The following is a 55,318-nucleotide window of genomic DNA, read 5'->3' as shown; positions in this document are numbered from 1 at the left end:
ACCGGCATCGGCAAGTGGCTGAATTCCGAACCGCTGACCGTCGCCGGGCTGCGCGGCAAGGTCGTGCTGGTCGACTTCTGGACCTACAGCTGCATCAACTGCATCAACACCCTGCCCCACGTGCGCAAGTGGTACGACAAATACCGCGACCAGGGCCTGGTGGTGGTGGGCGTGCACACGCCGGAGTACGCGTTCGAGCGCTCCACCAGCAACGTCCAGGCCGCGCTCAAGCGCTTCGACATCCGCTACCCGGTGGCGCAGGACAACGCCTATGCCACCTGGAACGCCTGGCGCAACCAGTATTGGCCCGCGCTGTACCTGGTCGACGCCAACGGCAACGTGGTCTACAAGCATTTTGGCGAAGGCCAGTACGCTGAAACCGAGGCGGCGATCCAGAAGGCGCTGGCACAGCGCCGCTGAGCCTGGAAGCCGCCATGCGGGCGGCTTCCACGGCCTCCGCCTTGTCTTCTGGCGCATGGGAGTTGATACAAATTGTATGCAATCTTTGTATCACGGTTCGCTGATCCCTGTTATTCTTGCACGCCTGTTGAGGCGGGATGCAGGTCCTGCCCGCCTCGCTTGCGGAACAGCCGCCTCTGGCCCGCGAGCGTGCACGAGGGCGCCGGGTTCCCCGCCCGGCGCCAGAAGAACAAGACAGCCCGCAACATCCGGGCAGACGACAGGAGACTCGAATGGCGCCCTTGCTATTCCAGGTGGAAGACCGCCCCCCACGGTTGACGACGTTCTTGCTTGCGCTCCAGCACCTGCTGGCCGCGCTGGGCGGCATCATCGCGGTGCCGCTGGTCATCGGCGGCGCACTGCGCCTGCCTTCTGACCAGGTGGTGGCGCTGGTCAATGCCGCGCTGCTTGGCTCGGGCATCGTCACCATCATCCAGTGCAAGGGCGTGGGCCCGGTCGGCATCCGCATGCCGTGCGTGATGGGAACCAGCTTCGCCTTTGTCGGCGCGGCCATCAGCGTGGGCGTCGAGCACGGCGTGGCCGGCATCCTCGGTTCGGCGCTGGCGGGCTCGCTGGTGATGATCCTGGGCAGCTTCTTCATGCCGGCGATCCGCAAGCTGTTCCCGCATACCGTCACCAGCGTGGTCGTGACCATGATCGGCCTGTCGCTGATTCCGGTGGCGATCGACTGGGCCGCCGGCGGACAGGGCAGCAGCCGCTATGGCGCGCCCGGCAACCTGGCGATTGCCGTCGCCGTGCTGGCGCTGGTGGTGGCGGTGGTGCAGTGGGGCAAGGGCATGCTGTCGGCGTCGGCCATCGTGGTCGGCATTGCCGGCGGCTACCTGCTGTGCCTGGCGCTGGGGCTGGTCGACTTCACCCAGTTCCACCAGGCGCCGGTGTTCGCGGTGCCGCAGCCGCTGCACTTCGGCATGTCGTTCCCGGTCTCCGGCATCGTCGCCATGTCGATCGCCTTCCTGGTCACCATCGTCGAATCGACCGGCACCTTCATGGCGCTGGGCTCGGCGACGCAGCGTCCGGTGTCCGGCAAATGCCTGTCGCGCGGCATCCTGTGCGACGGCTTTGGCTCGGCCTTTGCGGCGCTGGTGTGCAGCCCGCCGCTGTCCACCTTTGCGCAGAACGTGGGCGTGGTGTCGCTCACCGGCGTGGCCAGCCGCCATGTGGTGGCGCTGACCGGCGTGATGTTGCTGCTGGCCGGGCTGTTCCCGGTGCTGGGCGCGCTGGTGGTGACGATTCCGCAGCCGGTGCTCGGCGGCGCCGGCCTAATGATGTTCGCGATGATCGTCTCGGGCGGCATCCAGATGCTCAGCACGGTCCGCTTCACGCAGCGCAATACGCTGATCGTGGCGGTGTCGATCGGCTGCGGCCTGGCCGTGACCTTCCGTCCGGAGCTGCTGGCCAAGCTGCCCGCCTTTGTTCACGAGGTATTCGGCTCCGGCATCACGGTGGGCTCGCTGTCGGCGGTGATCCTGAACCTGCTGCTGCCCGGCGGCAAAGAAGAAGCCGCGGCCGAGGAAGCCGGACACGGCAGGGTCGGCGAGGCCGCCTGAGCCGCAATCCCCCGCCGGCGCTAACGCGCGCCGACGGGCACGGCAGGCCTGAGCAGCGGATAAGGATTGATCGCCCCGCGCGCCGTGTAGATGCCATAGTGCAGGTGCGGCGGCGTGCCGCGCGCATTGCCGGTGGTGCCTACATAGCCCAGCACGGTGCCGGCGGCGATGATGTCGCCGGCGCGCACGCCGGCATACCGGTCCAGATGGGCGTAGTAGTGCATCTGTCGCCCCGGCCCCATCACCCACACCACGTTTCCCCCCAGCTTGTTCGTGCCCACGCGCGTGACGATGCCTTCGGTGGCCGACACCACTTCGCGGCCGCGCGGCGCGAAGATGTCGATGCCCTCATGCTTGCGCCCGCCCGAGCGCGCGCCGTGCCAGGTATCGCGCAGCGCCCGGGACGCCACGCCGGCGACCGGGACCGGCAGCGTCGCCGGCGCGGGCCGCGCTGACAGGCGGGCCGCGTAGATCGCCCGCTCCAGCGGCGGCTGCAGCCAGGGCCACGCCAGCCAGCCCATGACGACCCACACCGCCAGCCAGGCAATCCGGCGGAAAAACACAAGCAGGGGGGAAGCAAGATGCGGCGCGGCCATATGCCTTCGACGGCAGCCCGGTGCGCAAATTCCCGCTCACGCCGCCACGCGCCCTGCCTCAAGGGCTCTACCCGCCACTTCCCGCGGCGCACCGGGCCGAACCATCGGCGCCGGGACGAGTCATAACTGGACCGTTTTCATTGCAACAGGAGAACCCATGGACTGTCCGGTGTGCCCGCAAACCCAACTCGTGATGTCCGAACGCCAGGGCATCGAGATCGATTACTGCCCCAAGTGCCGCGGCGTCTGGCTGGACCGGGGCGAGCTCGACAAGATCCTGGAGCGCTCGGCGGCAACCCCGGCGCAGCAAGCACCGATGCAGCCCCCGCCGCAGCAGCAGGCACCGATGCACAGCGCACCGCCGCAGCAGGGCTACCAGCGCGGCTACGGCGACCGTGACCGCGACCGCTACTACGAGCGCGAGCAGAAGCACTATCGGAAGAAGAGCATCTGGCACGAGCTGTTCGACTGAGCCGGCCAGGCATGGAGAAAAGGGCGACCTCGGTCGCCCTTTTCCCGTTTTTGCGTTCCGGCCCGCTACAGCCCTGCCGCCAGGCCGTCGCCGCGCGGATCGGCCGCGCCGTACATCACGCCGGTGACCGGGTCGATCAGGATCGCGCCGGCATGCCCCATGGCATCGGTAAAGGCCTGCACGCGCTTGACCGGATGCCCGCGCCGCGCCAGTTCCGCGGTGACCGCTTCCGGCACGCGGCCCTCGATCTTAAGGTCGTTCGACGCCACGCCCCAGTTGCGCCCGTAGAGCAGGCGCGGCGCATTGACCGCGTCCTGCGGCGACATGCCGAAATCGACGATGCGCGTTACCAGCGCGGCCTGCGTCTGCGGCTGCCCTTCGCCGCCCATGGTGCCGTAGACCAGGAACGGCTTGCCGTCCTTCAGCAGCAGCGCCGGGTTCAGCGTATGGAAAGTGCGCTTGCCCGGCGCCAGGTGGTTCACGTGCGCGGGGTCGAGCGAAAAGAACGCGCCGCGATTCTGCAGCAGTACGCCAGTGCCCTTGGGCACGATGCCGGAGCCAAAGTCGTGGTACACGCTCTGGATCATCGACACCACGTTGCCGTCCTTGTCGGCGGTGCCGAACCACACCGTATCGCCGTGCGGATCCATCGGCTTCACGTCCGCGCCGGCGCGCAGCATGCTGATGCGCGCCGACTGCGCCCGTCCGTGCTGTCCCGACAGCAGGCGTTCCAGCGGGATCTGTACGAATTCCGGATCGGCGAGATAGCGGTCGCGATCCGCAAACGCTTGCTTGGTCGCCTCCACCAGCACGTGGTAGTAGTCCGCCGTGCCCTCGCCCAGCGCACGCACGTCGCGCTTGTCCAGGATGTTTAGGATCTCCAGCGAGGCAAACCCTTGCGTATTGGGCGGAACGTTGACGGCCTGGTAGCCACGGTAGTTCACCTTGATGGGCAGGACCCAGTCGGCGCGGTGGCGGGCAAAGTCGGCCCGGGTCAGCACGCCGCCGTGCGCCTGCAGGTCGGCCACGATCTTGCGCGCGATCTCGCCCTGGTAGAACGCGGCGGCGCCGCCCGAGGCGATCTGCCGCAGCGTGCCGGCGAGATCGGGCTGGCGCAGCGTTTCGCCCATCCGGTAGGCCGATCCGTCCGGCTTCAGGAAGGTCTGGCGAAAGCCGTCGAAGCGCTGCAAGGCACGGAATTCGGTGTCGGCCGGGTCGAGATTGACGCGGGTCCAGGTCGCCAGCGACGCCGACACTGGGAACCCGCCGTCGGCATGGCGGATGGCATCGGCCAGCAGCTCCGGCCAGGGCAGGCTGCGGCCCATGCCCTGGCGCGCGTACTGGTACGCGGCCTCCCAGCCGGCGACGGTACCGGGCACCGTGTTGGCCGACAGGTAACCGCGCGCGGGGATCCGGTCCAGCCCCTTGCCCCGGTAAAGCGCAATGGTGGCGCGTTCGCCGGCGCGGCCGCTGGCATTGAGCGCGCGCACCTCGCGCGTGCGGGCGTTGTAGATCAGCCAGAAGGCGTCGCCGCCGATGGAGTTCATGTGCGGGTACACCACCGCGATGGTCGACGCCACCGCGATGGCGGCATCGACCGCATTGCCGCCGCGCTCCAGCACGCGCAGCCCGGCCTGCGTCGCCAGGCGGTTGGAAGAGGTCACCATGCCGCCGGTGGCCATCGGGTTGATGCAGGCCGAAGGCGTGTCGCAGTACTTGCCGGCCTCGTCGACGGCCCATGCCGGCGCGGCGGCCAGCGTCAGTGCCGACCACATGCCGGCCAGGCGCAGAGGGGTGAAGAATCTTGTGCGGTGCATCGCAGGCTCCCTGGGTAACACAGCGAAGTTGCATGCCGGAGCGGACGCAACCGGCACGAGCGGTAGAGCGGATTGCCCCGATTGTCTTGTGGGGCGAGCGCAAGTTAGCCTGCGCCAGACAATCTGGCTAACGGCAAAGTCGCATCCGTTGTCGGCAATCGGACATGAGCGGACATCGGCCGCGGCGCTGCCCGTGCCGCCAGCCATCGCCCACCACTACAACCGGACCACGCATGCCTGCCCATGATCCCGCCCTGCGCGCGCTCGCGCGGCTGCCTCGCCCGCTGTACGGCCACATCGAAGCCCTGCCCAACCGCGTGCTGGGCTACCGCCACCGGCATCCCTGGTGCCAGTTCGCCTATGCCCTGCAGGGCGTGCTGGAGGTATGGACCGACCGCGGGCGCTATGTCGCGCCCCCGCAATGGGCGGTCTGGATTCCGGCCGGCGTGGCGCACCGCGTGCGCTGCGCGACGGGCACGCGCATGCGCAGCCTCTACCTCGACAACAGCGTGTGCGCGGCGGCGCGTGCCCGTTGCCGCGTGCTGACGGTCAGCCCGCTGCTGCGCGAGCTGATCCGCGCCTTCAGCCACCTGCCCGCCGAATACGATGAGCGCGGCGCCGACGGACGCCTGGCGCGCGTGCTGATGGACCAGCTTGGCGCCGCGCCCGAAGTGGAGTTCATGCTGCCGCTGCCGGCCGACCCGCGCGTGCGCCTGGTCTGCAATGGCCTGCAGCGCCATGCCGACCGCGATACCAGCCTGGCGGCGTGGAGCGCGCGGCTGGCGGTCTCGGGCAAGACCCTGACGCGGCTGTTCCAGCGCGAGACCGGGCTGACCTTCCGCGCTTGGCGCCAGCGGCTGCGGCTGCTTGACGCCGTGCCCCGGCTGGAGCGCGGCGAAGCCGTGACCGAGGTCGCGCTGGATTGCGGCTATGAGTCGCTGTCGGCGTTTATCGCGGCCTTCCGGCGGCTCTACAACATGACGCCGGGGGAGCTGTCGCGCGCCAACCGCGTCGTTCCCGCGGGCAGTTAGCGAACGCCGTCAGGCACGCTTGCGGTGGTGCCGCGCCGCTTCCGCGGCGGCGTCGCGCAACGCCGGCGGCAGCGCGCGGACCTCGGCCGTGAAGAAGGCCCGTTCCGCCGGGCGCAACGCCGGCAGCTGCCCGGCCAGCCGCTCCACCGCGGCGCAGGCGGCGGCGGTGGCGCCCTGCTCATGGGTCAGGTACCAGGCCGATTCCAGCAGCAGGTTGGCCAGCTGCAGCGGCGCCAGCCTGACGTGGCCAGCATCGTGGTCCTCCAGCGCAAAGGCGGCCACGGCCGACCAGCGCACGAAGCCCCGCGCCGGCGCGAACGGTGCATGGAACGGCCGCATCGCGTCGACCGCATCGGCCACCGAAAGCGGCCGCTGGCGGCGGAACACGGCCATGCTGTCGCTGGGACTGGCCGGGCGCTCCCGCGGCGGCGCATCAGGCCCGCAGCTGCCGCGCGCGATGCGCAGCAGGAAGATCGCATTCCACGCGGTGCCACCGCCGACGCCGAAACGGTCGCAGATCCATTCCGACAGCCCCAGCCAGCGCATCGCCTGCCGCTGCACCGCACCGGCCGACAGGCTGCGCCCGGCATCGATCAGCCCATGGCGCCAGAACAGCCACAGGCTCAGCCCGATATTGGCCGCGGCATGCTGCACGGCATCGACCGAATCGGCCTCGTATGCGGCCTGCAGCGCGCCCGAGAACGCGTCCAGCGCGCGCTGCGCCGCGGACGTTGCCGCCGCATGCGCGGGGCGCATGGCATCGGCCTTGTGCAGCAGCGCTTCGAGGTTCAGCACCTCGAAGCGCACGCGCGGGTTGTAGCGCACCACCAGGCGCAACTCCGCATCGGCGTGCAGGTGCTCCAGCCCGGCGCGCGCGCCCTCGCCGTCGCCGCGTGTATAGCGCTCCCAGGCGCGGACCACCTGGGCCATGGCCTGGAAGGCCGGCGTGGCCGCACCCGCGTCGGCCGCCTGTGCCAGCCGGTCGAATCGCCGCAGCGCGGCGCGGCTCTGGTCGAGGCGCCCGCAGCGGCGCCAGGCCTGGCTTTCCTTCAGCAGCGACAAGGCCTGCTGGAAACCGTCGCCGGCAAGCCGGCGCGCCGCGCCGAAGGACTCGGCCACGGCGAAGCCGTGGGCGCCCGCATGGCCGTCCTGCGCGCTGCGCATGGCCTGCGTCAGTTCGCTCCAGAAGGCCATGTCGCGCATCACATAGCCCGTGCCATCGCGCTGCCCCGGCGGCACGGGATGCGCGCCGGCATCGAAGCCGAAGTGCCGCGCCAGCGCGAGCGGGCCCAGCGTGCGTCCGTTGGCGATAAAGCGCAGCCGGCGCGCGCTGGCCGCCGTCAGCCAGAACGGCCCGCGGCTGCGCTGCGCCGGGTTGGCCGCGGCCGGATCGCGCGCGCGGTCCGTGCCCCACCCCACCACGATTCCCCAGCGCGCGAAATCGGCAAACGCGCGCGACACCAGCATGCGCAAATTGGCCGCCGTGGGAAACGCGCTGCGTACCGTGGCGGCGGCAACCACGCCCTCCTCGCTGCGCTGCGCATGCCAGATGCGCGCGAGCAGCCAGACCGACTGGTAGCGCGCGGGCTCGCCGTCGACGCGGTAAGGGGTCGACACATCGATATGGATCAGGCCAGGGGAAGCGGGCATCAATCTGAAAGGAGGCATGAATGGCAACGCCCGTCATGTTACGCAAGTTACAGGGCACCCGGTTGGCGCCGCGCAAGCCCTCTCCTATGCTGCGCATCACGGTCCGGGCCCGGATTGTCATTCCCTCAACTTCCCACGCACAACCATGAACAATCGTCTTGCCCGTCTGCTGGCGCCTGCCACCCTCGCCCTGGGCCTGCTCGCCACTCAGTTGCCTGCGCTGGCCGCGCCCACGGAAGTGCCGCTCGACGCCGCGGCACTGTTCCGCCAGGCCGGCACCACCGGCACCATGGTGATCTACGACCTGCGGCGCGACCGCATGCTGACCTACAACCCGGCGCGCGCCGCGACGCCGTACTCGCCGGCGTCGACCTTCAAGATCATGAACTCCATGATCGGCCTCGAGACCGGCGCAGTGGCCGACGTCGACCACGACAAGCTGCCCTGGGACGGCAAGGTCTGGCTGGTCGGCGGCAAGGCCGTGCTGCCCGAGGCATGCAACGCCGACGTGCCGCTGCGCGTGGCCCTGCCCAACTCCTGCGTTCCGGCTTACCAGGCACTGGCGCGCCGGGTCGGCAGCGCGGCCTACCAGCGCTACCTGACCGCCTCGCACTACGGCAACGCCGACAGCTCCGGGCCGGTGGACCGCTTCTGGCTGAACGGCAAGCTGCAGATCACCGCCAATCAGCAGATCGATTTCCTGAAGGGCCTGGTGCAGCGCACGCTGCCGTTCTCGCCCGCCACCTTCAGCGCCATCGATGACATCACCGTGCTGGAGCGCACCGCCGCCTATACCCTGCACGCCAAGACCGGCTGGGCCGATTCGGCCAGGCCGGCGGTGGGCTGGCTGGTGGGCTGGGTCGAGCGCGGCAACGATGACTACTTGTTCGCGCTCAATCTGGACCTGCTGCGGCCGGAGCATGCCAAGGCGCGGATGGAGATTGCACGCGCTGCCTTGCGGCAGGTGGGCGCGCTGGCGGACTGAGGCCGGGAACCAAGGGATCGTGTTGTCATCTGTCCAATATATTGGTCAAAATGCGCATCTTTGACTGGAATGCTGGACATATGCCAGCCTTTACGGATACCACTACAGACCACGGCCACGTGCTTGCCGCGGACGAAAGCTGAAACCCACGTCAGGGCCGTTTAGCCATTCCGCCGCTGCAAGCCGGCCAGGATCTGTTCAGCGAGGAAATCGCAAGGCGGCCGCTTCGACTTTGCGCTGCGCGCCAGCAACAGCTCCAACCCAGCCAGCTCCGGCAACCCCTGTGGCTGGCCAAGGATGGTGAAATGCGCTGGCACGGCGCAACGCGCGAGCGGCGCCACCGCCAGTCCGGCTTCGACCATGCTGAGCAGGCCAAGCAGGCTGGGGCTTTCGTAGGACATGCGGTAGGCAATCCCGGCTTGTTCCAGGCTGCGGATAGCATTGTTGCGCGCAACGCTGCCCGGCTGGAACACGGCAATGGGCAGCGGCCGCTCGTTCCAGATTTCCTGGGCCGACGGCGACGCCGCCCACACCATCGGTTCCAGCCGGATGAATTCACCGGACAAGCCTTTCACGCGCGTGGCGCAGACCAGGTCAACGGTGCCGTCCTTGACCAGCGGCGCCAGCGCCACGCTCGGCAAGCCGATGACCTGGATTTCGACCTTGGGGTAAGTCGCGGAAAACTTTTTCAGGATCGCGGGCAGCAACGACGAGGCATAGTCATCCGGCATGCCGAGCACCACGCGCCCGGTCACATCGGGGCGGACCACGGCCGCCCAGGCCTCGTCCCGCAGCGCCAGCATGCGGCGCGCGAAGCCCAGCAGCACCTCGCCTTCCGGCGTCAGCACCAAGTTCCTCGGCTTGCGCACGAACAGCGGCTTGCCCAGGGCCAGCTCGAGCGCCTTGATCTGCATGCTGACCGCCGACTGCGACCGGTGCACGCGTTCGGCCGCACGGGAAATGCTGCCCGTATCGGCCACGGCCACCATCATGGCCAGCACATCGAGGTCAAGCGCTTTCATTGGTATCAGTAAACCTGAAGCAACAGATCAATTTTACGCATTTTTCTTAATGGTCCGTCCGCGGCATACTGGCCCGAAACCTTGAACGCCCATGCCTGATCTCACCCTGGACCACCCTCTGCGCGACAGCCTTGCGCGCGAACTGCATGCCCGCCCCTTCCTGCGCATCGGCGGATCCGCCTCGCTGACGCACTTTGCCATCTATGCCGAGGGCGACACCAGCATCCACCACGCCCTGCTGGCCGACCTGTGCAGGCTGACCGGGCTCGACCAGCCGGCTGAAGGCGCGACGCACTACTCGGCGCGATGGCGCCATGGCACGCAACTGAAGTGGGAGCGGCACACTGAGTTTTCCACCTTCACGTTCGTGGCCCCGCGCAGCGACAGCGACTACTTCTCCGAGCTGGCCACCTCGCATATCCCGCCGCAATGGTTCGACCGCTTCGCCGGCAAGCGCCTGGTGGCGCTGCGCATGGAGCTGGTCTCGGGCGAGGCCGCCAGCCATGCGCGCGACAACGTGAGGCAGTGGATCGATGGCCCTATCCTGGCGGGCAGCCACGTGCTGGGCGGCGGTGAAGTGTTCTGCGACTGGACCATTCCCCCTGACGGCTTTACGCGCTTCCTGGTCATCGACAATGGCTTTCGTGAAGTGCAAGGCGGACGGCTGTTGCAGCGGCTGTACGAGATCGAGACGTACCGGATGATGGCGCTGTTGGCATTGCCAGTGGCGCGGGAACTGGGGCGCAGCGTCGATCATCTGCAGAGCGCGCTCGCGCCGCTGATGCGCAGCATGGACACCAGCCAGGGCGGCCGCCACGATGCCGCGGTGCTGGAGCGACTAACGCACCTGGCAGTCCGCATCGAAGCCCTGGCGGAATCGGGCAACCGCTTCAGCGCGTCGCGCGCCTACGAGAAGCTGGTGCTGGCACGCATCCAGGAATTGCGCGAAGAGCGGATCGAGGGCCTCCCCACCATCGCCGAATACATGGAACGCCGCTTCGCGCCGGCCATGGAGACATGCAGGTCGGTCTGGGCGCGGCACGAGCAGTTTGCCAGCCGCGTGTCGCGCGCGCTCGACCTGCTGCGCACGCGCGTCAACCTGGCGCAGGAGCAGGACACCACGCGCCTGCTGGAGGGCATGGACCAGACCGCGCGCAACCAGTTGCGGCTGCAGCATGCGGTCGAAGGTCTGTCGGTCGCCGCCATTTCCTACTACGTGCTGTCGCTCGCCGGCACCGGGCTCAAGGCGCTGCATGCCATCCACCTGCCGCTGGACCCGGAACTGGTCAAGGGGGTGTTGATCCTGCCGGTGGTGCTGCTGGTGCTGCGCGCTACCCGGCGTAGCAAGCATGCCGGGGAAAAAGCGGCAACGCGGCAACGGACTCAAAAGCAAGCTGCGTAGCCAGCATATATGGGTAGTGGCGGACGACGCGTCCGGCCGTGGCCCATTCAGCGCGGGGGCTGGGGCTTCGCGCCGCCGGATTGCCGGAGCAGCGGTCCCTGCTCCCGCAGGTTCCGCTGCATATTTAAGATCCGTCTGATTTACCGCTGCACATTGGACCTCTAGTTTGGCTCGGTCGGTATTTCCCGCGTCTTCTGACGCTGTGTCGCAGGGAACTGCCGGCGCCCGAGCAATAGGGACGGCCACGACCGCCCCTCCATCCAGAGGTGAAATCCAAATGAGACAACTGGCAATGCCGGCAGCACTGCTGTCGGCTATCGCATTGCTGGCCGCATGCGGCGGCGGCGACGATGGCGCAAGCACGGCGGCACCACAGACGCCGCCATCTGACAACCAACCCGCACCGGCACCAACACCGTCGCCCGCTCCGACCCCAACTCCGACCCCAACTCCGACGCCGACGCCGGCCCCCGAGCCCGCACCGGTGGGCGAACCGCTGCCGAGCCTGAGCGCCCCGCAAGCAGGCTCGACGGCCATGGTGGGCAATGGCAGCGAGGGGCTGTGGGTCGGCTTCATGAATGCCACGCTGGTCGACCACAGTGGAAAGTTCATTAGTGTGAGATTGTTGGGCGTGCTGGGAGGCACGTTCCAGTTCTCGGGTGCGAACTGGACGCTGGGCCCTGGCGCCCTGTATGAAGCCGGCTTGGCCAAGCCGGCCACCGGGTCCGGCACCATTACCCTGAGCCAGCGTTTTGACGGCAACTTCGTCACGCCGCCGAACATCGATACCAACGAATTGTCAGGCATCTACGATCCATCCAATGCGCTGGCCGTGGACCAGGCCGCCATCGCCGGCAGCTGGAAGCAGAACGGCTTCGCCATGCAGATCGACGACGCGGGCAACGTTACCGGTACCCATACCAGCGGCACCCGCGTCTGCGACTTGCAAGGCACGGCGACGCTGGCCAGTCCCGGATCGGCAAAGAACCTGTACGCGGTCACGATCATCGCCCAGGCCTCGACGCAGCCGGGAACGACCGGCTGCGCGTTGTCGACCGGCATACCGCATAACGGCTTTGCCGCGCTCCGCCTGATGCCGGCCAATGGCAGCATCGTCGTGAACAGCAGCACGCGCTATGTACGGACGCTGGTCATGGGTGCCAGCACCGGTACAGGCGGGTATTTCACCACGCAGATGTCCAGGCAAAGCGTCCAATAGCCCACCGGCGATGCGCAGCCTGCGGCGGTCCGTGTTGGGGCGCGGACCGTCGCTGTATTCCTCAGTCCTTGTTCCCCTGCCAGCTGGCCAGCTACGTCAAGATCTCCGACGAAGACCTGGCCGGGCTCTTTCCCGCTCTCGATACCGGCACAGCATTGGCACAAGTACGCGCCATGGCACCCGATGCAACCGTCATGCTGACGCGCGGCGCGCGCCGCGATGAAGTGGAAGAACTGCTGGCTGCTTGAAAGGCCGGCCGCGGGTCGTAAGCGGTCAGCACCGGAAAGCCGGCATTTGAGAAAGCTCTAAATGCGCGCCAGGTCTCGAAGAAGCAACCCTAGCGTTACATTGTCGATGGCAAAGTGATGTGCTAGCCAGACGAGCCTTGGCCACATTCTACCGGTGGGCTCGCCATACTTATCACACTGTGATAGCATATCCATGCGCGACCGTAGCCTCGACACACTGCTGGACCTGGATGGACTCCGCTTCGTCATAGATGACGAAAGCTTGCATTGGGTGAAAATCGTGGTGCGTACCTGCCCTGTCTCGCAGGAGCGCCCTCACGGACTGAAGTATTCGCTGACACTGCATGACAGGATTGGCTGCCGTTTGCTTGGCTTTGACAATGCGCACGGCATCAATGAGGGATCCGGGCCCGGGGTGCGGACGCGCATTGAATACGACCACCAGCACATGGCGGCGGGCGTTCGATTCTACGACTACCAGGACGCTTCCACGTTGCTGGAAGATTTCTGGACCGAGGTCGACAAGATCCTGCAGCAAAAGGAGTGAACGATGAACGGCAACCTCAAGATTGGCATCGCCTCACTGGAAGACTTCAAGGCCCGCACCATGGCGATCGCCCGGGGCGAACTCAAGCCCGGGAAGGATGAGCCCAAGGTATGGTTTCAATCGCTGGACGTGCTGGCAAAGGTCCTGTCACCAGCCAATCGCCAATTGCTTGCGCTGATCGCGGAAACCAATCCTGAATCGCTCGAAGAACTATCGCAGAAAACCGGGCGCGCCGTGTCGAACCTGTCGCGGACACTCCGCACGATGGAGGGCTACGGCTTGATTCGCTTCGAACAAGGGCCACGCCGCAGGCTCGCTCCGCGCGTCGACTACAGCGGCGTGGAGCTTGAGCTGGCTTTCCACTAACGTCCGCTGACTGGCAGGCACCATGGCCGGCGCGCTGGCCGCTACGGCAGGAACGCCGGCGACAGCAGCCGCAGCCCGACCGTGAAGAAGCGCGCGCCCGTGCCGCCGCCGAACACATTGCCATAGGTGGTGTCGACCTGCACCCGGTCCTGCACCACCCAGAAGCGGAAGCCGGCCTGGAACGACGGCTTGCCGCGGTTCTCGCCGAAGGTCTCGGCGATCAGGAACACACGCGGGTGCAGTTGGGTTTCGGTGCCTGCGCCCCAGGTCATGCGGGTCTGGCGGTTGCCGGTGTCGCGGTTGGCGCCCAGGTTCAGGTGCGCGACGAAGCGGTCGTCGGCGAACGAGAACGACACCGGCACGTTGACATAGAGGTTGCCCAGCACCTTGCCGGGTTCGGCATCGGGATGGTGGATCACCCCGCCCGACAGCGCGATGCCGTAGCCGTTGGTTTCCAGCGGCTTGAGCAGCGTCTTGGCCTGGAACTGGACGTTGGTGCCGTCCCAGCCGCCGTCGACGCGCTGCAGCGAGCCGCCCAGTGTCAGCTCCAGGTTGCCGGTCGGATTGCAGCCCGGCAGCGCCCACAACTCATTGCCGCCGGACTGGAACTGCATCCACGATTCCAGCTGGCAGGCTTTGGCATCGACGATGCGGGCATCGTCGGTGATCAGCGGGCGCGCCGCCAGCGCCGGCCGGCAGGCCGCGGCCACGATGGCCAGCGCGGCCAGGCGTACGAAGAACTGGTGCCACACCATGGCAACCTCCTGAGCAAATACAGCCATATGGCCGGCGACGATACACGCGGGCCATGACAAGACATCGAAAGGCAGCAAGGGAGGTCTGGCACCGGCGGGCGCAGGCTGGCGCCTGGCCGCATGGGGCATGGCAGTGCCGGGCGGCGGCACTGCAGCGAATGACCGCAGTGTCTCAGCGCGCCGGCGCGGCCGGGGAAACTCCCGTTGCGCAAGAAGGACTGGGACCACTGTCCACGGATAGCTCCGTTGGGAAGAACGGGGCGCAGTGTAATCCCGGCCCATGGTGCGGTCAACCGATCCATGCGCCACGCGCATGGCTGCATGCGGAGATATCGCTACCGCTCGCCGACCACCCTCTCCTAACATCGTCGGCACCATCTGCCAGGCCGGTGCGAGATGCAAGCGCCCGGTCCCTGCCCCCGGCAATGGCCACAGAGGAGGAAGCCAAATGCAAAACAGTGCCGCGCCAACGAGCGCGCCCTACACGCCGCCGGCCCAGGCGGCGCCCGCCATCCAGCCCGGGCAGCGCCGCCGCGCCATCGTCGCCACGGTGATCGGCAACGGCCTGGAGTGGTTCGATTTCACCGTCTACAGCTTTTTCGCGGTCATCATCGCCAGGCTGTTCTTCCCCACCGGCAACGACCTCAGCTCGCTGCTGCTGGCCGTGGCCACCTTCGGCGTAGGCTTTTTCATGCGGCCGGTGGGCGGCATCGTGCTGGGTGTCTACGCCGACCGCGTCGGGCGCAAGGCGGCGCTGTCGCTGACCATCCTGCTGATGGCGCTGGGCACCACGCTGATCGGGATTGCTCCCACCTATGACCAGATCGGCATCCTGGCCCCGCTGCTGATCGTGGTGGCGCGGCTGATGCAAGGCTTCTCCGCCGGCGGCGAAATGGGCGGTGCCACCGCCTTCCTGACCGAATACGCGCCGGCGCGCCAGCGCGCCTACTACTCCAGCTGGATCCAGGCCAGCATCGGCGTGGCCGTGCTGCTGGGCGCTGCGGTCGGCACCTTCGTCACCAGCTCGCTGAGCCCCGAGGCACTCAACAGCTGGGGCTGGCGCCTGCCGTTCCTGCTGGGCATCGTGATCGGGCCGGTGGGCTACTACATCCGCCACCACCTGGACGAGACCCCGGCCTTCCGCGACACCGCCGAACGCGCCGATTCGCCGCTGAAGGAAATCTTCCAGGCCTATCCGCGCGAGACCACCGCCAGCTTCTCGATGGTGATCCTGTGGACCGTGTGCACCTATGTGCTGCTGTTCTACATGCCCACCTACGCGGTCAAGGTGCTGAAGGTGCCGCAGGCCGACGGCTTCGTCGCCGGCATGGCGGGCGGCTGCGCCATCATGGTGTTCGCGCCGCTGGTGGGGCTGCTGGCCGACCGCATCGGCCGGCGCGTGCTGCTGAGCGGATCGGCGCTGCTGATCCTGGTGCTGGCGTGGCCCATGTTCGCGTACATCAACCACGTGCCCGGCCTGGCCTCGCTGCTGGTGTTCCAGCTGGTGTTCGGGGTGCTGATCGCCACCTATACCGGCCCGATCCTGGCGGCATTCTCCGAACTGTTCCCGGCGCGCGTGCTGTCGACCGGCCTGTCGGTGGCCTACAACTTCGCGGTGACGATCTTCGGCGGCTTTGCCTCGTTCATCATCACCTGGCTGATCGCCACCACCGGCAGCAGCATGGCGCCCGCCATCTACGTGATGATCGCCGCCGCCATCAGCCTGGTCGGCACCCGCTTCGTGCGCGAACCTTCCTATCTGCAATCACGCTGACATGTCCCAGAATCCCCAGATCCTTTTCCACGGCGGCGATGTGCTCGAACCCGGCACCGGCGAGCTGCTGCGCGGCCACGACGTGCTGGTCGAAGGCGAGCGCATCGCCGCGGTCGGCCCGGCCATCGATGCCCCCCATGCCCAGCGCATCGATGCGCGCGGCAAGACCGTGATGCCCGGCCTGATCGACTGCCACGTGCACGTGCTGGCGTCGCTGGCCAACCTCGGCCTTAATGCGGTGCAGCCCAATGTGCTGGTCGCGATCCGCGCGCTGCCGATCATGCAGCGCATGCTGGAGCGCGGCTTTACCACCGTGCGCGATGCCGGCGGCGCCGACTGGGGCCTGTCGCAGGCGGTCGCCACCGGGCTGGTGCCGGGCCCGCGCATCTTTGCCTCGGGCAAGGCGCTGTCGCAGACCGGCGGCCATGGCGACTTCCGTCCGCGCTCCGATGTGCTCGAGCCCTGCTCGTGCGCCTTCCGCGCCGGCGCCATTGCGCGCGTGGCCGATGGCGTGGATGCGGTGCGGCTGGCGGTGCGCGAGGAAATCCAGAAAGGCGCGACCCAGATCAAGATCATGGCGTCGGGCGGCGTGGCGTCGCCGACCGACCCGATCGGCAACACCCAGTACAGCGAGGACGAGATCCGCGCCATCGTCGCCGAAGCCGAGGCCGCGCAGACCTACGTAATGGCCCACGCCTACACCGGCCGCGCCATCACGCGCGCGGTGCGCTGCGGCGTGCGCACCATCGAGCATGGCAACCTGGTCGACCGCGCCGCCGCCGACGAAATGCGCAAGCATGGCGCCTTTGTCGTGCCGACGCTGGTCACCTACGACGCGCTGGCCCGCGACGGTGCCCGCCTGGGCCTGCCGGCCGAATCGGTGGCCAAGATCGAGACCGTGCGCCAGGCCGGCCGCGACTCGCTGCGCCTCTACGCCGATGCCGGCGTGCCGATGGGCTATGGCTCGGACCTGCTCGGCGAAATGCACGACCACCAGGCCGATGAATTCCGCATCCGCGCCGAGCTGCTGGGCAACCTGGAAGCGATCCGCTCGGCCACCTCGATCGCCGCCGCCATCCTGCAGCGCGAAGGCGAGCTCGGCACCACGCGTGCCGGCGCGCTGGCCGACCTGCTGCTGGTCGACGGCAATCCGCTCGCCGACATCAGCCTGATCGCCGGCCAGGGCGAGCGCCTCAGCGTGGTGATGCAGGCAGGCCGCATCCACCGCCGCGCCGGCTGAGCCGGCGGTCTATCATGGCGGCATCTCCGGCCCGGACGCCCCCATGCGCATTGCCCCGCTCCCGCCCCTGCCCAACCTGGTCGCCTTCGAAGCCGCGATGCGGCACGGCAGCTTTACCCGCGCCGCGGCCGAACTGCACCTGACGCAAAGCGCGATCAGCCGCCAGGTGGCGCAGCTGGAACGCTTCCTCGGACGCAAGCTGTTTATCCGCGAACCGCGCGCGCTGCGCCTGACCGTCAGCGGGCAACGCTATGCCGAGGTGGTGCAGCGCCTGCTGGTCGGCTGCGCCGAGGCCACCGAAGACGTGATGAAGGTACGCAGCCATACCGCGCTGACGGTGGCCTGCTCGAGCGGCGTCGCGGTGCTGTGGCTGACGCCGCGGCTGGCCGCGTTCCGCGCCGCCCACCCCGAGATCCAGCTGCGCCTGACGGTCAACGACAGCCTGTCGGCGCTGTCGCCGGCGGAGTTCGACATCGGCCTGTACTACCTGCGCGAAGGACCGCCGCCCGGACTGGCCGCGCGCCGGCTGTACGGCGAGGAAGTGTTCCCGGTGTGCACGCCCGGCTATCTCCGCGGGCGCACGCTGGCGCCGTCCGACCTGGCTGGCGAGACCCTGCTGATGCTTGACGACGGCCAGCGCCAGTGGATGTCGTGGCAAACCTGGCTGGCCCACCAGGGCCTGCCCGACGCCATGCCGCGCAACGTGCTGACCTCGAACCAGTATCCGATCCTGCTGCAGCTGGCCATGGAGGGCCAGGGCATCGCGCTGGGCTGGCGCCACATGATCGACGCCTGCCTGCGCGACGGCCTGCTGGTGCGCGCCTGCGACGCCAGCGCCAGCCTCGGCGGCGGCTACTACGCGGTATGGCCGCGCGACCGGATGGAGCCCGCCGCGGCGCGCGCGTTCCGCAACTGGCTGGTGCGGCAGGCGACGGCCGCCTCGTGACGGCTCAGGACCCCGCCTTGTAATTCGTGTCCTTGACGATCTTTGCCCACCTTGCCGCGTCCTCGGCAATGGTGGCGGCGAATTGTTCCGGCGTGCCGCCCACTACCTCGTAGTCGATCGCGGCCAGGCGTTGCTTGATTTCGGGCTGCGCCAGGATGCGGTTCATCTCCTGGTTCAGCCGCATGACGATCTCCTTTGGCGTTCCCGCCGGCGCCAGCAGGCCGGCCCACGAATTGAACGCCATGCCGTCGAACCCGGCTTCCTGCATGGTCGGCACGTCCGGCAGCGCCGGCGACCGTTTGGACGCGAACACCGCCAGCGGGCGCAGCTTGCCGGCCTTGATCATCGCCATGCCATTGAACGGGTCGATGGTCATGTCGACCTCGCCCGAGACCACCGCCTGCATCTGCGGGCCGGTGCCGCGGTACGACACGCTGACCACGTCGGGCGTGCCCGCGGCGCTCTTGAAGGTGGCGCCGATCAGCTCGATCATGCTGCTGCCGGCCGACAGGCTCAGCGGCCGGGACTTGGCCTTGGCCAGCGCAACGAACTCTTGCACGGTCCTGGCCGGCACCGACGGGTGCACCACCATCACGAAGCCGATATTGCTGATCTGCGAGATCGGCGCAAAGCTCTTCAGCGGCTCATAGCCCGCCTTGTACAGCACCGGGCTGAGCGTCTGCGCACCGGCGGTATTGAGCAGCAGCGTATAGCCGTCAGGCGCCGCGCGCGCGACCGCGTCGGTGCCGATGATGCCGTTGGCGCCAGGACGGTTTTCCACCACCACCGACTGCTTCAGCGCCTCGCCCAGCTTCTGCGAGATCAGCCGCGCCACCACGTCGGTGGCGCCGCCGGGGGCGAACGGCACCACCATGCGGATGGGCTTGCTCGGGTAGGTGTCGCTCCAGGCCAGCGCGGGCATCGCGCCCAGCATGGCGGCGCACAGCATCAGGCGGCGGCGCTTGTTCGGTTGCATCGGGGTGTCTCCTGGATGGCGTTATTCATATTTATGAATTTTATTTTACGCACATAAAGTTCCCCGTCAATTAGGGGTATGTGCGGACAGCGCGGCCGGCGTCTCCGCCATGGCATATGCCTTGCGTCTGTCGGGGGCGACGTCAGGAATCAGAGCGCTGCGGTCTGGCATGCGCACGGGATGCCGGGATCCCGAACATGGACCGCGTTCGCGCAACCAACCGGAGATCAACATGGCAAACGACAGGCAACCGCAAGGCAATCCGCGCACGGATCGCTACGATCCGGCCGCCCTCGAGCAGGCACTGCGCGGGCTCGACTATCCCGCGACGCGTGGCGCGTTGATCTCGACCGCACGCGACAACAACGCGGACGACACCATCGTGGATGCCCTGCTGGGCATCCCTGAGAAAAACTACGGGAATGCTGCGGAAGTGGCCGCGGCCGTGGCGCGGCACCTGGGCACGCAAGCGTGACCGCTTCGCATGCCAGGTTCCACGCTCGGGATGTCAGCGCCGGTCGTGGTACAGCGGGTCCAGGTCGTGCCGGAACAGCTTGCGCAGCGCAACGGGATACTGGAAGGCCAGCACGGGCTCGAGCGTGCCTTGCCGGTTGCGGAACACCTCGAACAGGCGGCGCCTGCCGCCGTCGTCCCAGCCAAAGACATAGACATAGGCGCTGCCCCGCCACGCCAGCGTTCCGGCCCCGAACGGCGGGCCCACGTCGGCGAGCGGGCAATAGCGGGCGCACAGCGCCAGCGCGGTCTTTTCCGGCCCGGTCAGTTCCTGGTTCGCGTCCGTTTCAAACGGCAGGCCCAGGCCGGGGCCGAGCGACAGGGGGTGGCCGTTGGGATGTGCCGGTGCAAGGCGGTGGTCTGGCGACTGGTGGACAGGCACGGTGTCTCACTCCTTTTTCTCGATCGTTCCACATCGCGCGCGCCTGGCACCAGCCGGTCAAACGCGAATGATTCGCGCCTTCATATCGCTTTGCAGCTTCCCAAAAAAAGAAAGGCCCGCGGGTTGGACCTGGCGGGCGGACTTTCCGGGATACGGACAGGCGCATTCGGACAGGTGCCGATATTGCCCTGCTATGTCGGCCGCAGCATATCCCCCTAAAGCACTACGGCGGCCACCGCGGGACCGGCTCAGGCCACGGCTTGCGCCAGCGTCGGATAGTCGGTCAGCCCTTGCGCACCGCCGCCGAACAGCGTCTCGCGCTGGTGCTGCGCCAGCGGCGCGCCCACGCGCAGGCGCTCGGGCAGGTCCGGATTGGCCACGAACGGCCGGCCGAACGCAATCAGGTCGGCCCAGCCGGCGGCAACGGCTGCGCGCGCCCGCTCCGCGGAATATTTGCCGGCATAGATCATCAGCCCCGGGAACGCCGCGCGCAGTTGCTGCTTGAACGCCACCGGCATCAGCGGCGCGTCGTCCCAGTCGGCTTCGGCGATATGGAGGTAGCCAACGCCGAGCTGGCCCAGCAGCCTGGCGGCGCCTAGGTACGTCGTTTCCGGATCGTCGTCGACGCAGCCGTTGAGCGTGGTCAGCGGCGCCAGGCGCACGCCGACGCGGGATGCGTCACCCGCGCCTTCGATCAGCGCTTGCGTGACTTCGCCGAGGAAGCGCAGCCGGTTTTCCAGCGAACCGCCGTATTCGTCGCTGCGGGTGTTGGCGCCCGAGTCGATGAACTGGTTCACCAGGTACCCGTTCGCGCCGTGCAGCTCGACGCCGTCGAAGCCCGCCGCGATCGCGTTGCGGGCGGCGGCGCGGTACTGGCCGACGACCTCGCGGATTTCGTCCACCGTCAGTGCGCGGGGCACGGAGGCCTGGACGAAACCGGGGGTGCTGCCGTCCTCCGCCGCGATGAAGACATTGACGCCCTGGGCCTGCACCGGCGACGACGACACCGGTTGCCGGCCGCCGAGCAGGCTGGTGTGGCTGAGCCGGCCGACGTGCCAGAGTTGCGCGAAGATGCGCCCGCCGGCGGCGTGGACCGCGCCGGTCACCTTGCGCCATCCGGCCACCTGCGCCGGCGTATGGATGCCCGGCGTCCAGGCGTAGCCCTTGCCCAGCGGGTCGATATAGGTGCCCTCGCTGACGATCAGGCCGGCGCCGGCGCGCTGCGCGTAGTAGGCGGCCATCAGGTCGTTGGCCTCGTCGCCGGGCTGGCTCGCGCGCGAGCGCGTCATCGGCGGCATGACGATGCGGTTCGGCAGCGTCAGGCCACCCAGTTGCAGCGGTTGAAACAGCGGATCCTTGCTCATGGTGTGGGTCCTGTCAGGTGCGCGGCCGGCGGGCCGCGCACGGGTCATGGGAAATGTCGGCGGCTTGGGTGGCTCAGTCCCATTGCGGCGCCAGGCCGTCCGGGCTGACCTCGCGGCCGTTGCGCTCGAGCGCGGCGATCCGCGCCATGTCGTCGTCGCTCAGCCGCAGGGTCTGCGCGAGCAGGTTGCTGGCCAGGTTCTCGCGCCGGGTCGACGACGGAATCACCGAGTAGCTCAGCTGCAGCGCCCACGCCAGCACCACCTGCGCGGGCGTGGCCTGGTGCCGCTGCGCGATCGTCCCGATCACCGGATCCCCCAGCACCTTGCCGTAGGCGAGCGTCATATACGAGGTCACGTGGATGCCTTCGCGCTGCAGGAAGGCCACCAGCTCGCGGTTCTGCAGGTACGGGCTCAGCTCGATCTGGTTGGTCGCGAGCGCATCCTTGCCGACCGCGGCGATGGCCTCGCGGGTCAGCGCGATGTTGAAGTTGGAGATGCCGATCTGCCGCGTCAGGCCTTTTTCCTTCGCCTCGGCCAGCGCGGTCATGAAGGTTTCCAGCGGCACGCCATTGCCGGGTGCCGGCCAGTGGATCAGCGTCAGGTCGACGAAGTCGGTGCGCAGCTTGCGCAGGCTCGCTTCGAGGCTCGGCACGAGCTTGTCCGGGGCGTAGTTGTCGACCCAGATCTTGGTGGTCAGGAACAGCTCGTCGCGGCGCACGCCCGACGCGGCGACGGCCTCGCCGATCTCGGCTTCGTTGCCGTAGATCTGCGCGGTGTCGATCGCGCGGTAGCCGAGTTCAAGGCCGTTGCGGACCGAGTCGATGACAACTTGGCCTTGCAGGCGGAAGGTGCCGAGGCCGAACGCGGGAATCTTGCTCATGGTGGGATCCTTCGAGAGTGAACGCCCAGTGAGGCGTTGGCAATGCCAGGCATTGTGCCGGCTGGCACTGATGAAATAAACGCCTTCACCGGACATAAATAATTGATCTGAAATCAAGGATGGCAGCCTGCCCCCCGTGGCTCAGTGGGCAAACTCCACGGGATCGGCGGTGCGTGCAGGCAGGCCCGCGCGCCGGTCGAGCGCGCCGCTGAACGCGGTCAGGGCATAAGCGCCCAGCGTCACGAGCGCCGCGATCCACGGCGTATGGCCAAGCCCGCCATGCGCGACGATCAGCCCGCCGAGCGACGAACCGCCCGCGACGCCGAGGTTGAATGCCGCGATATTGAAGCCCGAGGCAACGTCGGTGGCGTCGGGCGCAAAATGCCGCGCCTGCTTGACCACGTACACCTGCAGCCCCGGCACGTTGCCGAACGCCACCGCGCCCCATGCCAGCATGGTCAGCACCGTCAGCCACGGGTGCTGCACGGTGAAGGTCAGCGCCAGCAGCACCAGCGCCAGCAGCAGGAAGATCTGCTTGAGCGCCTTGACCGGGCCGGCGCGGTCCGCCAGCTTGCCGCCCCACACGTTGCCGAACGCCACCGACACGCCGTAGCCCACCAGCACCAGGCTGACCTGCGACGGCGTAAAGCCGGCGATCTGCTCGAGCAGCGGCGCCATGTAGGTAAAGGCGATCAGCGAGCCGCCGTAGCCCACCGCCGTCATGGCAAAGACCAGCAGCAGGCGCGGCTGCGCCAGCACGCGGAACTGGCGCAGCAGCGGCGCCGGTGCGGCATGGGGCAGGCGCCGCGGTACGAACGCCACCGCGCCGAGGAAGGCGACCAGGCCGAACAGCGCTACCACCAGGAAGGTCGCGCGCCAGCCGAAATGCTGGCCGATGAAGGTGCCCAGCGGAATGCCGGCGACGAACGCCACGGTCATGCCGCTGAACATGGTCGCGATCGCGCTCGCCGCCTTGTCCTTCGGCACCAGCGTGGTGGCGATGATCGAGCCGACCGAAAAGAACACGCCGTGGGCCAGGCCCGTGAGCACGCGCGCCACGATCAGCGATTCGTAGCCGGGCGCGCGCCAGGCCACCAGGTTGCCGACCGTAAACAGTGCCATCAGGCCGGCAAGCAGCAGCTTGCGCGGCACGCGCCCGGTCAGCGCCGTCAGCAGCGGCGCGCCGATGGCGACGCTGAGCGCGTAAAGGCTGACCAGCAGGCCGGCCGAAGGCAGGCTGACGCCCAGGTCCGCGGCAATGGTTGGGATCAGCCCGACGATCACGAATTCGGTGGTGCCGATGGCGAAAGCGCTGATGGTCAGCGCAAGCAAGGCAAGTGGCATGATGAGCCTCCAGGGTCCGGTGAGGAATGGAGCGCAGTGTGCCCGCTTTACTTTTGCGCAAAAAGTCGTCTATAAACCAAACTGTCTTGATTCCAATTCAATAATGAAAATCACGCTCGACGAACTGCTGGCGTTCGCGACCGTGGTCGACAGCGGGTCGATCACCGCCGCGGCGCAACAGCTCGACCTGACCGTCTCGGCGACCAGCCGCACCCTCGCCCGGCTCGAGGAAAAGCTCAAGACCACCTTGCTGCGCCGGACCACGCGCCGCCTCGAGCTGACCGAGGAAGGCCAGGCCTTCCTGCAGGACGCGCGCGCCATCATCGACTCGGTCGAAAGCGCGGAAGAACAGATGCTGGCGCGGCGCGAGAAGCCGTCCGGACGCCTGCGCGTCGACGCCGCGACGCCGTTCATGCTGCATGTGATCGTGCCGCTGGTGCGCGGCTACCGCGAGCGCTTTCCGCAGGTCGAGCTGGAGCTGAACAGCAACGAGGGCATCATCGACCTGCTCGAGCGGCGCACCGACGTGGCCATCCGCATCGGCCGCCTGAAGGATTCGACGCTGCATAGCCGGCTGATCGGCAACAGCCGCGTGCGCATGCTGGCCAGTCCGGCCTACCTCGACGCGCACGGCCAGCCGCGCAAGGCCGCGGATCTCGGCAAGCACGCGCTGCTGGGCTTCAACCAGCCGGAATCGCTGAACGTGTGGCCAATCCTGGGAGCAGACGGCGAACCTTACCGGATCGCTCCGGCAGTGTGGTCGTCGAGCGGCGAGACCCTCAGGCAGCTGGCGCTGGAGGGCGCGGGCATCGTGTGCCTGTCGGACTTCATGACCGCGCACGACCGCGAGGCGGGCCGGCTGGTGCAGGTGCTGGCGCGCCAGACCCAGGACGTGCGCCAGCCGATCCATGCGGTCTATTACCGCAATACCGCGATCTCCGCGCGGATCGCGTCGTTCGTCGACTACCTGGTCGAAGCGCTCGGCGGCAACGGGGGTTCGCGCCAGCCGGCGGCATGGGCCCAGCCCTGACATCGCCTGCAAGGCCCATAGCGACAACCGTCTGCGAACCTGTGGTTACTTCGCCCCGGACATGGTAGCCAGGTGCCGCGCCAGCGCCTCGCGCGCGCGTCGGGCATTCTCGACATCCACGCGGTCGGCCAGCACCTGGGTGAGTTGGCGCAATTGGCCGGCCGTGAGCCCCACGTTCATGCTGATGCGCATATGCGCCTGCAATTGCGACTCCGCCCCCGGCAGGGCTGACAGCATCGCCACCGTGGCCAGTTCGCGGCTTTGCCAGTCGAGGTTGTCGCGCTCGAAGATATCACCGAACAAGTGGGTCTTCAGGTACTCGTCAATGGCGGGCGCGAAGTCGAACAACGCTCCCTTGACCGGCGCGCCCGACAATCGGGTCTGGTTAGCGCTGCCCGCGGCCAGCAATGCGTCGCCCTTAGGCACGGCGCGGCTGGGCATTGCACCCGGCGCGTCCTGAATACCACGCTGCTTGCGCGCCTCTAGCACCTTCATCAACTCGGCCAGCGCATTGAGGCTGCGCGGAAAGCCGGCGTAAGCATAGAGCTGCACCAGGATTTCCTTGGCATCGCTGACCGTCAGGCCTGCATCCAACCCGTGGTTCAATGCCGCGTTCAGCCGGGCGATATCGCCCGCGGCGCCAAAGGCTGCGACAGGTACGATCGCTCGCTGGCGGTCGGTCAGGGTTTCAGAGGGGCTTGGGGCGGTGGCTTGAGTGGTGGTCATTGCTTGGGACTCCTGTGCCTTCGGGGCTGCGTGGCCCAGTGCAGTCGCGAGGCCCAAACCCAAGGCCACGGCAAGCGCGCCGGGGTGGCAGCGCTTGATGTGCGGTTCAGCGGGCGTTGTATTGCTCATCGGTGACTTTCTCCATCCATGTGACGTTCTTGCCGTCGACCGTGCCCGTTACGGCCAGGTGGGTCATCGCTGTGGTATGCGTGGCGCCGTGCCAATGCTTGACGCCGGGTGGACACCAAACCACGTCGCCGGGGCGGATTTCCTGAACGGGCTCGCCCCATTCCTGCGTGAGACCCAAGCCCGAGACCACCACCAGACGTTGCCCGGCGGGGTGGGTGTGCCAGGCCGAGCGTGCGCCGGGCTCAAATGTCACCAAGCCGCCGGAGGCATTGATGTTCTCGTCTGCCGGCCATACCGGATCGACTCGCGCCCGGCCGGTGAAGTAGTCCGAAGGCCCTGCCGCCGAGGGCTGGCTGCCGGCGCGCATGATTTGCTGGCCGGCCGTCGCGATGACCTGCGGCTCGGCAGCGCAGGCTACCGCAGCCTGCACGGCAGTGGCACACAGGGCGATTTTCAGGAGGTAGTTCATGAGGGTCCGGTTCGGTGAAACAGAGACTGGACAGAACTGTATTTGCCAATCCATTAGATGAGAAGGCGGTAAAATCAGAACACGCTTGTGCATCTAATTCACCAATGCCGAAGGAAAACCTCAACGACCTGCAGGCCTTCGTGGCGGTAGCGCGGGAGCGCAGCTTTACCCGTGCCGCCGCGCAGCTTGGCCTGTCGCGTTCGGCCTTGAGTCATGCCATGCTGACCCTTGAAGCCAGGCTAGGCGTGCGATTACTCACGCGCACCACGCGCAGCGTCTCCACCACGGAAGCCGGTGGACGGTTGCTGAACACACTGGCACCGCGCCTTGACGAGATTGAGCTCGAACTGGAGTCGCTCAGCGCCATGCGTGACAGGCCGGCCGGCACGGTTCGCATCACGGCACATGACCACGCTATCGCGACGGTGCTCTGGCCCAAGCTGCTGCCGCTGCTGCGGCAATACCCCGATATCCACGTCGAATTCAGTGTGGACTACGGCTTTACCGACATCGCGGCGCATCGCTTCGACGCGGGTGTGCGTGTCGGGAATCGCGTCGCCAAGGACATGGTCGCAGTGCGCATCGCGCCGGACCTGCGCATGGCCGTTGCCGCATCTCCCGAGTACCTGGTCGGCAAGCCGCTTCCGGCCACCCCGCACGACCTGACCCGCCACCGCTGCATCAACCTTCGGCTGCCAACCCACGGAGGCCTGTACGCCTGGGATTTCGAGAAAGATGGACAGGCCCTTAACGTCCGAGTGGAAGGTCAGACGGTGTTCAACAACACATTCCTGATGCTCCAGGCCGCGCTGGACGGCGTCGGATTAGCCTACGTGCCACTGGACTTAATGGCGCCACATTTCAAGGCTGGACGGCTGGTGCCGGTGCTTGAGGACTGGTGGCCGCTATTTCCTGGCTATCACCTTTACTACGCCAATCGCCGTCACCTCGCTCCGGCTCTGGCGCTTGTGATCAAGGCGCTGCGCTATCGGCAAGACCGCTCGAGAAAGGCAACGGTGTAGGACTGCGCGCGCCAATTTGCGATCTACCGCCGATCCCCAATATCCCTACGCATCGGCGGACAACTCATCAGCCTTGCGCGCTGGGCCAGAGAAGCCGCAGCGCGTTGAACGCCAGCGCAAAGGCCAGCGATGGCCGGCGCCGGCTGGCCTTGGGGCAGTACTGATGTGTAGCCCCCGAACTTCGGGCACCGGTCGCCCAACACGCGTACGAGTCGGCCGCCTTCCAAGGTTGCGTCGGACGCTTGGAGCGCAGCGTTTTGCTCCAGCGTGGCCTTGGGCCGGATGGAGGCAGGCGCGGCACCGATAATGTTCCCGCCACACAGGGGCCGCCTTGCCACCTCCCCTGATCCCGCCTCTAATAGATCCAGGTACCGTCAAGCTGGCAACGACGGCCGGGAGGCGACATGCGCTGCAGCCAATGCGGCTTCGGCAACCTTGCTGGCGCCAACTTCTGTGAGGCGTGCGGGGCGCGGCTTGCCCGCGTTTGCCCGCAATGCGGCGCCGAAGCCACCGCGGCGGCGCGGTTCTGCCGCGTCTGCGGCGTCGGGCTGCCCGACGCCGCCGCTACCGCCGCCCCTGCGCCAGCCGCCCTGCGCCAGGACAGTCCCGCGCCGGTGCACTACACCCCGCCGCACCTTGCCGGGCGCATCCTGGCCGAGCAGGCGGCGATGGAAGCCCGCGGCGAGACCGCCGGCGAGCGCAAGACCATCACCGCGCTGTTTGCCGACATGGCCGGCTCCACCGCGCTGACGCAGGACCTGGACCCGGAGGATGCGCGCCGGCTGATCGATCCCGTGGTGACGCTGATGATGGAGGCGGTCCACCACTACGAGGGCTATGTCGCCAAGTTCCTCGGCGACGGCATCCTGGCGCTGTTCGGCGCGCCCATCGCGCATGAGGACCACGCCCTGCGCGCGCTGTACGCGGCGCTGCGCATGCAGGATGCGATGCACCGGCACAGCGACCGCGTGCGCCTGGAGCAAGGCATTCCGCTGCAGGTCCGCATCGGCATCCATACCGGCGAGGTGGTGGTGCGCTCGATCCGCAAGGACGACCTGCACACCGACTACGATCCGGTCGGGCACACCATCCATATCGCCTCGCGCATGGAAGGCATCGCCACGCCGGCGTCGATCCTGGTGAGCGAGTCGACCCACAAACTGACCGAAGGCTATTTCGAGTTCACGGCGCTGGGCACCACCAACGTCAAGGGCGTGCGCGAACCGCTGGCGGTGTACGAAGTGATCGGTCCGGGCCCCCTGCGCACGCGGCTGCAGGTGGCCGCGCACCGCGGCCTGGCGCGCTTTGTCGGGCGCCAGGACGAGCTCGCGCACCTGAACGCGGCGCTGGAGCAGGCCAAGGCCGGCCACGGGCGCATCGTCGCGGTGGTGGGCGAAGCCGGGGTCGGCAAGTCGCGGCTGTTCCATGAGTTCAAGGTCAGGTCGCAGCAAGGCTGCCTGGCGCTGGAGACGTTCTCGGTCTCGCACGGCAAGGCCTTTGCCTACCTGCCGCTGATCGAGATGCTGAAGAATTATTTCCAGATCACCGCGCACGACGGCGACCGCAGCTGCCGCGAGAAACTGACCGGCAGGCTGCTGACGCTGGACCGCTCGCTGGAAGAACACCTGCCCTACCTGCTCTACCTGCTGGGCGTGGTCGAGCCCGACTCGCCGCTGCCGACCATGGACCCGGCGCTGCGGCGCCAGCGCACCTTCGACGCGATTGCGCGGCTGCTGGTCCGCGAAAGCCAGAACCAGCCGCTGGAAGTCATCTTCGAAGACCTGCAATGGCTCGACGGCGAGACCGAGGCCTTCCTCAACATGCTGGTCGACCACGTGCCCGGCGCGCGCATCGTGCTGCTGGTGAACTACCGGCCGGAGTACAGCCATCGCTGGGACGCGGGCGGCCACTACTCGCAGCTGCGCTTGCAGCCGCTGGGACAGGCCGAGGCGCAGGAGCTGCTGACCGCGCTGCTCGGCGACGATCCCAGCCTGGTGCCGCTGAAGCGGCTGATCCTCGACAAGACCGAAGGCAACCCCTTCTTCATGGAGGAAGTGGTCCAGACCCTGGCCGAGGAAGGCGCGCTGCTGGGCCAGCCCGGCGCCTACCGCATCGAGAAGGCGCCGGCGCTGCTGCACATCCCCACCACCGTGCAGGGGGTGCTGGCCGCCCGTATCGACCGGCTGCCGCTGGCGCAGAAGGAACTGCTGCAGACCCTCGCCGTGATCGGCAAGGAGTTTCCGCTGGGCCTGGTGCTGCGCGTCACCGGGCTGCCGGAAGAGCAGTTGCATGCGCTGCTGCGCGACCTGCAGAGCGCCGACTTCATCTACGAGCGCCCCGCCTTCCCCGAGGTGGAGTACGCCTTCAAGCACGCGCTGACCCAGGAGGTGGCCGGCAGCTCGCTGCTGACCGAGCGCCGCAGCGCGCTGCATGAAAGCTCCGCGCAGGCCATCGAGGCAATGTTCCATGGCCGGCTCAAGGACTACTGCAGCGAACTGGCGCACCACTACAGCCACAGCGGCAATGTGCCAAAGGCGGTCGAGTACCTGCACTGCGCCGGCCAGCAGGCGCTGCAGCGCTCCGCGCAGGAAGAAGCGATCCGGCATCTCAGCGAGGCCATCGCCCTGCTCAAGCGCCAGCCCGACAGCACCGAGCGCGCGCGGCTGGAGCTGACGCTGCTGCTGACGCTCGGGCCCGCGCTGATTGCGGCGCGCGGCCAGGCCTCGCCCGAAGTCGAAGCCAATTACCGGCGCGCGATGTCGCTGTGCGAGCAAGGCCGGCAGACGCCCTACGTGTTCTCGGCGCAGCTGGGCATGTGGGCGTTCTACCAGTTGCGCGCGCAATACCAGGTGTCGCTGCCGCTGGCCCGGCGCCTGCTTGCGCTGGCCACGGAGTCGCAGAAGCCCAAGCAGCTGGCCGAGGGCCATCGCGCGCTGGGCGCCACGCTGTTCCGCCTGGGCCTGCTGGAAGAGGCGCGCGCGCATATGGAGGCCGTGCTGGCCGTGCCGCATCCCGAGCATTCCGCCTACGACTTCCTGACCGGCTACGGCCGCGATCCGATGGTCCATGCCACCAGTACGCTGGCGTGGATCCTGTGGTACCAGGGCTTTGCCGACCAGGCCCTGGCGCGCAGCCACGAGGCGCTGGCACTGGCGCGCGCGCGTCCGGATGCCTACAACCTCGCGCTGTGCCTGGTGTTCGCGGCGGAGCAATACCGCTGGCGCCGCGACCCCGCGCAGGCCCGCGAGTATGCGGAATCCGCCATTGCCATTTCCTGCGAACAGGGCTTCCCCATCTACCTGGCCTGGGGCACCGTGCTGCAGGGTTGGGCGGTGTCCGAACTGGGCCGCCACGAGGAAGGCATTGCGCTGATGCGCAAGGGCCTCGACGCCTACGAGGCCACCGGCGGCGAACTCGGCATGCCGAACCTGCTGGCCATGCTGGCCGAGGCCTGCGGCAAGGCGGGCCAGCCGGCCGCGGCGCTGGATGTGCTGACACGGGCGCAAGCCATGGTCGAAGAGACCGGCGAGCGGCTCGACGAAGCCGCGGTCTATCGATTGCGCGGCGACATGCTGCTGCAGCTGGCGGCGCCGGAGGCCGGCGCCGCCGCCAGCCATGAAGCCGAGGCCTGCTTCCAGCGCGCGCTCGCGGTCGCGCACGGCCAGGGCGCCAGGCCGCTAGAACTGCAGGCCGCGCTGAGCCTGGCGCGGCTGTGGCAGCGGCAGGGCAAGGGCGACGCCGCGCGCGAAACGCTGGCGCGCATCCACGCCAGCTTCAGCGAGGGCACCGACGGCGCCGACTGGCTGCAGGCGCAGGCACTGCTTGCCGAGCTGGCGGGACAGCCGGCCCGCGAAACGGGTCCAGCACGCGCATGAGCACCGCCGCCGACTGCCCGCTGCAAGCGCGCTTTGTCGCGCTCTGGACGCTGGCGGGCGGCACCCGCGCGGCGGACGCGTATGCCGACCTGGCGCGCTGCTACGGCGAACCGACCCGGCATTACCACACCCTGGACCATGTGCGCCGCTGCCTGCAGGACCTCGACTGGGCGCGCAGCGCGATCCCGGATGCCGCCGAGGTGGAACTGGCGCTGTGGTGCCATGACGTCATCTACGTGCCCGGCGCCACCGACAACGAAGCGCGCAGCGCCGCGTGGCTGCGGCGCTGGTCGGCCGGCACGGTCGCCGCCGCCGGCCGCGTTGCCGCGCTGATCCTGGAAACCACGCACGCCGACGTGCCGGCCAGCCTGGCCGGGCGCTTCACCGCCGATATCGACCTGGCCGCGCTGGGATACAGCCGCGCGCGCTTCCAGGACAACGGCGCGCGCCTGCGCGCCGAGCGCACCGACCTCGACGACGCCGCCTATGACGCCGCCGAGCGCGCCTTCCTGCAGCGCCTGCTGGCCAGTCCCCGCATCTATGCCACCGACCTGTTCCAGGCGCGCTACGAGGCGCAGGCGCGCGCCAATCTTGCCTGGCGGCTGGCCCAGCCGGCGCTGCCTACAGGAACTCGCCGGTGATGTCGACGCTGGAGCGCTGCCCCACGCAGTCATAGTTGCGGTCCAGCCAGACGGTGGCAGCCTGCCGGCCCTGGTCGCGCAACGAGCACAGGAAATCCCAATCGGCGTTGTACTTGGTCGAGACCCCGAGCCTGGCCATGGTCTCGTCCGAGCGGATCGAATGGATCCACATCTCCTTCATCTCGTTGCGGTCGATCTTGCCCTGCTGGATCAGCGTGGTGACGAAGCCGATCGCGCGCATCTCGCGCATCAATGACGAATTGAAGCTAACCTCATTGACCCGGTTCAGGATCTCCGCCGCGGTGGTCGGCACCCCGCGGCGCACGATCGGGTTGATGTGGACGATCACGACATCGTGGGTCTCGCAGTGGTAGATCAGCGGGAAGATCGCCGGGTTGCCGACATAGCCGCCGTCCCAGTAATGCTGGCCGTCGATGCTGACCGCCTGGAACAGCGTGGGCACGCAGGCCGAGGCCAGCACCGCGTCGACGCTCAGCTCTTCCTGCGCAAAGATGCGGATCCGGCTGGTTTCGATATTGGTCGCGCACAGGTACAGCCGGATCGGGCAATGCGCGCGCAGCGCCGCGAAATCCACCTGGCCGAGCAGCACGTCGCGCAGCGGGTTGGCATTGCCCGGGTTGAACTGGTACGGCGACAGCAGCCGCAGCGTGATGTCGGCCATGGCGTACAGCGGGGAATGGTTCAGCCCCAGCGTATGGCTGCCCTTGAACCACGGCAGCCAGCGCAACGGGTTGAAGCGCTGCGCCGAGTGGGCGATGGCCTGCCAGAAGTCATGCAGGGCCTGGCGCGCGCCGTCGCTGCCGCCCTGCATCAGGCCATAGGCCAGCACCGTGCCGTTCATGGCGCCGGCACTGGTGGCGCTGACGCCTTCGATCGCCAGCCGGCCATCCTCCAGCAGGCGGTCCAGCACGCCCCAGGTAAATGCGCCATGCATGCCGCCGCCTTGCAAGGCCAGTGCCACGGGCTTGGCTTGGACGGGCTCTGGCGGCATAGGTATTTTCCCTTCGGCGGCGGCAAGGCGCCATGCTCCAGTGTAGGGAAGAACCGGGCCGGCAGCGTAGGGGCGCGTGCGCGGTATGACACACAACGCCGCGCCGGCTGCGTGGTACGGCGCCGGCGGGCGTGGCAGCGGCATCACCTGGGCAAACGCCGGCGCCGCGCTACGCCAGTTCGAACCCATGCCGCGCCAGCGGCAGCGAGCGGATGCGTTGCCCAGTGGCGGCAAACAGCGCATTGGCCAGCGCCGGCGCCAGCGTCGGCACAGCGGACTCGCCGACGCCGCCGATGCGCTCGCCACTGGGCGCCAGCACTGCCTCGAAGCGCGGCGTCTGCGCCAGCCGCAGCAGCGGATAGTCGTGGAAATTGGATTGCTGCACGCGTCCGTCGGCGATGGTGATCGCGCCCGACAGCGCCGCGCTCAGGGCCCAGATGCTGGCGCCCTCCAGCTGGCGCTCGACCGTCGCGGGGTTGATCACGGTGCCGCAGTCGATGGCATTGACGACGCGGTGCAGCGTGATGCGCTGTCCCTCCGCCGACAACTCCACCACCGTCGCGCACAGCGAGCCCCACGCCTGCGACAGCGCCACGCCGTGCCAGCGCCCCGCCGCCGCGCTGCCCCAGCCGACGTGCTGCGCCAGGCGCTGCAGCAGGCGCGCCGGACGCGGCCGGCCCGCCAGCAGCTTCAGCCGGAACTGCAGCGGGTCGGTGCCGGCGTGGTGGGCCAGCTCGTCGATAAAGCTTTCGGCGAAGAAGGTGTTCTGCGTATAGCCCACGCCGCGCCAGAAGCCCACCGGCACAGCGGTATTGACCATGGCGTGGCGTACGGCGAGATGGGGCAGCGCGTAGGGCAGGTCCACCACGCCTTCGACCGACTTGGGGTCGACCCCGCCCTTGACCCGGTCCGGGAAATTGCGGATATAGATCGACGAGCACGCCAGGCGCGCGTCCAGCGCGCGGATGCCGGCCGCGTCCGGTGCCAGCACCGCGCTGAAGCGCGCCGCCGCCGCGGGCCGGTAGAAATCGTGCTGGATGTCTTCTTCGCGCGACCAGATCAGCTTGACCGGCTGCCCCGCGGCCTTCGACGCCAGCGCGGCCTGGACAAAGACATCGAACTCCTCGCGCCGGCCGAAGCCGCCGCCGACGAAGGTGCCATGCACGACGATGCGTGCGGCGGGCAGGCCGATCACGCCGGACAGCCGCTGCGCGATCTCGCCGCAGACCTGGGTCGGCCCCCAGATCTCGGCGCGGTCGGCGCGTACGTCGGCGGTGGCGTTCATCGGCTCCATGGTGGCGTGGGCGAGGTAAGGCACCTCGTATTCGGCGGTGTAGGGCTGCGTACCCTGCATCTGCGCGTCCGGATCGCCGTGGCGCAGCGCCACCGCCGCTGCGCCGCGCGCAGCGGCGCGGTAGCCGGCCATCAGTGCGGCGTCGCCAGCCGGAGCGCCTTGCGGGAGCTGCCAGTCCGGCCGCAGCGCGGCCAGGCCCTTGCGCGCGGTCCAGTAGCTGTCGGCCAGCACCACCACGGCATCGTCCAGCGGCACCACGCGCCGCACGCCGCGCACTGACAGCGCCGGGCGGGCATCGACCCGGCGCAGCGTGCCGCCGAAGACCGGGCACGCCAGCACCGACCCCACCAGCATGCGCGGCACCTTGACATCGACGCCGAACACCGCGGCGCCGCGAGTCTTCAGCGGAATGTCGAGCCGGTCGGTCGGATGGCCCAGCAGCTTCCAGTCGCGCGGATCCTTCAGCGCCACGCCGGCCGGACGTGGCAGGCTGGCCGCCCGCGCGGCCAGCGCACCGTAGCCGAGCGTGCGCCCGCTGGGCTCATGCCGCACCACGCCCTGCACCGCGCGGCACTGCGCCAGCGGTACGCTCCAGCTTTGCGCGGCGGCCTCGCGCAGCATCTCGCGCGCGGTGGCGCCGATGCGGCGCAGCGGCTCGAACGACCAGCGCGCCGAGGTGCTGCTGGCGGTCGCCTGCACCTTGAACATGCGGTTGTTGTAGACCGGGTCGGTCGGCGCCAGCTCGGCGCGCACCTGGCGCCAGTCGCACTCCAGCTCTTCGGCGATCAGCATCGGCGCGGAGGTCATCACGCCCTGCCCCAGCTCGGCCGACGGCACCATGATGGTCACGCTGCCGTCGGCATCGATGCGCAGCCAGGCGTTGATGTCATCCGGGTCGCGCGCGGGCGCGCTGGCGTCGGCGGCCTTCGCCAGCGGCAGGTGGAAGCCCAGCACCAGCGCCGCCGGCACCGCGCCGGCGGCTTGCAGGAAACGGCGGCGGCTTGTAGGGAGATGGCTCACGATGACGCCCTCCCCTTTGCGTCGCCGGCGTTCAGCGCGGTGGCGGCGCGCAGGATGGCGCGCTCCACGCGCGGGTAGGTGCCGCAGCGGCACAGGTTGATGATGCCGGCGCGGATCTCCTCCGGCCGCGGCGACGGGTTGTCCTTCAGCAACGCGCAAGCGGCCATGATCATGCCCGACTGGCAATAGCCGCACTGCGGCACCTGCTCGGCAATCCACGCGCGCTGGACCGGGTGCGAATTGTCGGCCGACAATCCTTCGATGGTGGTGATGTCGGCGCGCCCCACGCTGCCGACAGGCGTGATGCAGGCGCGCACCGCCTTGCCGTCGACCTGCACGGTGCAGGCGCCGCACAGGCCGGCACCGCAGCCGAACTTGGTGCCGGTATAGCCCAGGTAATCGCGCAGCACCCACAGCAGGGGCATGTCGCGTTCGGCCTCGACGGCGTGGCGCTTGCCGTTGATCTTCAACTGCAGTTTCATGGGGGTCTCCTCGTTGCGCACCGGCTTCGCAGCGGCCGGTTCGGTGCGGGCCAGTATCGGCCGCGCGGCATGGCAGGACAATCGACTTGTTTTGCCATCACCTGTGAGGCAAGATCACAGCCATGATCCGCAGGCTCCCCTCGATGCAAGTGCTCCAGGCCTTTGCCGCCACCGCGCGCACGGGCAGCATGACGCGCGCCGCCGATGCGCTGTGCGTGACGCATGGCGCCATCAGCCGGCATATCCGTGCGCTGGAGTCACAGCTTGGCTGCACCCTGTTCCTGCGCGCCGGCCGGCAACTGGAGCTGACCGCCACCGGCCGCGAACTGGCCGACGACCTCGACCGCGCCCTGCGCGCGGTGGAACTGTCGCTGGCCGGCGCGGCCGAGCGGCGCGCGCGCGAACGGCAGTCGCTGCACGTCAATGTCAGCCCGGAACTGGCCGGCGCCTGGCTGGTGCCCAAGCTGCCACGGCTGCGCGAGGCGCTGCCTGGCCTGGACCTGTCCATCGCCGCCAGCACGGAGGATCCCGACTTCGCCCGATCGGACCTCGACGTCAGCCTGCGCTACGGCCCCGCGCCCTTCACCGGCTATCAATGCCTGAAGCTGCTCGACGACGACATCATCGTGGTCTGCAGCCCCGGCTTCGCCCAGCGGCACGCCGGCATGACCGCGGCCGACGCCGCGCACCTGCCGCGGCTGCGGCACGCACGCTTCCGCTGGTCGCAGTGGGGCGCCGCCGCCGGCGTGGTATTGGAAGAGCCCGAAGACGGCATCGTCTTCGACTGCCGCGCACTGCTGATCGAAGCCGCGGCCAATGGGATGGGACTGGCGCTAACGCGCGCCCTGCTGGCGCGTGAGGCCATCGCTGCGGGTCGGCTGGTGCAGCCGCTGCCGGCCAGCTTTCCGGCCAGCCACAACTGCTACATCGTATGGCGTGGCGACAACCCCAAGCAGGCGTTGATCCGGAGCTTTGCGCAGTGGTTGCGGGAGGTGGCGGTGCGGGGGTAAAAGGGCTGCCTGCGGGCGATCGGTTAGGTAGTACGCTACTCGATCGCCCATACGTACCGCCGGCCCGTTAGACGCTGCGCGACAAATGCTGATCGAGGTTCAGGCTTCGTTACCTGGCCTGCGGGCGCCGCTGCCGTTCCGACCAACTGGGTGAGACCGATCGTGACGCGTCCCTGCATATCTGGCCTCCGCTCTCCGCCTCCGTTCATTCAGCCGGTCCAAGAATAACGTCCACGGCGGCGCGCCCTGCCAGCTCCGCCACGAGGTAAGCCCAACGTCTGGAATACGGCCCGCCAAAGACTTTGATTCGCTTGCCAATCGCCGCGACGCCCGGCGGCCTCATGGGTCCCTCGACCTGGAACCAGATATCAAACATGTCCTTGGATACCATATGGAGATCGACATGGATATCGAACCCACGATAATTGGTCACGCGCTCCATAGCCATCTTCAATATTCCTGCAGTGAATTTGTCAACGTAATGCTCTACCCAGCAGGAATCAAGGCTGATCTGAGTCCGGAGCAGCAGGATCGAACCATAGGCTCCTGCCGATTAGGCTGCACACCGCCCTGACCCGCTTACAAATTGGTCAGGCAGGCGCTGCGTCTTCGCACCTGCCGTGCCTGCTCGCGCGGACCGCTCGTCCGCTTCTGACGCTACACTGAATTGGATGGCCAGAGCCGTTCCCGCGGCCGACGCCGTCTCCTCCATGTCGACAGAAGGTCAGAAATGAACCGCCTTCGGTACTCGGTGAACCTGTCCTATGAGATCCTGGATCCCACGGCAGACTTTCTTCTGATTGTAGAAGCCGCGAAAACTGCAAGACAGTCCGTTGTCTCCGAGCGTCTGGCGCTCACGCCACCGTTTCACGCCGCTCGCCACACGGACACACTTTGCAACCGCCTGCTCAGAATACGTGCGAACAGGGGCCCACTGGCCATCCGCTATGAAGCTGTAGTGGATATCGATCATCGGCTCGACGATGGCATGTCGCTAACCGAGGTACCGGTGGCCGAACTTCCCTTCGAGGTACTGTCGTACTTGGCGCCGAGCCGGTATTGCGAATCCGATCGCATGATGGAGTTCGCGATGCGCGAGTTTGGCGGCATGCATCCCGGCTATTCGCGCGTGTATGCGATCCGAGAGTGGGTGCGCAACCATGTGCGCTTCCTTTCGCGATCCACCAACGAGCGAACCTCGGCGATCGATACGATCGTCGAGCGCACCGGCGTATGCCGGGATTTCTCCCATTTGATGATCGCGATCTGCCGCGCCCTGAGTATTCCTGCCCGTATGTCCAGCAGCGTGGACTATGGTGCGGATCCCGCCTTGGGCGCGCCGGACTTTCACGCGGTGGTCGAGGTGTTCTTGTCAGGCGGATGGTACCTGCTCGATCCCTCGGGTGTGTCCATTCCGACCGGTCTGCTGCGAATCGGCACCGGCCGGGATGCCGCCGACATTCCGTTTGCCGCGATATTCGGCAAGGTCGAGTCGAAGCGGCCCTTTATCGAGATCCAGCCAATGGCCGACCCAGCTGCCGGGATTGACCTGCCGCTCGCAACGACAAGCGCCATCTCTACCTGGTAACCGGCATTAGCGCGCTTCGCCTTTCATCCCCTCGATCTCCATGGCGGTGTTCCAATCTTCGTATGCTTCAATCGGTTCCATGGCCTCGTCGACGAACGCTGCCGCACGTTCGGCGGCAGCGTTCGGTCCCAGAAGCACATCTTCCACACCGCCATCCTCGGTCCTGGGCGGCAGCAACATGTCTTCGAGGATCCCGCGAAGTTCCGGGGTATCCCACGGCTTGCCGAGCCTCGTTTTCCTGTTCTGATAGTGGCGAACCTCCGAGTCTTGCTCTGCGGTAAGTGGCAGGCCTCGGAACGTCGGGCTTGTGTCAGGGTGGATCATGGTGCGCCTCCCTATCGGTCGGCTTGCGTTGAATGAAGAGGCATCCCCTTGGGTGATATCGCGACTTGCCGGGCACTTGCCCGGCTTACGACTTCCTCTTGGCGAGACCGTCGGTCCGGACCCGCGACTGAACCGTGCTGAACGGAGTTGTCGGTGCGAAAGGCTTCTTGGGTTGCTTTGGCTTTTTCGCTTCGCGGTTGCCGCGTAGTTGGCTTTTTGCCATGAGAACTCCTGTTGTGTCGCTTGCCGGTTGGCAACCCCAGCATACGCGCTTAATGTTTGGCACAGGGAATTACTTCGTCCAACTTCATATGGCGCCAGGACCTGAGAGTCCCTGTCCCTCGCCTCGTGACTTAACCCTTCCGCCTCGCTTTGACCATTCCAGTCACCGACCTGAGCGGCACTTGGCTCTGCCATGCCATCTCCTTGACCCGACGATCCGTCCTTCACCGCGCCGATCTACGCCAACCTTTTCGAAGGCGACGACGCAACGGGAGAAAGGAATCCTTGCTCTTAAGTAACCATCGACTGCTGGGCGAAGATACCGGCCATAGCGCCCTGCGATGAGGCCTGGGTGACCGAGGGCAAGAAGGGCGTGGCGAGGTCGCCAGCGGCGTAGATGCCGGGGATGCTGGTTTGGCGGCGCTCGTCGACTTTGAGAACGATGCCAGTGGGCGTATCGACCGTGGCAAGGCCCAGTGATTCATGCAGGCTTGCTGACGGTTGGTTGCGCGGATGGGCGAACAGGATGTCGACCGCGACATTGCGGCGGGTATCGAGATTGACCGTGGTGATGTGGCCCTTGTGATGGGCGATCTCGACGATCCGGCCATCGACGACAGGTATATTGCGGCGCGCCAGATCGGCCTGGATATCGGCCGCAATGTCATGACCATCGGCGAAGACAGTCAACTTGTCAGTCCAATCGCGGAACAGCCTGGCAGACTGGTGCGATTGTGGGCCGGACCAGACGAGGCCCCAATGCTGGCCGGCGACTTCAAAGCCGTCGCAATAGGGGCAGGGCACGATGGACGTGCCCCAGCTTTCGGCAAAGCCTGGAATATCAGGCATCTGGTCGGCGACGCCATAGCTCAGGATCAGGCGGCGCGCCCCTAGGCTTTGGTTATCGTCAGTGACGACGCAGAAATCGTCGATGGCGCCAGACACGCTCTCGGCTCGAGCATTGACCAGCCTGATCGTTGGATAGCGCGTGAGCTGCTGCCGCGCCTCGACCAGGATGTCCAGCGGCGGCTTGTGATCGTGGCCGAGCAGGCCATGCGAGTGGCCGGCAAAGCGGTTGCGCGGCCGGCCGGTATCGAGAACGGTGACCTTGCGGCGGGCACGGCCGAGCTGCAGGGCGGCGGCGAGGCCGGCAAAGCTGCCGCCGATGATGATGACGTCATTCATGGTGCTGGGCTCCGTGTTGTAGATGGAGAAGTGACTGGGCCTAGTGCGCAAGAACGTCCGGAGATAAGCGCTTGAGACGGTCAGCGCGCAAGGCTTCGGCATTGGCGGGATGTTTGCCCATGGCTATTGACCGGCCGGACAATGCCGCATTCGTTATCGCCGGCCAGGGGAAAGCTGATTTGGACAATCGGTTGGAACCTACCCTTGGCTTGCACATTTACGATACTCCGCGGTATCGTAGTACAATAATTTGAATACTGTCAAGTACTGGAATTGACGTGACCGAAAACAGCCAGAGCCGGCGCGGTCGGCCCGCCAACGAGGCGCTTCGCCAAACGATAGTCGACACCGCCTGCGAACTCTTCGTGGAACTGGGTTTTCAAGCGACGACCATGGACAAGGTCGCCCAGCGGGCGAAGATATCCAAGCTAAGCATTTATCGGCACTTCGAGAACAAGGAGGCGCTGTTCAGCGCGGCCATGACGTCCCGCTGCGAGCAGTTTGCACCGCAGGCTCTTTTTGAAGGCGTCGACGGGTCGGCCGAAGACCAGCTCATGGCGGTGGGGTCATCTCTGCTTCGCACGCTGTTGAGCCCGGACGTCCGCAGTGTCGAAGCCATGGTTTTGGCCGACAAGACGAACCAGAAGTCGTTAAGCAAGCTCCATTACGAAGCAGGGCCCGCCCATGTCATCGCCCAAATCGAGGCGGTGTTGCGTCGGTTGCACGCGAAAGCGATTCTGAACGTACCCGATGGGCGCCAGTCCGCCCGCTTGTTTGCCGCGCTTTTCAAAGGATCCGATCTCCTGCTTATCGTGCGCTTCGACGAGACGAGAGCAGCGGACGACAACGAAATCGAATCCTATTGCCGGTCGGCGGTCGCCATGTTCATCGCGGCGCACGGTGGCATCTAAAGATGCCATCGCGGCCGATGAGGAACACGCAGCAGTTGCATACGCTGTTCGCCCCTGAGCAACCTATGGATGATGCGTGGACGACTGATGGGCGAGGCCACTGCATGAACGCAAAAGCCGTCCGCACCGGCAGGCAGAGGCCGCTTTACACACGATAGCGGCCGCTACGTCGGGGGCGAGTCTCCATTGAGGTCGGTGGCGGTACTGTGGCGGCGCTGGCTGCGCGCGTCGCGCGTCAGCCATCCAGGCATGCCCGCAGCGTACGCGCGAGACGGTTCGCTTCGTCTGTATCGGCGATGTTCGCGAAACCCAGCACCAGGCCACGCGGCGTGTCGCTCATACGGCCGTGGGCATACCAGTTCGAAAGCGGCAGTACCGCCAGCCCCGCCTGACGGGCGCGCGCGGCGACTACGACATCGTCGACCGGACCGTCGGCGGATTCGGCGAATTGCACCGCGAACTGGATTCCGCCGGGTGGCAATTCGACGGTCAACCGGTCTCCAAACGCCTGCTTCAGCGCTTGCGCAATCAACACGCGCCGCTGTCCATATAGCGTGCGCATCCGTTTCACATGCCGCGCAAAATGCCCCTGTTCAATGAAATCCGCCAACGCCGCCTGAAACAGCGTGGGCGCGCCGGTATTCATGCTGCACGCCACCCGTTCAACCCGCTCGACGGCGCGCTCGGGCACCACGGTGTATGCCAGCCGAAGACCGGGGAACATCACCTTGCTGAAGGTGCCGCAATAGAGCACGCGATCATGCCGGTCGAGGCTTTTCAAGGCCGGCAAGGGCCGGCCCAGGTAGCGGAACTCGCTGTCGTAGTCATCTTCGATGATCCAGCGAGACGCTGCCTCTGCCCACGTCAGCAACGCCATGCGCCTGGCGAGCGAAAGCGTGTTTCCGAGGGGGCTCTGATGCGATGGCGTGACGAGCGCGAAGCGGGCCTCCGGTTCGCGTTCGATGCCGCGTTCGACATTGATGCCTTCTGCATCGACTGGCACCGGTACGAGCTGGACGCCGGTCTCGGCCAGGAAGTTGCGTGCAAGCAGATAACCGGGGTCCTCGAACCACATGCGATCGCCGGGGCTCGCGAGACTGCGCAATACCAGTTCGAGCGTCGCGCGATAGCCACTGGTAATGAACACCTGATGGGGCAGGCATGTGACGCCACGCGACAGGCCAAGATAGGTCGCGATATGTTGGCGCAGCGGCAAATAGCCCACCGGCTCCGGATAGGCGAGCATCGCGGGTCCGCCACCGCGCGCATGCCGCGAAACGATCCGGCTCCAGATCTTGCGCGGAAACGCGTCAAGCGCCGGCAGCCCTGGCTGCAAGGGCCGCGGCTCGCCGCTCAATGCCACCGCGATCGCGCGCTGGCGTGCTTTCGTTGGTTCGGGTGATGCATAAGGCGCCTTTTCTTTATCGCTGGTCAACGCATCGGCGGCATCACGGCGGCCGCCCGCGGCTATGGCCTGCATCTGCGAGGCCGACAGTGAAGGAGATACAAAGGTGCCGGCAGCGCCCCGCATCTGCAGGTAGCCCTCGTCGACCAGGATCGTATACGCCAGTTCGACAGTGCCGCGCGCCGTATTCAACTGCGTGGCAAGGCCGCGCAACGCCGGCACCCGATCGCCGGGGCGCAGATGCCCTGCCGCTATCGCCGTCCTGAAACGCTCGCAAATCTGCTGATAGACCGGCAAGGCCTTCCGGCGGTCAATCTCGATGGCCAATATGGGGTTGCGTACCGTCATCACAGTCTCACGGGCAAAAGGGGCAACAACAACTTGGCCTAGTCGAATTGTCAATTCTTGGCCCTTATTCATAGGGCATCATTGTTCCACAATGGCTTCATGCGATGCGACGGTGACCGGCAAATCAGCGATGCCGCAGCGCCAGGCGAGCAGCGCGTTCCTCAACCCACATATGGAGTATCTGCCATGAAGATCGTTGTCATCGGTGGTTCCGGCCTGATCGGCTCACGTCTTGTCAAACTGCTCGAACAGGCCGGCCATACGGCGGTCGCCGCATCGCCGCGTACCGGTGTCAATACACTGACCGGCGCGGGACTGAGCCAGGCATTGGTGAACGCCGATGTCGTCGTCGATGTGACAAACGCACCATCCTGGGAGCCGCAGGCGGTGCTCGACTTCTTTCGCACCTCAGCAAGCAACCTGGGCAAGGCCGAGGTCGCGGCAGGCGTGCGCCATCACGTCGCGCTGTCGATCGTCGGTACTGACCGCATGCCGGACAACGCCTATTTCCGGGCCAAGGTTGCGCAGGAAGCGGTGATCGACGCGGCCGGTGTGCCATACACGATCGTGCGCGCCACGCAGTTCATGGAGTTCATCGGCGGCATCGCGGATTACGGCACGGACGGTGACACGGTGCGTCTTGGCGACGGACTGTTCCAGCCGATCGCCGCCGACGACGTCGCGGCGGCGCTGGCGCAGGTCGCCACCGCGGCGCCGCTGAACGGCACCATCGACATCGCCGGACCGGACCGCGCGCCGTTCGCGGAGATCGTTTCACGCTATTTGAAGTCGGTGGGCGACGCGCGCACCGTCGTAACCGACCGCGACGCGCGATATTACGGCGGCCACGTCGAAAAACTGTCGCTGGTTCCGCTGGCCGACGCACGCATCGGCAGCACCAGTCTCGACCAGTGGCTGGCGCGCGCGCATGCGCAGTAAGCCAAAGATCCGCACCGGAGATACAACATGAAGCATTTTATGGCGTCGATGCTCCTGGCCTGCCTGCCCTTGCAGGCAGCCCTGGCCCAAGACCATTCCGGCCACCAGGCAACTGTGCCAGTGCAAGAACTGGCAACGACCTCCACGGGTGTGAAGGCCACACTCGTGTACCAGCAGGAAATTCCGAACCTGCCGGGCAAGAGTATCAAGGGCGTACTGGTGGAGTATGAGCCGGGCGGCGTCAATGCTGCGCATACCCACGCCAGGTCGGCACTGATCTACGCAACAGTGCTCGAAGGCGCCGTGCTGAACCAGCTCAACGGCGGACCACTTCGCACCTTCACGAAGGGCCAGAACTTCACCGAAATGCCTGGCGACCGGCACGATGTCAGCGCCAACGCAAGCAAGACCGAGCCCGCCAAGCTGCTTGCGGTGTTCGTCGTGGATACGAATGAAACCGTGCTAACCACACCATTGAAGCGTTGAGGCGGCCTGCGTCGCCAAGCCAGCGATCTGACCTGGCTTGGTTGACGCTTGGCCGCCTGATTGAATCCCCGGCGCAAGCACCCCACCAGCACGCCTATCCCGCCCAGTCAGCACTATCGTCGAGCGGATAAACCGGCCTGCTGACCCGCCGGAACGGAAACCGCTCGTAGCGCGAACTGGTAACCCCCTCGCCGTCGCACTCTACCACCGCCCTGGCGATCGGCACGAACACCGGCCGGCAGTACATGCGCGACTTCAGCAGCAGGAACCGGGCCCGATGCGGGTCGATGCCGATATGCGTGAAAATCCCCAGGTCCCAGTGTTCTTGCGGGGTCTCGGTCACGATCACCTGCGCAGCGCCGATATCGAGGACCGCGGTGCGTCCCATGCGGATGCGTTGTCCGGTGTAGGTGGGACCGGTGATGGTGTACTCGCCGTCGCTGATCGCCGCCACCGTGCCGGTCAGCGGCCTGCTTTCGGGATAGACCTCCAGCTGGGGCAACGCCACCTTGTCGCCGACCGGCAGCGTGATGCTGGCGCCGACGCCGGCATCGACCAGCGCCGCCACCGCCTCCGGGTCGCACACGGGTCCGACCGCGATGCCGGTCAGCCCCTGCGCCAGCGCTTCGTGCAGCACCGCCATGTTGTCGCAGGTGCCGCCGGACATGCAATTGTCGCCATGGTCGAGCAGCAGCACCGGGCCCGCGTCCGCGTGATGCGCCCTGTCGGCAAGCTGCGCGGCGCGCGCGATGGAGTTGGCCAGTGGCTCGGCCTGGTAAGCAAAGGCATCGCGCTCGGCCCAGGCCTGCGCCGCAATCCGGCTGGCGACTTCGTCGGCCCTGGCTTGGTCGCCATCGCCGACCACGATCACGCTCAGGCATGGCGCGGCGATGTCGGCCAGGCCGAAGCCGGCCAGCACCGACACCGCCAGCATGCCGTCCCGCTCGGCTTCGCGCGCCAGCGCCACGGCGCGCTGCATGGCGCCTTCGTCGGTGCGGCTGCGCAAGGTGTGGGTGATCAGCGGCGGGCGCCGCCACGCCATCACCGGGCGCACGCGTCCCGACACCATGTCCAGCAGCAGCCGGCCGGCGTGCTCGCCGGTTTCGTACATGTCCACGTGCGGGTAGGTCTTGAAGCTGACGGCGATGTCGGCATGGTCGACCAGCGCCTGCGTGATATTGCCGTGCAGGTCCAGCGCAACCGCGACCGGCGCATGCGGCAGCACGGCGCGCAGGCGGCGCAGCAGGTCGCCTTCGCCGTCGTCGCTGTTCTCGGCGACCATCGCGCCATGCAGGTCGAGCATCACCGCGTCGCAGCCGTCGGCGGCGGCGATGATGGTGTCGCACAGGTGGATGTAGGCATCGGCGGCGACGCGTCCGCTCGGGTTGGCTGCGGCGATCACCGGCACCACGATCTCGGCACCGGCGGCCTCGACCAGGTCGATGAAGGCGGCGGCCGCGGTGCGGGTGCCTTTGGCAGCGCGATAGGCGGCGTCGCCATAGGCCGGCGCGAACGCGGCCAGCGGCGTCGGCACCGGTGAAAAGGTATTGGTCTCGTGATTGAGTCGGGCAATCAGGATCTTCATCGGGCAGTCCGTTCAGGGTTCAGGGGTCAGGGCCGCGTCGCGGCATCGAGCATGGCGTGCAGCAGCACGTTGCAGCCGGCTTCGAGGTGCTCGGGGCGGGCGTCTTCGATTTCGTTGTGGCTGATGCCGTCCTTGCACGGCACGAAGATCATCGCAGCCGGGGCGACGCGGGCCAGGTAGACCGCGTCATGGCCGGCACCGCTGATCACGTCCATGGCGGAATGGCCGAGCCGGCGCGCGCCACCCCGCACCGCCTCCACCAGCCGCGCATCGAACGGCTGCGGCGGGAAGTACACCACCTGCCGCAGGTCGATGCCGATGCCGCTGCGCGCCGCCAATGCCGCAACCTGCTGGTGCAGCGCCGCGTCCATCGCGGACAGCACCTTGTCGTCGCCTGCGCGCAGGTCCACCGTCATCGTCACCTTGCCGGGGATGACGTTGCGCGAATCGGGATGCACGCCCAGGCAACCCACCGTGCCGCGGCCATGCGGAGGATGATCGAGCGCGATGCGGTTGACGATGCCGACCAGCTCCGACGCCGCCAGCAGCGCATCCTTGCGCAGCGCCATCGGCGTGGGGCCGGCGTGTGCTTCCATCCCGGTCAGCACCACGTCGTACCAGCGCTGGCCGAGCGCGCCGGTGACCACGCCGATGGTGGTGTCGTTGGCCTCCAGCACCGGCCCCTGCTCGATATGCGCTTCAAAGTAGGCGCCGACCGCGCGCCCGCCGACCGGCTCCGGCCCGGCATAGCCGATCGCCTGCAGCGCCTGTCCGACGCTGATGCCATCGCGGTCGCGCTGCTGCAGCACGTCCGCCAGCGCAAACTCGCCGATGAACGCGCCCGAGCCCATCATCACCGGGACGAAGCGCGAGCCTTCTTCGTTGGTCCAGACCGCGACCTCGAGCGGGGCATCGGTGACGATGCCGGCGTCGGCCAGCGTGCGCAGCACTTCGATGCCGGCGAACACGCCGTAGTTGCCGTCGAACTTGCCGCCGGTGGGCTGGGTGTCGATATGGCTGCCGGTCATCACCGGCGGCAGGGCGTCGTCGCGCCCGGCGCGCCGCGCAAAGATATTGCCGATGGCATCGACGCGGATCGTGCATCCGGCCGCTTTCGCCTCGGCGACAAAGAAGTCGCGGCCCTGGCGGTCCAGCTCGGTCAGCGCCAGCCGGCAGACGCCGCCTCTGGGCGTGGCGCCGATGGTGGCCAGGCGCATCAGCGTGTCCCACAGGCGCTGGCCGTCGATGCGCAGGTCGGCGCGCGCGCCGGCAGCGGCCGCAGCCGCACGCGCGGCTTGCAAAGTCGTCATGTCATTCCTCGTATCGGTCGGCCGGCATCGCGGCCTGCATGATCCATGGGTCAGGCCGCCAGGCCGACGCCGAGATAGCGGTCCTTGACCGCCTCGTCGGCGCGGAACGCCTCGTTGCTGCCGCTGTAGACCACCCTGCCCTGCTCGATGATCACGTGGCGGTCGGCCAGCTGCGTGCAGACCTCCAGGTTCTGCTCCACCAGCAGGATCGGCACGCCGGCGGCCTTGATGACCTTGAGCTGCGCCACGATCTCTTCGACGATCACCGGCGCCAGCCCTTCGACCGGCTCGTCGAGCATCAGCAGGCGCGGATGATTCATCATGGCGCGCCCGATCGCCAGCATCTGCTGCTCGCCGCCGGACAGCTGCGCACCGCCGTTGCCGCGCCGCTCGCGCAGGCGCGGGAAGATGCGGTAGATGTCCGGCAACTGCCATGGCGAATCGCGGCGCGCGGCCAGCTTGAGGTTCTCTTCCACCGTCAGCAGCTTGAAGATGCCGCGGTGCTCGGGCACCAGGCACAGGCCTTCGGCGGCAATCCGGTGCGGCGCCATGCCGGCGACGTCCTTGCCGCGGAAAACGACACGCCCGCCGCGGGGCTGGACCACGCCGGCGATGGCCTTGAGCGTGGTCGACTTGCCGGCGCCGTTGCGCCCCAGCAGCGTTACCAGTTCGCCTTCGCCTACCGCCAGCGATACGCCCTGCAGCACATGGCTCTTGCCGTAGTAGCCATGGATCTCCTGTACGTCGAGCATCATCCCTTGCCTCCGGTAATCATGTTGCCGAGATAGGCGGCGCGCACGCGCGGGTCGCCGCGCACGGCCGCGGGCGGCCCTTCCATCAGGACCTTGCCTTGCTGCATCACCGTGACGGTGTCCGAGATATCCATGACGATGTCCATGTTGTGCTCGATCAGCACGACGGTGTGGTCCTGCGCCAGGCCGCGGATCAGCCGCTTCATCGCGCCGAGGTCGTCGACACCCATGCCCGAGGTCGGTTCGTCCAGGAAGATCGCGCGCGGCCGCGCGGCCAGCGCCATGCCCACCTCCAGGCGCCGCTGCTGGCCGTGCGACAGCACCCCTGCGGCGCTGTCGGCAACGCGCGTCAGCTCCAGCCGTTCGAGCACCTGGTCGACGACCTCGCCGCAGGCCAGATCGCCGACCGGCAGGCGCCATCCGCTCATGGCCTTGCGCGGCGACGTGCCCAGCGCGGCCAGGCGCAGGTTCTCGCGCACCGGCAGGCTCGGGAACAGGCTGGTGACCTGGAACGAGCGCGCGATGCCGCGCTGCACGCGCTGGTAGTCGGGTTCGGCGGTGACGTCCTTGCCGTCGAAGACGATGCGGCCGGCGCTGACTTCCTTGGTGCCGGTCAGCATGTGGAACAGCGTGGTCTTGCCGGCGCCGTTGGGGCCGATCACCGAATGGATCGTGCCCGGCATCACGCGCAGGTCGACCCCGCCCAGCGCCATGAACTTGCCGTACTGCTTGACGATGCCGGTGGCTTCCAGGATAGGGATGGTGGTGGTCATGCGCTTTCCTCCTGCGTGACGGGCGCGCGGCGCACGCCGCGCAGTCGATCCCATAGCGTGGCACCCAGCCCCCACAGCCCGCGCTGCATGAACAGGCTGACCGCGATCAGCAGGAAGCCGAGCAGCATCAGCCAGCGCGGCCACAGCGTCGACAGCCAGTCCGCCAGCAGCACATAGAAGGCCGCGCCCAGCACCGACGCGAAGATATTGCCGGTGCCGCCGATCACGGTCATCACCAGGATCATCTCGCTGGCGTGGTAGTCGATATTGGTGAGCGGCGCGATGCCGGTCAGCATGGCGTGCAGCGCGCCGGCCAGCCCGGTGACCGCGCCCGAGACCATGAACGCCAGCAGCTTGAACGCCTTGACGTTGTAGCCGACCGCCAGCGCGCGCTCTTCGTTGTCGCGGATGGCCAGCAGCGTGCGTCCCAGCACGGATTCGGTCACGCGCAGCACCGCCAGGAACACCGCCAGGAACAGCACCGCGACAAAGCCATAGAACTGCCATGGCGACGCCAGCGGCACCAGCGCATGGCCGGCCACGGACAGCGGCGGACGCGGGATGTCGAGCAGCCCGTTGTCGCCGCCGGTGATGCCGGGCATCGTATAGGCGAGGAAGTAGAACATCTGCGCGAACGCCAGCGTCAGCATCACGAAGTAGGTGCCGCGCTGGCGGATCGCAAACCAGCCCACCAGCGCCGCCGCGGCCGCGCCGATGGCGATCGCCAGCGCCAGCGCCAGCGGCATCGGCAGGCTGGCGCGGGTCAGCGCCAGCCCCACCGCATAGCTGCCCAGGCCAAAGAAGATGCCCTGGCCGAACGACAGCAGGCCGGTGTAGCCGAGCAGCAGGTTGCACGCCATCGCGGCCATCGCGTAGATCAGCACTTCGGTGGCGAGCGTGCCGGAGCGCATCGTCAACGGCAGCAGCAGCGTGACGCCAAGTGCCAGCCACCAGAAGCGGTAGCGCAAGAGCCATTGTCTTTGCCTAGCCATCATCCCCTCCCCAGCAAGCCATGCGGACGCAGCAGCAGCACCGCGGCCATGGCGACGTAGATCATCAGCCGCGCGCCCTCGGGCCACAGCGTGCTCATCAGGCTCTGCACCACGCCGACCAGCAGGCCGCCCACCAGTGCCCCGGTAAAGCTGCCCATGCCGCCGACCACCACCACGATAAAGGCCACGCCCAGCGCCTCGACGCCCATGAACGGCTCGGCGCCGCGGATCGGCGCGGCCAGCACGCCGGCGATCGCCGCGGTGGCGGCGCCGAGCGCGAACATCAGGCTGAACAGCCGGAACACATTGATGCCGAGCAGCGACACCATCTCGGTGGATTCGCTGCCGGCGCGCACCGCGCTGCCCAGGCGCGTGCCTTCCAGCAGCCACCACAGGCCGATGGCCAGCAGGCCGGTAAAGCCGATCACGAACAGGCGGTACTTGGGATAGATGAAGTCGCCCCACATCACCACGCCCTGCAGCGCATCCGGCGGCGGCACGTCGACGCCGAGCGGTCCCCAGCCGACGATGATGAGTTCCTGGATGGCCAGCGCCAGGCCCACCGTGACCAGGATGTGGAACTCGTGCGGCTGCGCGTAGACGTGGCGCAGCATGAGCTTCTCGGTCAGCCACGCCAGCGCGCCGATGAGGATCGGGGCCAGCACCAGCGCCGCCCAGAAGTTCATGCCGAACTGCAGCGCCTGGAAGCAGAGATAGGCGCCCAGCGCATAGAAGGCGCCATGGGCGAAATTGACGAAGCGCAACAGGCCGAACACGATCGACAGCCCTACCGCCAGCAGGAAGTAGAGCATGCCTATGCCGACGCCGTTGATCACCTGCAACAGATAGACGTTCATGAGTCGTACGGATGTAGGAAGCCGCCACGCCGCGCAAGCCTGCGCGGCACGGTGCTTCGGTGTGCTTCGGTGTGCTTCGGTGTGCGGTCTGCCGGGGCGGCTGCCCCGCAGTGTCAGGGCATCAGGCCATCTTGCACTGGGTCTGCTCGACCGGCAGGAAGGCCTTGCCGACGCTGACGATCTCGGCGTAGTCGTCCTTGTCCTTCATGCGCGACTTGGCCTTGCCCTTGAGCAGGTAGTAGTTCTTCAGCACCTGGTGGTCGGCGGCGCGGATTTCCTCTGGCCCGGTCAGGCCTTCGTACTTCATGCCTTCGAGCGCGGCGACCACCGCCTTGGGATCGGCGCTGCCGGCCTTGATCATGCCGTCCACCATGATCTTGGTGCAGATGTACGAGCCGGCCAGGCTGTAGTTGGGATTGGCCTTGAACTTGGCCTGGGTGCGCTTGACCAGGTCGCGGTTCAGCGGCGTATCGACGCCGTGCCAGTACTGCGCGCCGAAGTAAACGCCCTCGCACAGGTCGGCGCCGAGCGACTCGAACTGCTCCAGCCCCGAGGCCCACGCCAGCAAGATGGTGGTGTTCTTCTTCATGCCGAAGCGGACCGCCTGGCGCAGCGTGTCGGCGGACTGCGAGCCGAAGTTCAGGATCAGCAGCACGTCCGGCTTGGCGGCCAGCGCATTGGTGAGGTAGCCGCTGAATTCCTTCTCGGTCAGGGCGTGGTAGCTGTTGCCCACGTGCTCGATGCCCTTCTCCTTGAAGATCGCCTTTGCCGCCGACAGCAGGCCGTCGCCGAACACGTATTGCGGCGTGATGGTGTACCAGCGCTTGGCCTTCGGCATCGACTCGATCAGCGGCCGCACGGTGCGCTCGATCGCGCCGAAGGTCGGCACCGACCAGCGGAAGGTGGCCCGGTTGCAGTCCTTGCCGGTGATCTCGTCGGCCCCGGCGGTGGTCACGAATACGCCGCCGAACTTTTCCGCCTCCTTGCCCATGGCCAGCGATTCCGACGACAGGATGCCGCCCGCGAAATAGCGCGCCGCCTTCTGCTGCGCCAGTTCCTGCACCTTGCGCACCGCGGTGGCGGGCTTGCCTTCGGTGTCGAGCACGCTGTAGCGCAGCGGCCGGCCCAGCACCTGTCCGTACTGGTCGATAGCGAGCCGCATGCCCAGGTCGGCGAACTTGCCGTTGGCGGCGAAGGCCCCGGACATCGGCACCGGGCAGCCGAACTCCAGCGCCTCGCCGGCGGCAAAGGCGCTGCGGCCATGGATCAGGGAAGCGGGGACGGCGGACAGCGCCGCCAGTTTCAGCAGGTCACGACGATTCAAGGCTCACTCCTCGTTCTGTGGGGATTGGGCTGCACGGGGCGAAAGTCAGGCCAACGCCATGGCCTGGCGCTGCACCGTCTCCCCGACATGCTGGTGACTTTCGCCCGGCGCCGACACTGCCCGAGCAAGAATCGAACCTGTTTATTCTATTTATACGTATAAATAGAATAGAATCATCTTAGGAGTCGGCCGGAATCGTTGTCAACAAAGGAAAGGTCAGGGTTTACGCAACCTCGGCAACCTCGGCCCGTAACACACGTGCCCCATGCATCGGGGCGACAGCGGGACAGAAAGGTGCGGGCAGAGGCCTGGCCATGCCAGCCAATCGGGCAACCTGCACACGGCTGGGGCAAGCCGCGCCGCCTGTGCCGGCGCGCTTGGCTAGAATGCAGGCGCCCTGTCTCCATGGCCGGGGCGCATGACAAGGAATGAGCAATGGCGATGTTTCGGGAAGGCAAGACCGGAGCCATCGAGATCCGCAAGCAAAAGCGCGCGGACCTGGTGGCGGAAGAGCTCAAGCGGCTGATTACCCAGCGCAACCTGCGCCCGGGCGACAAGCTGCCGCACGAGGTCAAGCTGCAGCAGATGTTCTCCGTCAGCAAAAGCACCATCCGCGAGGCACTCAAGTCGCTGGAGGTGCAGGGCCTGATCCGGGTCAGCACCGGGCCGGCGGGCGGGGGCACGATCGTCGAAGTGCCGCTGGACCGCACCTTCCAGCTGATGCAGAACTACCTGTTCTTCAAGGACGTCGGCATCGCCGACATCTATACGGTGCGCCGGCTGCTGGAGCCGGAGCTGGCCGCCGGCGCGGTGCCGCATCTGACCGACGACGATTTCCGGGCGCTGGAACGCACCATCGATCTGTGCGACCCGGCCTCGGCCGCAGCCGCGACGCCGCTGCTGGACCAGCGCCAGGAAGACCTGACCTTCCACGACATCCTGGCCGCGGCCAATCCCAACCCGATGCTGCGGTTCTCATGCGAGCTGATCAACGAGATGATCCGCCAGCTGGTGGTGTTCGGCAACGACACCCCGGCCTGCGAGCACGAGAAGTTCGGCGCGGCCAACGTCAAGTTCCACAAGCGCATTGTCGAGGCGGCACGCCAGCGCGACGCCGAGACGGTACGCGCGCTGATGTCGGCCCATATGGAAGAGTGCACGCATTACGTCACGCGCATGAACGGACGCGTCCACGGCCGGCTGGTGCTCGATTCCGAAATGCCGCGGCGCGGCCGGATGCTGCCGGCGGACGACGAATAAACCGCGGTCCGGCGCACCCGCTATCGCACCCCCTATCGCATCATCCAGCCGCGTCCAGGCGCGCCGCCGCCCGCTTCAGCCGCGCCACGCCTTCGGTGATCTGCTCCGGCGCCGCGCCCGCGAACGAGAGCCGGAACGCGGGCCGCGCGCGGCGCTGCGCGTAGAAGCCCGCGCCGGGGACGAAGAGCACCTTCTCAGCGATCGCATGCGGCAGCAGCGCGGCCGCGTCGTCGACGCCTTCCAGCGCAGCCCACAGGAACATGCCGCCGGCGGGCAAGGCAAAGCGGATGCGCTCGCCGCAGGCCTGCCACAGTGCCTCGGCCAGCCGGTCGCGCTTGTCGCGGTAGAACGCGATCTCGCGCTCCACCTGCGCGGCCAGGCGGCCGTCCGCCAGGTATTGCGCGACCGCCAGCTGGAGCCACGGCGGCGTGCAGAGGTCCGATACCTGCTTGGCAATCACGGCGCGGCGAATGATCTCCGGCGCCGCCACCATCCAGCCGATGCGCAGGCCGGGCGCCAGCGTCTTCGACAGGCTGGCCAGGTGCACCAGCCACGGACGGGCATCGGGCACCTGCGTGGACAGCGCCAGCAACGAAGGCGGCGCGGCGCCGTCGAAGCTCAGCGCGCCATAGGGATCGTCTTCGACCAGCACCACCTGGTGCCGGGCCGCCAGCTCCAGCAGGCGCAGCCGGCGCGCATGCGGCAGCGTGGCGCCGGTCGGGTTGGCGAAGGTCGGCACCGTGTAGATCAGCCGCGGGCGCACTGCGCCGTCAGCCAGCATGGCCGCGATCGCGTCGACGTCCATGCCGTGCTGGTCGGACGGCACGCCGCGCACGTCGGCACCGGCAAGCCGCAGCGCCTGCAGTGTCGCCGAATAGGTCGGCTCCTCGACCAGCACCACGCTGCCCGGCTCGACCAGCGCGCGCACCAGGAAGTCAAAGCCCTGCTGCGAACCGCTGGTGACCAACAGTTCGTCCCGCGTCACCGTGGCGCCGCGCTCGGCCATCAGCACCGCCAGGGCGTCGCGCAGCGCGGGCGTGCCTTCGGTGGCGCCATATTGCAGGCATTCGGCGGGCCGCTCGCGCAACACCTGCGCGGAGGCGGCGCCGATGCCGTCGGCATCGAACAGCGCGGCCGACGGGTAACCGCCCGCGAAGGAGATCATCTCCGGATCCGACAGGTACTTGAACAACTCGCGGATCGGCGAGCCTTCCGGCTCGCGCAGCGCGGGAACGAACGGGTAGGCAGCGGTCATGGTCGGCTCGGCCTCAGCACGCGGCGGCGGTCATCTTGAAGATGCCCTGCGCATTGCCCGCATCGAAACCCAGGTCGGTGCGCGTGACCGCCTGCGCGTCATCGACGTAGCGGTCGCGGGTGATGAACTCGTAGAACGAGCCCGGCACCTCGCGCACCACCTCGGCACCATCCGCGCCGATAAAGGCACGGCGCACCGGGTCGGCGCGGAACGCGGTCTGGCGCACGCGGCCGCTGCGCGACACTTCCACCTTGTCCTTGATCGGCCGTCCCAGGCGCTTCTGCGCCTCGGCCAGCGCGAACACGTCTTCGACGCGGTCGGTGGCGTGGTTGAAGGCATTGCCCTCGGTGGCGATCCACGCCATCTCGGCCGATTCGGCCAGCAGGGCCTCGTAGTCTTCCAGCCGCGGCGTCGCGTGATGGCGCTCGAAGCAGCGCGCCAGCGCACCGATCAGCTCGCCGGCATCCGCCAGCGGCAACGCGCCTTCGCGCTCGAGCTCCCACAACAGTGCCTGCGCGCGCGGCGTCAGCGGATCGACCGAAGTTTCGAGGACGCGGCTGACGGCCTGCTGGAAGGCTGCGCTGAAGCGCTCGGGATGCAGCTCGCTGACAAAGAACTGCGCGATCTCTTCCGGCGCGTCTTCATGCGCGTACGAGCGCCCGGTCATGCCGATGCGGTCGAGCGGATAGGTGCCGTTGAGGCGGTAGCCCAGCGGACGCAGGATGCGCGTGAAGGCGGCCTCGCCGGCGGGCAGCGCGCCATGGTCGGACCAGCGCACGGTGCGCAGCGCGCCATGGTCGAAGTGGACCTTGCCGCCCGCTGCGGCCACGTCTTCGGTGTAGGCCTTGCCGGTCGGCACGCGCTCGAGGATGCCGGCGAACAGCACCAGGTTCAGCGCGTGGGCAATCTCGGCGCGCGACGGGCGCCCGGCTGCGCCGGCCGGCAGGCGCGCGGGTGCGCTCACCAGCGCGGACAGGCGCTCGGCGCCGCTGGCGCCAAGGTGCAGGGAAACGAGTTGGTCGATGTTGTTGCTCATGATGCAGGGAAGGCCCCCAGGCCTGATTACGAGAGAGAAATCAATGACGGCTGTCAGTCCACCGAAGCGCCGGACAGGCGCACGATCTCGCCCCACTTCTGGCGGTCTTTCTTCAGCACCTCGGCGAACGCTTCGGGCGTGCTCGGCGCCGGTTCCGCGCCCAGGTCACGCATGCGCGCCTGCACCGCGGCGTCGCCGAGCGCGCGCGCCAGGTCCTGGCTGATCTTCTGCGCCACCGCGACGGATACGCCGCGCGGCGCCAGCAGGCCGAACCACGGGCTGGCGTCGAAGCCCGGTACCGGGCCGGCGGCGGCCACCGTCGGCACATTGGGCAGTGCCGACGAGCGCGCCGGCGTGGTCACCGCCAGCGCCTTGAGCTTGCCGGAACGCACGAACGGCAGCGACGCCGGCAGGTTGTCGAACATCACGTCGACGCTGCCGCCCATCAGGTCGGCAATCGCCGGGCTGCTGCCCTTGTAGGCGACGTGGCTCATCTCGGT

Annotated in this window: 52 protein-coding genes and 1 pseudogene (2 of these 53 cut by a window edge); 24 read left to right on the top strand and 29 right to left on the bottom strand. The window is 67.6% G+C overall.

Annotated elements, in window-relative coordinates; all coding sequences use genetic code 11:
• Together LIN44_RS17650 and LIN44_RS17645 are read left to right on the top strand one after the other, a co-directional pair.
• A protein-coding gene (locus LIN44_RS17650; RefSeq protein WP_227315567.1) for a thioredoxin family protein crosses the window boundary here: on the top strand, positions 1-420 show its 3' portion. The gene continues 111 nt to the left of window position 1, outside the view; the window shows 420 of its 531 coding nt (coding positions 112-531); its start codon lies beyond the left edge, outside the window; the stop codon is at positions 418-420.
• 272 nt (positions 421-692) lie between these two features.
• Positions 693-2,027 carry a nucleobase:cation symporter-2 family protein gene (locus LIN44_RS17645; RefSeq protein WP_227315566.1) on the top strand — a complete coding sequence of 445 codons (1,335 nt, stop codon included), beginning with the start codon at positions 693-695 and terminating at the stop codon, positions 2,025-2,027.
• 20 nt (positions 2,028-2,047) lie between these two features.
• Here the strand turns inward: LIN44_RS17645 and LIN44_RS17640 are convergent, their stop codons facing one another.
• Complete coding sequence (locus tag LIN44_RS17640; RefSeq protein WP_370641715.1) at positions 2,048-2,623, bottom strand: M23 family metallopeptidase; 576 nt, start codon at positions 2,621-2,623, stop codon at positions 2,048-2,050.
• Positions 2,624-2,780: 157 nt separating this feature from the next.
• On the opposite strand from LIN44_RS17640, the gene LIN44_RS17635 reads away from it, so the two are divergent.
• Positions 2,781-3,095 (top strand): zf-TFIIB domain-containing protein, encoded by a 315-nt coding sequence (locus LIN44_RS17635; protein WP_227315565.1) that lies wholly within the window; start codon positions 2,781-2,783, stop codon positions 3,093-3,095.
• A gap of 65 nt (positions 3,096-3,160) precedes the next feature.
• Here the strand turns inward: LIN44_RS17635 and ggt are convergent, their stop codons facing one another.
• A complete protein-coding gene (gene ggt / locus LIN44_RS17630) occupies positions 3,161-4,777 on the bottom strand; it encodes a gamma-glutamyltransferase (protein WP_227316450.1) in 1,617 nt (538 codons plus the stop codon).
• 368 nt (positions 4,778-5,145) lie between these two features.
• Between ggt and LIN44_RS17625 the strand changes: the two genes are divergently transcribed.
• Positions 5,146-5,943 carry a helix-turn-helix domain-containing protein gene (locus LIN44_RS17625; protein WP_227315564.1) on the top strand — a complete coding sequence of 266 codons (798 nt, stop codon included), beginning with the start codon at positions 5,146-5,148 and terminating at the stop codon, positions 5,941-5,943.
• A 9-nt stretch (positions 5,944-5,952) separates the two neighbouring features.
• Here the strand turns inward: LIN44_RS17625 and LIN44_RS17620 are convergent, their stop codons facing one another.
• Positions 5,953-7,593 (bottom strand): hypothetical protein, encoded by a 1,641-nt coding sequence (locus LIN44_RS17620; protein WP_227315563.1) that lies wholly within the window; start codon positions 7,591-7,593, stop codon positions 5,953-5,955.
• 145 nt (positions 7,594-7,738) lie between these two features.
• On the opposite strand from LIN44_RS17620, the gene LIN44_RS17615 reads away from it, so the two are divergent.
• Positions 7,739-8,578, top strand: a complete 840-nt coding sequence (locus tag LIN44_RS17615) for a penicillin-binding transpeptidase domain-containing protein (protein ID WP_227315562.1) — start codon at positions 7,739-7,741, stop codon at positions 8,576-8,578.
• A 161-nt stretch (positions 8,579-8,739) separates the two neighbouring features.
• Here the strand turns inward: LIN44_RS17615 and LIN44_RS17610 are convergent, their stop codons facing one another.
• Entirely contained in the window at positions 8,740-9,600 is an 861-nt protein-coding gene (locus LIN44_RS17610; protein ID WP_227315561.1) for a LysR family transcriptional regulator, read from the bottom strand.
• A gap of 91 nt (positions 9,601-9,691) precedes the next feature.
• Between LIN44_RS17610 and LIN44_RS17605 the strand changes: the two genes are divergently transcribed.
• The 5 genes and pseudogenes from LIN44_RS17605 (at position 9,692) to LIN44_RS17585 (ending at position 13,382) form a co-directional block, all read left to right on the top strand.
• On the top strand, positions 9,692-11,002 hold the full coding sequence (locus LIN44_RS17605; RefSeq protein WP_227315560.1) for a DUF3422 family protein: 1,311 nt from the start codon (positions 9,692-9,694) through the stop codon (positions 11,000-11,002).
• 277 nt (positions 11,003-11,279) lie between these two features.
• Complete coding sequence (locus LIN44_RS17600) at positions 11,280-12,221, top strand: hypothetical protein (protein WP_227315559.1); 942 nt, start codon at positions 11,280-11,282, stop codon at positions 12,219-12,221.
• 83 nt (positions 12,222-12,304) lie between these two features.
• Positions 12,305-12,433 (top strand): annotated as a pseudogene (locus LIN44_RS17595) (carbohydrate kinase); the annotation flags it as partial.
• 229 nt (positions 12,434-12,662) lie between these two features.
• Positions 12,663-13,016 (top strand): DUF6516 family protein, encoded by a 354-nt coding sequence (locus tag LIN44_RS17590; protein WP_227315558.1) that lies wholly within the window; start codon positions 12,663-12,665, stop codon positions 13,014-13,016.
• Between the two features lie 3 nt (positions 13,017-13,019).
• Positions 13,020-13,382: a helix-turn-helix domain-containing protein gene (locus LIN44_RS17585; protein ID WP_227315557.1), complete on the top strand. Its 363-nt coding sequence runs from the start codon at positions 13,020-13,022 to the stop codon at positions 13,380-13,382.
• Between the two features lie 41 nt (positions 13,383-13,423).
• Here the strand turns inward: LIN44_RS17585 and LIN44_RS17580 are convergent, their stop codons facing one another.
• Complete coding sequence (locus LIN44_RS17580; protein WP_227315556.1) at positions 13,424-14,137, bottom strand: hypothetical protein; 714 nt, start codon at positions 14,135-14,137, stop codon at positions 13,424-13,426.
• Positions 14,138-14,585: 448 nt separating this feature from the next.
• Between LIN44_RS17580 and LIN44_RS17575 the strand changes: the two genes are divergently transcribed.
• The 3 genes from LIN44_RS17575 to LIN44_RS17565 are packed head-to-tail and all read left to right on the top strand — an operon-like array spanning position 14,586 to position 18,097.
• Positions 14,586-15,911, top strand: a complete 1,326-nt coding sequence (locus tag LIN44_RS17575; protein WP_227315555.1) for an MFS transporter — start codon at positions 14,586-14,588, stop codon at positions 15,909-15,911.
• Between the two features lies 1 nt (position 15,912).
• Positions 15,913-17,151 (top strand): amidohydrolase family protein, encoded by a 1,239-nt coding sequence (locus tag LIN44_RS17570; RefSeq protein WP_227315554.1) that lies wholly within the window; start codon positions 15,913-15,915, stop codon positions 17,149-17,151.
• A gap of 43 nt (positions 17,152-17,194) precedes the next feature.
• Entirely contained in the window at positions 17,195-18,097 is a 903-nt protein-coding gene (locus LIN44_RS17565) for a LysR substrate-binding domain-containing protein (protein ID WP_227315553.1), read from the top strand.
• A 4-nt stretch (positions 18,098-18,101) separates the two neighbouring features.
• Here the strand turns inward: LIN44_RS17565 and LIN44_RS17560 are convergent, their stop codons facing one another.
• Positions 18,102-19,073 carry a tripartite tricarboxylate transporter substrate binding protein gene (locus LIN44_RS17560; RefSeq protein ID WP_227315552.1) on the bottom strand — a complete coding sequence of 324 codons (972 nt, stop codon included), beginning with the start codon at positions 19,071-19,073 and terminating at the stop codon, positions 18,102-18,104.
• Positions 19,074-19,305: 232 nt separating this feature from the next.
• On the opposite strand from LIN44_RS17560, the gene LIN44_RS17555 reads away from it, so the two are divergent.
• Entirely contained in the window at positions 19,306-19,548 is a 243-nt protein-coding gene (locus tag LIN44_RS17555) for a DUF2795 domain-containing protein (RefSeq protein WP_227315551.1), read from the top strand.
• A gap of 33 nt (positions 19,549-19,581) precedes the next feature.
• Here the strand turns inward: LIN44_RS17555 and LIN44_RS17550 are convergent, their stop codons facing one another.
• The 4 genes from LIN44_RS17550 to LIN44_RS17535 form a co-directional block, all read right to left on the bottom strand.
• Positions 19,582-19,968, bottom strand: coding sequence for a hypothetical protein (locus tag LIN44_RS17550; RefSeq protein WP_227315550.1), 387 nt, complete (start codon positions 19,966-19,968; stop codon positions 19,582-19,584).
• Between the two features lie 248 nt (positions 19,969-20,216).
• A complete protein-coding gene (locus LIN44_RS17545; RefSeq protein WP_227315549.1) occupies positions 20,217-21,332 on the bottom strand; it encodes an alkene reductase in 1,116 nt (371 codons plus the stop codon).
• A 73-nt stretch (positions 21,333-21,405) separates the two neighbouring features.
• Positions 21,406-22,212 carry a 2,5-didehydrogluconate reductase DkgB gene (dkgB, locus tag LIN44_RS17540; RefSeq protein WP_227315548.1) on the bottom strand — a complete coding sequence of 269 codons (807 nt, stop codon included), beginning with the start codon at positions 22,210-22,212 and terminating at the stop codon, positions 21,406-21,408.
• 141 nt (positions 22,213-22,353) lie between these two features.
• Positions 22,354-23,556, bottom strand: a complete 1,203-nt coding sequence (locus LIN44_RS17535; RefSeq protein ID WP_227315547.1) for an MFS transporter — start codon at positions 23,554-23,556, stop codon at positions 22,354-22,356.
• A 103-nt stretch (positions 23,557-23,659) separates the two neighbouring features.
• On the opposite strand from LIN44_RS17535, the gene LIN44_RS17530 reads away from it, so the two are divergent.
• Positions 23,660-24,586, top strand: a complete 927-nt coding sequence (locus tag LIN44_RS17530; protein ID WP_227315546.1) for a LysR family transcriptional regulator — start codon at positions 23,660-23,662, stop codon at positions 24,584-24,586.
• Between the two features lie 45 nt (positions 24,587-24,631).
• On the opposite strand, the gene LIN44_RS17525 is transcribed toward LIN44_RS17530, so the two are convergent.
• Complete coding sequence (locus tag LIN44_RS17525) at positions 24,632-25,312, bottom strand: carboxymuconolactone decarboxylase family protein (RefSeq protein ID WP_227315545.1); 681 nt, start codon at positions 25,310-25,312, stop codon at positions 24,632-24,634.
• 106 nt (positions 25,313-25,418) lie between these two features.
• Positions 25,419-25,910, bottom strand: a complete 492-nt coding sequence (locus LIN44_RS17520; RefSeq protein ID WP_227315544.1) for a cupin domain-containing protein — start codon at positions 25,908-25,910, stop codon at positions 25,419-25,421.
• 104 nt (positions 25,911-26,014) lie between these two features.
• On the opposite strand from LIN44_RS17520, the gene LIN44_RS17515 reads away from it, so the two are divergent.
• The 3 genes from LIN44_RS17515 (at position 26,015) to LIN44_RS17505 (ending at position 31,448) form a co-directional block, all read left to right on the top strand.
• Positions 26,015-26,932: a LysR family transcriptional regulator gene (locus LIN44_RS17515; protein ID WP_227316449.1), complete on the top strand. Its 918-nt coding sequence runs from the start codon at positions 26,015-26,017 to the stop codon at positions 26,930-26,932.
• 404 nt (positions 26,933-27,336) lie between these two features.
• Entirely contained in the window at positions 27,337-30,807 is a 3,471-nt protein-coding gene (locus tag LIN44_RS17510; RefSeq protein ID WP_227315543.1) for an adenylate/guanylate cyclase domain-containing protein, read from the top strand.
• Positions 30,804-31,448: a hypothetical protein gene (locus LIN44_RS17505; RefSeq protein WP_227315542.1), complete on the top strand. Its 645-nt coding sequence runs from the start codon at positions 30,804-30,806 to the stop codon at positions 31,446-31,448. The genes LIN44_RS17510 and LIN44_RS17505 overlap by 4 nt, the downstream gene beginning before the upstream one ends.
• Here LIN44_RS17505 and LIN44_RS17500 read toward each other — a convergent pair.
• From LIN44_RS17500 to LIN44_RS17490, 3 genes are all read right to left on the bottom strand, one after another.
• Positions 31,429-32,460 carry a patatin-like phospholipase family protein gene (locus LIN44_RS17500; RefSeq protein WP_227315541.1) on the bottom strand — a complete coding sequence of 344 codons (1,032 nt, stop codon included), beginning with the start codon at positions 32,458-32,460 and terminating at the stop codon, positions 31,429-31,431. The genes LIN44_RS17505 and LIN44_RS17500 overlap by 20 nt on opposite strands.
• A 169-nt stretch (positions 32,461-32,629) precedes the next feature.
• A complete protein-coding gene (locus tag LIN44_RS17495) occupies positions 32,630-34,774 on the bottom strand; it encodes a molybdopterin cofactor-binding domain-containing protein (RefSeq protein ID WP_227315540.1) in 2,145 nt (714 codons plus the stop codon).
• Complete coding sequence (locus LIN44_RS17490; protein WP_227315539.1) at positions 34,771-35,256, bottom strand: (2Fe-2S)-binding protein; 486 nt, start codon at positions 35,254-35,256, stop codon at positions 34,771-34,773. The genes LIN44_RS17495 and LIN44_RS17490 overlap by 4 nt, the downstream gene beginning before the upstream one ends.
• 143 nt (positions 35,257-35,399) lie before the next feature.
• On the opposite strand from LIN44_RS17490, the gene LIN44_RS17485 reads away from it, so the two are divergent.
• Positions 35,400-36,266, top strand: a complete 867-nt coding sequence (locus tag LIN44_RS17485; RefSeq protein ID WP_227315538.1) for a LysR substrate-binding domain-containing protein — start codon at positions 35,400-35,402, stop codon at positions 36,264-36,266.
• A 205-nt stretch (positions 36,267-36,471) separates the two neighbouring features.
• On the opposite strand, the gene LIN44_RS17480 is transcribed toward LIN44_RS17485, so the two are convergent.
• Positions 36,472-36,708: a hypothetical protein gene (locus LIN44_RS17480; protein WP_227315537.1), complete on the bottom strand. Its 237-nt coding sequence runs from the start codon at positions 36,706-36,708 to the stop codon at positions 36,472-36,474.
• Between the two features lie 288 nt (positions 36,709-36,996).
• On the opposite strand from LIN44_RS17480, the gene LIN44_RS17475 reads away from it, so the two are divergent.
• Complete coding sequence (locus LIN44_RS17475; protein ID WP_227315536.1) at positions 36,997-37,854, top strand: transglutaminase family protein; 858 nt, start codon at positions 36,997-36,999, stop codon at positions 37,852-37,854.
• A gap of 6 nt (positions 37,855-37,860) precedes the next feature.
• On the opposite strand, the gene LIN44_RS17470 is transcribed toward LIN44_RS17475, so the two are convergent.
• Together LIN44_RS17470 and LIN44_RS17465 are read right to left on the bottom strand one after the other, a co-directional pair.
• Positions 37,861-38,178: a hypothetical protein gene (locus tag LIN44_RS17470; RefSeq protein ID WP_227315535.1), complete on the bottom strand. Its 318-nt coding sequence runs from the start codon at positions 38,176-38,178 to the stop codon at positions 37,861-37,863.
• Between the two features lie 513 nt (positions 38,179-38,691).
• Positions 38,692-39,585 (bottom strand): NAD(P)/FAD-dependent oxidoreductase, encoded by an 894-nt coding sequence (locus tag LIN44_RS17465; protein WP_227315534.1) that lies wholly within the window; start codon positions 39,583-39,585, stop codon positions 38,692-38,694.
• Positions 39,586-39,863: 278 nt separating this feature from the next.
• Between LIN44_RS17465 and LIN44_RS17460 the strand changes: the two genes are divergently transcribed.
• Complete coding sequence (locus LIN44_RS17460) at positions 39,864-40,496, top strand: TetR/AcrR family transcriptional regulator (RefSeq protein ID WP_227315533.1); 633 nt, start codon at positions 39,864-39,866, stop codon at positions 40,494-40,496.
• A gap of 235 nt (positions 40,497-40,731) precedes the next feature.
• Here LIN44_RS17460 and LIN44_RS17455 read toward each other — a convergent pair whose 3' ends face one another.
• Positions 40,732-42,249 (bottom strand): PLP-dependent aminotransferase family protein, encoded by a 1,518-nt coding sequence (locus LIN44_RS17455; RefSeq protein WP_227315532.1) that lies wholly within the window; start codon positions 42,247-42,249, stop codon positions 40,732-40,734.
• 186 nt (positions 42,250-42,435) lie between these two features.
• Between LIN44_RS17455 and LIN44_RS17450 the strand changes: the two genes are divergently transcribed.
• Together LIN44_RS17450 and LIN44_RS17445 are read left to right on the top strand one after the other, a co-directional pair.
• Positions 42,436-43,188: an SDR family oxidoreductase gene (locus LIN44_RS17450; protein ID WP_227315531.1), complete on the top strand. Its 753-nt coding sequence runs from the start codon at positions 42,436-42,438 to the stop codon at positions 43,186-43,188.
• Between the two features lie 27 nt (positions 43,189-43,215).
• Positions 43,216-43,674, top strand: coding sequence for a cupin domain-containing protein (locus LIN44_RS17445; protein ID WP_227315530.1), 459 nt, complete (start codon positions 43,216-43,218; stop codon positions 43,672-43,674).
• Between the two features lie 94 nt (positions 43,675-43,768).
• Here LIN44_RS17445 and LIN44_RS17440 read toward each other — a convergent pair whose 3' ends face one another.
• From LIN44_RS17440 to LIN44_RS17410, 7 genes are all read right to left on the bottom strand, one after another.
• Entirely contained in the window at positions 43,769-45,259 is a 1,491-nt protein-coding gene (locus LIN44_RS17440; protein ID WP_227315529.1) for a M81 family metallopeptidase, read from the bottom strand.
• A 26-nt stretch (positions 45,260-45,285) separates the two neighbouring features.
• The gene (locus LIN44_RS17435) at positions 45,286-46,569 is read right to left on the bottom strand and encodes a Zn-dependent hydrolase (protein ID WP_227315528.1); all 1,284 of its coding nucleotides are present in this window, start codon (positions 46,567-46,569) and stop codon (positions 45,286-45,288) included.
• Positions 46,570-46,619: 50 nt separating this feature from the next.
• Entirely contained in the window at positions 46,620-47,324 is a 705-nt protein-coding gene (locus tag LIN44_RS17430; RefSeq protein WP_227315527.1) for an ABC transporter ATP-binding protein, read from the bottom strand.
• Positions 47,321-48,094, bottom strand: coding sequence for an ABC transporter ATP-binding protein (locus tag LIN44_RS17425; protein WP_227315526.1), 774 nt, complete (start codon positions 48,092-48,094; stop codon positions 47,321-47,323). Before LIN44_RS17425 ends, LIN44_RS17430 begins: the two co-directional genes overlap by 4 nt.
• On the bottom strand, positions 48,091-49,086 hold the full coding sequence (locus LIN44_RS17420; protein WP_227315525.1) for a branched-chain amino acid ABC transporter permease: 996 nt from the start codon (positions 49,084-49,086) through the stop codon (positions 48,091-48,093). Before LIN44_RS17420 ends, LIN44_RS17425 begins: the two co-directional genes overlap by 4 nt.
• Positions 49,086-49,943 (bottom strand): branched-chain amino acid ABC transporter permease, encoded by an 858-nt coding sequence (locus LIN44_RS17415; RefSeq protein WP_227315524.1) that lies wholly within the window; start codon positions 49,941-49,943, stop codon positions 49,086-49,088. Before LIN44_RS17415 ends, LIN44_RS17420 begins: the two co-directional genes overlap by 1 nt.
• 121 nt (positions 49,944-50,064) lie before the next feature.
• The gene (locus tag LIN44_RS17410) at positions 50,065-51,267 is read right to left on the bottom strand and encodes an ABC transporter substrate-binding protein (RefSeq protein WP_227315523.1); all 1,203 of its coding nucleotides are present in this window, start codon (positions 51,265-51,267) and stop codon (positions 50,065-50,067) included.
• A 435-nt stretch (positions 51,268-51,702) separates the two neighbouring features.
• Here LIN44_RS17410 and LIN44_RS17405 point away from each other — a divergent pair, with 435 nt between their 5' ends.
• Entirely contained in the window at positions 51,703-52,527 is an 825-nt protein-coding gene (locus LIN44_RS17405) for a FadR/GntR family transcriptional regulator (protein WP_115700829.1), read from the top strand.
• A 40-nt stretch (positions 52,528-52,567) separates the two neighbouring features.
• Here the strand turns inward: LIN44_RS17405 and LIN44_RS17400 are convergent, their stop codons facing one another.
• The 3 genes in view from LIN44_RS17400 to LIN44_RS17390 are tightly spaced (at most 53 nt apart) and all read right to left on the bottom strand, a layout consistent with a single transcriptional unit that may run on beyond the window.
• Complete coding sequence (locus LIN44_RS17400; RefSeq protein WP_227315522.1) at positions 52,568-53,782, bottom strand: PLP-dependent aminotransferase family protein; 1,215 nt, start codon at positions 53,780-53,782, stop codon at positions 52,568-52,570.
• A 13-nt stretch (positions 53,783-53,795) separates the two neighbouring features.
• A complete protein-coding gene (locus tag LIN44_RS17395; protein WP_227315521.1) occupies positions 53,796-54,818 on the bottom strand; it encodes a DUF1338 domain-containing protein in 1,023 nt (340 codons plus the stop codon).
• Between the two features lie 53 nt (positions 54,819-54,871).
• Positions 54,872-55,318: the 3' portion of a tripartite tricarboxylate transporter substrate binding protein gene (locus LIN44_RS17390; protein ID WP_227315520.1), read on the bottom strand. It continues 546 nt past the right edge of the window; only the last 447 of its 993 coding nucleotides appear in the window; its start codon lies beyond the right edge, outside the window; the stop codon is at positions 54,872-54,874.

The sequence above is a fragment of the Cupriavidus sp. MP-37 genome (assembly GCF_020618415.1).
Classification (GTDB): Bacteria; Pseudomonadota; Gammaproteobacteria; order Burkholderiales; family Burkholderiaceae; genus Cupriavidus.
This window is presented reverse-complemented; position numbering and strand designations above follow the sequence as displayed.

Excerpts from the sequence above, each read along its gene's own strand:
- LIN44_RS17480 (WP_227315537.1), bottom strand. The coding sequence starts at position 36,708 with ATGGAGCGCGTGACCAATTATCGTGGGTTCGATATCCATGTCGATCTC.
- LIN44_RS17555 (WP_227315551.1), top strand. The coding sequence starts at position 19,306 with ATGGCAAACGACAGGCAACCGCAAGGCAATCCGCGCACGGATCGCTAC.
- LIN44_RS17510 (WP_227315543.1), top strand. The coding sequence starts at position 27,337 with ATGCGCTGCAGCCAATGCGGCTTCGGCAACCTTGCTGGCGCCAACTTC.
- LIN44_RS17455 (WP_227315532.1), bottom strand. The coding sequence starts at position 42,249 with ATGACGGTACGCAACCCCATATTGGCCATCGAGATTGACCGCCGGAAG.
- LIN44_RS17580 (WP_227315556.1), bottom strand. The coding sequence starts at position 14,137 with ATGGTGTGGCACCAGTTCTTCGTACGCCTGGCCGCGCTGGCCATCGTG.
- LIN44_RS17530 (WP_227315546.1), top strand. The coding sequence starts at position 23,660 with ATGAAAATCACGCTCGACGAACTGCTGGCGTTCGCGACCGTGGTCGAC.
- LIN44_RS17525 (WP_227315545.1), bottom strand. The coding sequence starts at position 25,312 with ATGACCACCACTCAAGCCACCGCCCCAAGCCCCTCTGAAACCCTGACC.
- LIN44_RS17615 (WP_227315562.1), top strand. The coding sequence starts at position 7,739 with ATGAACAATCGTCTTGCCCGTCTGCTGGCGCCTGCCACCCTCGCCCTG.
- LIN44_RS17500 (WP_227315541.1), bottom strand. The coding sequence starts at position 32,460 with ATGCCGCCAGAGCCCGTCCAAGCCAAGCCCGTGGCACTGGCCTTGCAA.
- LIN44_RS17485 (WP_227315538.1), top strand. The coding sequence starts at position 35,400 with ATGCAAGTGCTCCAGGCCTTTGCCGCCACCGCGCGCACGGGCAGCATG.
- LIN44_RS17610 (WP_227315561.1), bottom strand. The coding sequence starts at position 9,600 with ATGAAAGCGCTTGACCTCGATGTGCTGGCCATGATGGTGGCCGTGGCC.
- LIN44_RS17520 (WP_227315544.1), bottom strand. The coding sequence starts at position 25,910 with ATGAACTACCTCCTGAAAATCGCCCTGTGTGCCACTGCCGTGCAGGCT.
- LIN44_RS17565 (WP_227315553.1), top strand. The coding sequence starts at position 17,195 with ATGCGCATTGCCCCGCTCCCGCCCCTGCCCAACCTGGTCGCCTTCGAA.
- LIN44_RS17645 (WP_227315566.1), top strand. The coding sequence starts at position 693 with ATGGCGCCCTTGCTATTCCAGGTGGAAGACCGCCCCCCACGGTTGACG.
- LIN44_RS17395 (WP_227315521.1), bottom strand. The coding sequence starts at position 54,818 with ATGAGCAACAACATCGACCAACTCGTTTCCCTGCACCTTGGCGCCAGC.
- LIN44_RS17625 (WP_227315564.1), top strand. The coding sequence starts at position 5,146 with ATGCCTGCCCATGATCCCGCCCTGCGCGCGCTCGCGCGGCTGCCTCGC.
- LIN44_RS17445 (WP_227315530.1), top strand. The coding sequence starts at position 43,216 with ATGAAGCATTTTATGGCGTCGATGCTCCTGGCCTGCCTGCCCTTGCAG.
- LIN44_RS17640 (WP_370641715.1), bottom strand. The coding sequence starts at position 2,623 with ATGGCCGCGCCGCATCTTGCTTCCCCCCTGCTTGTGTTTTTCCGCCGG.
- LIN44_RS17465 (WP_227315534.1), bottom strand. The coding sequence starts at position 39,585 with ATGAATGACGTCATCATCATCGGCGGCAGCTTTGCCGGCCTCGCCGCC.
- LIN44_RS17435 (WP_227315528.1), bottom strand. The coding sequence starts at position 46,569 with ATGACGACTTTGCAAGCCGCGCGTGCGGCTGCGGCCGCTGCCGGCGCG.
- LIN44_RS17570 (WP_227315554.1), top strand. The coding sequence starts at position 15,913 with ATGTCCCAGAATCCCCAGATCCTTTTCCACGGCGGCGATGTGCTCGAA.
- LIN44_RS17475 (WP_227315536.1), top strand. The coding sequence starts at position 36,997 with ATGAACCGCCTTCGGTACTCGGTGAACCTGTCCTATGAGATCCTGGAT.
- LIN44_RS17535 (WP_227315547.1), bottom strand. The coding sequence starts at position 23,556 with ATGCCACTTGCCTTGCTTGCGCTGACCATCAGCGCTTTCGCCATCGGC.
- LIN44_RS17620 (WP_227315563.1), bottom strand. The coding sequence starts at position 7,593 with ATGCCCGCTTCCCCTGGCCTGATCCATATCGATGTGTCGACCCCTTAC.
- LIN44_RS17590 (WP_227315558.1), top strand. The coding sequence starts at position 12,663 with ATGCGCGACCGTAGCCTCGACACACTGCTGGACCTGGATGGACTCCGC.
- LIN44_RS17545 (WP_227315549.1), bottom strand. The coding sequence starts at position 21,332 with ATGAGCAAGGATCCGCTGTTTCAACCGCTGCAACTGGGTGGCCTGACG.
- LIN44_RS17560 (WP_227315552.1), bottom strand. The coding sequence starts at position 19,073 with ATGCAACCGAACAAGCGCCGCCGCCTGATGCTGTGCGCCGCCATGCTG.
- dkgB (WP_227315548.1), bottom strand. The coding sequence starts at position 22,212 with ATGAGCAAGATTCCCGCGTTCGGCCTCGGCACCTTCCGCCTGCAAGGC.
- LIN44_RS17635 (WP_227315565.1), top strand. The coding sequence starts at position 2,781 with ATGGACTGTCCGGTGTGCCCGCAAACCCAACTCGTGATGTCCGAACGC.
- LIN44_RS17430 (WP_227315527.1), bottom strand. The coding sequence starts at position 47,324 with ATGATGCTCGACGTACAGGAGATCCATGGCTACTACGGCAAGAGCCAT.
- LIN44_RS17450 (WP_227315531.1), top strand. The coding sequence starts at position 42,436 with ATGAAGATCGTTGTCATCGGTGGTTCCGGCCTGATCGGCTCACGTCTT.
- LIN44_RS17515 (WP_227316449.1), top strand. The coding sequence starts at position 26,015 with ATGCCGAAGGAAAACCTCAACGACCTGCAGGCCTTCGTGGCGGTAGCG.
- LIN44_RS17440 (WP_227315529.1), bottom strand. The coding sequence starts at position 45,259 with ATGAAGATCCTGATTGCCCGACTCAATCACGAGACCAATACCTTTTCA.
- LIN44_RS17600 (WP_227315559.1), top strand. The coding sequence starts at position 11,280 with ATGAGACAACTGGCAATGCCGGCAGCACTGCTGTCGGCTATCGCATTG.
- LIN44_RS17575 (WP_227315555.1), top strand. The coding sequence starts at position 14,586 with ATGCAAAACAGTGCCGCGCCAACGAGCGCGCCCTACACGCCGCCGGCC.
- LIN44_RS17470 (WP_227315535.1), bottom strand. The coding sequence starts at position 38,178 with ATGATCCACCCTGACACAAGCCCGACGTTCCGAGGCCTGCCACTTACC.
- LIN44_RS17405 (WP_115700829.1), top strand. The coding sequence starts at position 51,703 with ATGGCGATGTTTCGGGAAGGCAAGACCGGAGCCATCGAGATCCGCAAG.
- LIN44_RS17585 (WP_227315557.1), top strand. The coding sequence starts at position 13,020 with ATGAACGGCAACCTCAAGATTGGCATCGCCTCACTGGAAGACTTCAAG.
- ggt (WP_227316450.1), bottom strand. The coding sequence starts at position 4,777 with ATGGCCACCGGCGGCATGGTGACCTCTTCCAACCGCCTGGCGACGCAG.
- LIN44_RS17425 (WP_227315526.1), bottom strand. The coding sequence starts at position 48,094 with ATGACCACCACCATCCCTATCCTGGAAGCCACCGGCATCGTCAAGCAG.
- LIN44_RS17505 (WP_227315542.1), top strand. The coding sequence starts at position 30,804 with ATGAGCACCGCCGCCGACTGCCCGCTGCAAGCGCGCTTTGTCGCGCTC.
- LIN44_RS17605 (WP_227315560.1), top strand. The coding sequence starts at position 9,692 with ATGCCTGATCTCACCCTGGACCACCCTCTGCGCGACAGCCTTGCGCGC.
- LIN44_RS17490 (WP_227315539.1), bottom strand. The coding sequence starts at position 35,256 with ATGAAACTGCAGTTGAAGATCAACGGCAAGCGCCACGCCGTCGAGGCC.
- LIN44_RS17400 (WP_227315522.1), bottom strand. The coding sequence starts at position 53,782 with ATGACCGCTGCCTACCCGTTCGTTCCCGCGCTGCGCGAGCCGGAAGGC.
- LIN44_RS17415 (WP_227315524.1), bottom strand. The coding sequence starts at position 49,943 with ATGAACGTCTATCTGTTGCAGGTGATCAACGGCGTCGGCATAGGCATG.
- LIN44_RS17420 (WP_227315525.1), bottom strand. The coding sequence starts at position 49,086 with ATGGCTAGGCAAAGACAATGGCTCTTGCGCTACCGCTTCTGGTGGCTG.